The sequence below is a fragment of the Chloroflexota bacterium genome (assembly GCA_020850535.1).
In the GTDB taxonomy this organism is placed as follows: domain Bacteria; phylum Chloroflexota; class UBA6077; order UBA6077; family JACCZL01; genus JADZEM01.
The window spans coordinates 1-57,671 of sequence record JADZEM010000135.1 but is presented as its reverse complement, the minus strand read 5'-3'; the positions used below and the strand labels follow the sequence as shown (position 1 = coordinate 57,671).

Here is a 57,671-nt window from a genome sequence, read left to right as displayed (position 1 = left end):
GCGAGCCGGTCGCCCGCGCGATGAGCCGGCCATCGGTGGTGTTGGACGCCTCAACGCCGCTCTCGCGGGCCACGCACCTGTTCCGCGAGCGGGGACTGGCGCGCCTGCCGGTGACGCGGCACGGGCGGCTGGTGGGCGTGCTGACGCGCGCGGACGTGCTGAAGGTGCTGGCAGGGCAGCTCCAGCCGGCGATGGAGGTCGCGAACCCGACGGATTGAGCGCCGGTGACCATGTCATGCTGAGCGCAGCGAAGCACCTCACCCGCTGGCGCGGTCTTGACGGTCAGCGGGTGAGGTGCTTCGCTGCGCTCAGCATGACAGAACCTTGCGACACATCAGAGAGAGCGACAGCGGCGCCGACGCCGCGCTCAGAGCGGCACGGCGCCCGGATTGTGCGTTGGCGGGTGGGACGCGATGGTCTCCTCGGCCGGGAAGCCGTGCTGCCGGATCAGGTCGAGCACGGCCAGCGCGTGGGCGCGGTCCCGCGTCTCGACGATCAGATCCAGCCCCACCTTCCCGATGCCCGTGTACGGCCCGAGCCGGTGAATGCTGATGTGGATGATGTTGATGCGGTCCGCCGTCAGCAGGCCCGTCAACTGATGCAACCGCCCCGGCTGATCGTCCAGCCAGGTGCGGATCGCGAGGTAGCGGCCGGCGCTGGCGAGTCCCTGCTGGAGCACCTTGCCGAGCAGGTTCGGATCGACGTTGCCGCCGCTGATGATGACGCCCACCCGCCGCAGCCGAGCCGGGATCTCCCCCAGCAGCACCGCCGCCAGGGCCGTCGCGCCGGCCCCCTCGGCCAGCAGCTTGTGGCGTTCCAGCAGCAGCACGATGGCCCGGGCAATCGCCTCGTCGTCCACCGTGATGACGTCGTCAACCAGCCGGTTGATCAACTCGAACGGCAGATCGCCGGGGCGCTTGACGGCGATGCCGTCGGCGATAGTGCTGCTCGGGGCCGTCATCAGGCGGCCCTCGCGGAACGACTCGGCCATGGCCGGGCTGCCCGACGCCTGCACGCCGATCACCCGGAGGTTCGGACGGATCGCCTTCGCCACCACGGCCACGCCGGAGATCAGCCCGCCCCCGCCCACCGGCGCCAGGATGGCGTCCAGGTCCGGAGCGTCCTCCAGCAGCTCCAGGGCCAGTGTGCCCTGCCCGGCGATGACGTCTGGATCGTCGAAGGCGTGCACGTAGGTCAGCGTGCGCTCGGCGGCGAGGGCCACGGCGGCGGCGTGGGCGTCATCGTAGGTTGCGCCGTCGAGGACGGCCTCCGCGCCCTGCCGCTGGATCGCCGTCAGCTTCGCCAGGGGGACCGTCGTCGGGACCACCACCGTGGCCGAGATCCCCAGCAGCCGGGCGGCGAGGGCCACGCCCAGCCCGTGGTTGCCGGCCGAGGCGGTGATGACGCCGCACTGGCGCTCCTGCTCGGACATCGCCAGCAGCCGTGAGAGCGCGCCACGGATCTTGAACGCGCCGGTGTGCTGGAGGTTTTCGAGCTTGAGGGTCAGGTGCCGCCCGGTCAGCTCTCCAAGCGGCTCGGAGAGCTCGGCCGGGGTCCGTCTGATGTAGGACTGGATGCGCGCGGCGGCGCTCTGGACCCGCGAGAGATCGACCAGGGGGAGGCTGCCGCTGGCCGCCGATTCGTTACCGCTGCCGTTGATGGTCACCGAGGCCGCCTACACCGACGCTACGCTGAGATGTGCACGATGCCACAGCTCGGACAACCTTGGATGCGGGCCATGCAGATCCCGTCGTAGCGTCGCGTGAGAGAGTTTGTTGTCCGTGGTTGTAGCAGGCGAGCGCCCTCGCCTGACGCACCGTCCGAGATCGTTCCGTCTCCTTGTACTCGTTGGGACCAGCTCTCGCGTTAGACCTCTAGACAGAGATACGCCATCTGGCCCTACGCGCGGGTCAGTGCCGTCCGATAATCGAAGATGGAACAGCACCAGCGTGCGCTGCTCCTGATGGCACTCGGGGGATCGTTCGGGACATGCAGGGCCCACGGCGGAGAGCCGCAGGCGGACAGCAGCGCGCAGGCCAGCTTCGATGATGGGGCGGCTCCGTCAGCAGTTCCCGGCGTTGCGGACCCTCCGCGCCCGCCTGATGCTGGCCCTGGCCGTCAGCAGCATCCTCCCGATGGTGCTCGTCGGCATCGGCGCGGCCATCATGCAGCAGCAGTCCATCGGCGTGCAGGCCAGCCGTGACCTGACCGTCCTCGGACGCGGACTGGCGGCCCAGCTCGACCAGGCGCTGGGCGGCATCCTGCGCGACGCCCGGACCATCGCGGCCCTGCCAGATGTCACCAGCCAGATCCCGGCCCGCCAGGGTCCGACGCTCCGTCAGCTGTTCCACTACCGCCCCGAGTACGTCCGCCTGACCACCTTCGACCGCGACGGCGCGGTCGTCAGCTCGTCGCATCCGGACGCCGAGCCAGCCGCTACCAGCATCCCCGCCTTCCGCGCCGCCCTGGAAGTCGGCGAGCAGGGGCTGGACCTGGTGGCGGCCGGCCCCACCACCCGCTCGACGCTGACGGTCTACACGCCGATCTACGGCTTGAAGCGGCAGATCGTCGGGGTGCTGGGCAGCCAGGTAGACCTGCTGGAGGCGACCGGCGTTCTGCGGACCGTCTCCGAGCAGACCGGCCGCGAGGTCGTGCTGATCACCCAGTCCGGCCGCATTCTGGTGCAGGCCGGCTCGCTGGGCGGGCGCAGCATGGCCGACGAGCTGCCGCCCCACCTGCTCCGCACCGAGGGTTTGCCCCCCAACGCGCCGCTGCGCTACCTCGTCGGCGAGCAGATGCGCCTCGCCGCCGTCGCGCCGCTGTCATCCGTCAAGTGGTTCGTCGTCACGGAGGCCACCGAGGTCGAGCTGATGGCCCCGGCCGCGCGGACATGGCGGCTGGTGCTGCTCGGCATGGGCGTCGCCATCGTGCTGATCGTCCTGCTGGCCGCCTGGATCTCCAGCCGCCTGACGATGCGCCTGCGTGCGCTGGCAACCGCCGTCCACGCGCTCGAAGACGGCAACGCCAAGGCGCCCCTGCCCGACCTGATGTCCGTCGACGGCGAGATCGCCCGGCTGGTCGAGGCGTTCGACAGCATGCGTGGCGTCGTCACCGCCCGCGCCGACGCCCTGCGCGCCAGCCAGCAGCGGTATCAGGCGATTGTCGAAGACCAGAACGACCTGATCTGCCGGCTGCTGCCGGACGGCACGCTGACCTTCGTCAATCAGGCCACCGTCCGCTGGCTCGGGATCCCAGCCGAGCGGCTGCTTGGGGCGACGGTCCAGACGCTGTTCGGCGACGAGATCCACGCGCTCGTGCTGGAGCACGCGGCGACGCTCACCGACGAGCAGCCGTCGGTCTCGCTGGAGCATGACATCGTGCTGCCCAGCGGCGAGCGGCGGCGCGTCCACTGGACGAGCCGGGCCATCTTCGACGACGCCGGCCAGCTCAGCGAGCTGCAGGCCGTTGGCCGCGACATCACCGAGCGGACCTCACTGGAGCAGCAGCTCACGCAGCAGGCGTTCTACGACGCCCTGACCGGCCTGCCGAACCGGACGCTCTTCAACGACCGGCTGACGCACGCGCTGGCGGCCTCGGAGCGCTCCGCGAAGCTGATCGGCGTGATGTTCCTCGATCTCGACGGCTTCAAGATGGTCAACGACACCCTCGGGCACGCGGCCGGCGACGTGCTGCTGGTGCAGGTCGGCGAGCGGCTGACGGCGATGCTGCGGCCAGGCGACACCATCGCGCGGTTTGGCGGCGACGAGTTCGCCATCCTCATCGACGACATCGACGGGCCAGCCCGGGCCGCCCACATCGCCCAGCGGCTGATCGACGAGCTGAAGCGGCCGTTCGCGCTCGAAGGCCGCGAGGTCTTCATCGCCGGCAGCATCGGCATCACCCTGCCGCCGCGCGGCCGGCCGGTCCCGACGGCCGCCGACCTGATCCGCGAGGCCGACACCGCCCTCTACCAGGCCAAGGAGGCCGGGCGGGGCCGGGCCGTCGCCTACGACCCGGCCATGATGCACCGCGCTGTCGAGCGGATGGACCTGGAGACGGACCTGCGCTTCGCCCTGACGCGCGGCGAGCTGCGGCTGGTGTACCAGCCCGAGGTGGACCTGGACACGGGACAGATCGTCGGGATGGAGGCGCTGCTGCGCTGGGATCATCCACGGCGCGGGCAGGTCTCGCCGTCCGAGATGATCCCGATTGCCGAGGAGACGGGCATGATCGTGCCCATCGGCTGGTGGGTGCTGGACGAGGCGTGCCGGCAGGGGCTCCAGTGGCAGCAGCACGCCACGGGCACCCAGCCCATCGTCATGAGCGTCAACATCTCCCCACGCCAGTTCCAGGAGCTGGGGTTCGTGGAGCGGGTGGCGGCGGCGCTGCGGAACACCGGTCTGCCGCCGGACTGCCTGCGCCTGGAGATCACCGAGTCCACGCTGATGGACGAGGCCGTCGAGGCTGAGGAGACGATCCTCCGGCTCAAGACGCTCGGGGTGCGCGTGGCCATCGACGACTTTGGCACGGGCTACTCGTCGCTGAGCTACCTGCGGCGGTTCTCGGTGGACACCCTGAAGATCGACCGCTCGTTCGTGGCCGCCCTCGACCGCGACCGTGGCACCGACGCCATCGTGCGGGCGGTGATGACGCTCGGGACGTCGCTGGGCCTGAACGTGACGGCCGAGGGCATCGAGACGTCGGAGCACCTGGCGCTGGTGCGGTCGATTGGCTGCCGCCAGGGGCAGGGCTTCTACCACTCGCCCCCGGTCTCCAGTGAGGCGATGACGGAGATGCTCAACGGCGGCCCACTGATCGGCATGGACTGGCTCGAACGCGGCGCGGCGTAGCGCAGCGGGCGTGTCGAGCAGGTCTTCTCGTGGCGCGGGCCGGGTGGCGAGGCCGGCCCGCGCCGGACGCTCTCCCCGTGCAGGCGATCTCAAGCCCCCGCGCTACAGCGTTCGTTCCCCTGAGATCGCCGCTTATCGTCGTACCAGCGCCGCGCCCAGCAGCAGCGCCGCCCCGGCGACCGTCTGCGCGGCCGGCTTGAGCAGCCCGAGCGCGCCCGGGAACGCCGAGAGCGTCTGGCCCGTCCCGCCGCCTCCGCCGATGCGGCTGCGCAGCGTCACGGACTGGTTCACTACGCCGGCGACTCCCTTCGCGGCCCAGTTCGCGCCGAGCGCCGAGAGGCCGCCGGAGGGCGCATCGGGAAGCTGCGTGCCGGGCCGGGCCACCGCGATGGCGAACCGGCTCCAGGCCGGCAGCCCGAAGAGTCGGGCCTCGCTCCAGCACTGCTCGAAGCTGGCTCGGTCCAGCTCCTGCTGGAAGCCGTGCGGGTTATAGATGCCGATGCGGTCCTCGTGGTGCGCGACGACGCAGACCCAGTGCAGGTTCGCGGTGTCGGTCAGGTCGAGCGGGGTGGTGTCGACGAGGACCATGACGGGGATGTCGCGGTCCACGAGGCCCAGGACGAAGTCGAGATCGATACCGTTGTAGGCCGTCGCGGGCAGGCTGAGCCGGAGGGCGCACTCGACCAGCAAGGCTGGCGCGGAGAAGATATCGGCGCGGCGGATGGCGCGGTCCAGGCGCGGACGGTCGGGCGCGCGCTCGCCCAGCAGGTAGCGCAGGACGTAGGCGAGGGTGGTGGTGCCGCAGGCGTTGGCGCGGCCCTGGCCGGGCAGCCAGAGGGCCGGGTTGCCAGGGTCACGTGGGAGCGGCTCGTCGGGCGTGGGCCGGCCGTAGAGCCCGTCCACCCCCGGCTCGCGCCCGAGCAGCATCAGTGGCGTGTCTGGCCCAGAGTACGGGGCGTAGTCGCCAAGCGCCGGCATGGGGCCACCTCCCTGTGGAGCGCGCAGTCTGCCCGACGAATTGTAGCGGCGATGAACGCTATCATCGGGCGCGGATGACGGAGCAGAGGACAGGGACGGGGAGGATTGCGCGCATGGCTGAGCGGCTGCGCCTGACGAACGTGCGGCTGCCGGACGGCAGCGGCCCGGTCAGCATCGGGATCGCGGACGGGCGGATCGTTGACCTCACCCCCCGGGAGGCCCTCACCCCCCGGCCCCCGGAGAAGGCCCTCACCCCCCGGCCCCCTCTCCCTGTGCGCGGGAGAGGGGGAGACGCACGAGAGTTTCGTGTCTCCCCCTCTCCCGCGCACAGGGAGAGGGGGCCGGGGGGTGAGGGCCTTCTCCGGGGGCCGGGGGGTGAGGTTCTCTACGACGGTGGCGGGCGCGTGGTGCTGCCGCGCTTCGTCGATGCCCACATGCACCTTGACAAGACGCTGATGGGCGAGCCGTGGATCGGGCTGCCGGAGACGCGCACCCTGGCCGAGCGCGTGGCCGCCGCCGAAGACCTCCTCAAGAACCGGACGACGCGCACCGTGCTGGACCGCGCAACGGCGCTGGCCGAGTCGGCTCGGCGCTTCGGGACGCTGGCGCTGCGGAGCCATGCCGACGTGACGCCCGGCCTGGGGCTGTCGTCGGTGGAGACGCTGCTCCAGGTCCGCGAGCGCTTCGCCGGCGACCTGGACATCCAACTGGTAGCCTTTCCGCAGGACGGCGCGATCGCGCCGGGCGTGGCCGGGCTGCTGGAAGAGTCGCTGCGGATGGGCTGCACGGTCCTCGGGGGCCTGGACCCGGCCGGCTACGACGGCGACATCGAGGCGCACCTTCGGCTGTTGTTCACGCTGGCCCCTCGGCTCGGCGCGGACATCGACATCCACCTGCACGATGGCGGCACGCTCGGCCTGTTCGAGATCGGGCGGATCTGCGCCTGGACCGAGCAGACGGGCTACGGCGGCAAGGTGGCGGTGAGCCACGCCTTCGCGCTGGGAGATCGGCCGCTCGGGGAGGTCCAGCCGGTGCTGGAGCGGATGGCGCGCGCGGGCGTCTCGGCGATCACGGCGGCCTCAGGCGCAGCGGCGGTCCCTCCCGCGCCGGCGCTCTGGGCGGCCGGGGTGCGGCTGGGGATCGGCTCGGACAACGTCCACGATTCGTGGTCGCCGTTCGCGCGAGGGGACGTGCTGGAGAAGGCGTTCCTGGTAGCCTACCGGAACAATCTACGAACCGATGCCGGGCTGCTGCGGACGCTGGAGACGATCACCGACGTGAACAGCGGCCTGCTCGGGCTGGAGCCGGTGCGCGTGGAGGTAGGAGCCGCGGCCGACCTGGTGGTGGTAGACGCCGAGAACGGCGCGGAGGCGGTGGCGGCGCACCCGCCCCGGCTGCTGGTGCTGAAGGCCGGCCGTCGGGTTGGATTTGGATAGGGGAGTATCCGGGGTGACACGATGAGCGTGCGCGAGTTCTACGACCTGCTCGGGGCTGCCGCTCGGCTCGACGAGACGCGGGCGCAAGAGATCGTGCGGGCGGCCCGACCGCACACCGAGGCGCTGCTCCGACCGGGGCCGGAGACGGCCGGCGGCGTCCAGGTCACGGCTCGGCTGGCGGCGCCGGCCACGGCGCGCGGCGGCAGCCTGATCCCAGCCTGGCCGCTACGTGGCACGGATGGCCGGGTCACCATCGAGTTCGTCGCGGACTGGGGCGCGATGCTGGCCGGCTGGTGCGCCTCGGCGGGCGATCCCGGCCGCGCGACGGATGGCCTGTGGCAGCTTGTCAGAAGCGGCGAGCGCCAGTGGGTCGGCATCGCGAACGACGTGCTCCAGTTGTACGTGCCGAACCCGCCCGACGGAACGTACAGCATGGTCCGGCACCATGCCCTGATGCTGGTCGCGGCGACGCTCTGGCTCGGGCCGGACCGCGCGCGGCTCTGGCTGGACGCCCACAGCCTGGTGGCACGAGCGTTTCTGGGCCGGCTCGGCGGGCGGAGCCTGTGGGCGGGAGTCGAAGCGGCAGAGCGTGGACTCGCGGCGCTGCTGACCGATCCTCGCGCGCGGCGCCCAGCCGACGAGGTCGTCGGGTGGCTCGACGCCGATCCCGATGTGGCGCGGACGTACCGCGAGTACCTCGGGGCGGCCAGCCTCGGGCTTGCCGCGCTGCTCGCGACCGCGCCCGCAGGTGAGGCAGTGACGGACTGGCTCCAGGCCTGCATCTACGAGGAGCATGTGTCGCCGGACTTCAACCGGGACCGGATCGAGGCGTTCGCGCGCTGAGCAATGTCGGGGGTTGAAACCCCCGTCTACCATCATGCTGTCGCTTCGTGACGCGGAGGGCGCAATGCCCACGAAGCTTTCTGGCTGTCGCCGCACGCTGGTCACCCGGCGATGGTCACGTCCAGCGCCGTGCGGATGGCGAACAACGCCCGCTCCTCGGCCCTGGCTTCCAGCATCACGTCGAAGAGGGCCTCGGGCGGCGTCTGGGCCAGGAACGAGAAGAGCTCGGCGCGGTCAGGGCGTCATGCACTGATCCACTAACGCATGGCGGCCGGCGGCGCCAGCAGCCTACCCTGTCGGCGCATCTGACCTGGAGGAATGCACGATGTCACAGCCGACGCTCAAGGTTGGCGCCATCTCCATCATTGCGCTCTCGGACGGGACCGGCGCGACAGCCCCTGCCGATATGCTGCCAGACGTTCCCGCCTCCGCGTGGGCGTCTCTCGGCGAGTACCTCGATGCCGACGGCAACATCCCGATCAACTACGGCTCGTACCTGATCCGCGAGGGCGACCTCTGGACCCTCGTCGATACGGGCTACGGCAACCGCCCTGACAGCCCTGGCGGCGGCCTCTTCCCCGAGCTTGAGCGCGCCAACGTCCGCCCCGACGAGATCGGCCGGGTCATCATCACCCATCTGCACGGCGACCACCTCGGCGGCAACACCATCGACCTTGACGGCAGGCCCGTCCCGACCTTCAAGAACGCCCGCTACGTGGTGCAGCGCCAGGACTGGGACTACTTCCAGCAGCCCGAGATCAAGCGCGAGCGGGCCGTCATCGCCCTCTGCGCCGACCCCATCGAGGAGGCCGGCCTGCTCGATCTGCTTGACGGCGGCCAGACCATCAGCGCCGGCATCTCGACCATCTTGACGCCCGGCCACACGCCGGGCCACCAGTCCGTGCTGATCGCGTCGGGCGACGAGAAGGTACTGGTCATGGGCGACGCCTCGCACACGCTGGCGCAACTGGTGCATCCGGAGTGGTCGCCCCGCTACGACACCGATCCAGCGCAGTCCGCACGGACCCGTGCCAGCATCTTCGAGCGCGTCGAGCAGGAGGGGCTGACCATCGCGGCCGGCCACTACCCGGCGCCGGGATTTGGCGGCATCGTGCGGGTCGAGGGGAAGCGCCGCTGGCAGCCGTTGAGCTAGCCTCGCTGGCAGATGCTGAGCGAATGGCCTGTCAGTCGTGAACGACCGGGTCGGGTCACTCGACGCTTCCGCTGTCATCCCGAGCGACGTGAGCGTGCGAACGAAGTCGAGGGATCTTCCTCACGTTACAGAAGGAGAAGATCCCTTCGCTCCGCTCGTTCCTCGCCGCGGTCGGGATGACGGACGGGAGGTCGTTCCTCGCCGCGGTCGGGATGACGATGGGCACCGAACGACCCTGCGCTTCACGCCTGCCGAGCCACTAGTCTTGCTGACCTTCAACCGTCGCACAAGTGGGTGAGATCCTTCGCTGTGCTCGCAAGCTCGCTGCGCTCAGGATGACATGGGACGCTGCATGCTTTGCGCGGGATGACATGGGACGTTGCATGCTTTGCGCGGGATGACATGGACAATTGCGCCTGATGCCCTGCATGGGCCGTTCTGCCTGAAACCGCCCGCGCTGAACTGCGTGCGGAATCTCGGGCGGGCGAGATGCCATCTCTCACGGCAGCCCGTCGGCGTGCAGGCTCCAACCGTCCCGCCAGCACCCTGTTGACAAAGGCCGGCCGCCCGTTGTATTTTACCAATGAGGTAAGTAACCAGATGGTTAAGTCAGCGGCGCCGGCCGACCGTCTCAGCCTCGTCTTCGCGGCCCTGGCCGATCCGACGCGCCGGGCCATCCTCGCGCGTCTGGCCGATGGCCAGGTCACCGTCACCGAGCTGGCGGCCCCGTTCGCCATGAGTCTGCCGGCCGTCTCCAAGCACCTGTCCGTGCTGGAGCGGGCCGGCCTGATCGTGCGCGGGCGCGCGGCCCAGTGGCGGCCCTGCCGCTTGCAGCCGGCCCCTTTCCGCGAGGTCGCGAGCTGGCTCGACGCCTACCGCGACCTCTGGGATGAGCGGCTCGACCGCCTGGACACCTACCTCACGGCGATTCAGCAGCAGGAGCAGCCCGATGCCCAACCCCCCGTCGACCCCGAGTGACGCCACGTTCTCGGCCAACCCGAGCCCCGAGTCGCCGGCCCTCTCGATGACGCGGACCTACGACGCCCCGCGCGAACTCGTCTTCCGCGCCTTCGCCGAGGCCGAGCGGCTGGCCCGGTGGTGGGGGCCGGCCGGGTTCGAGGTCCAGGTCAAGCGGCTCGACTGCCGGCCGGGCGGCGTCTTTCACTACCGCATGGTCCACTCTGAGGGTCACGAGATGTGGGGCCAGTTCCTCTACCGCGAGATCGTCGAGCCGGAGCGCATCGTCTGGGTCAACACGTTCTCGGACCCGGATGGCAACCTCGTGCGCGCCCCGTTCAGCCAGACCGTGCCCCTGGAGATCCTCAACACGATCACGCTCGAAGCGCAGGGCCAGCGGACCGTGCTCAGGCTCCAGGTGACGCCGATCAACGCCACCGCCGAGGAGCGCGCCGCCTTCGTGGACCTCCTCGAGAGCATGCAGCAGGGGTACGGCGGCACGTTCGATCAACTGGCCGATGAGCTGGCCCGCGACCAGGCTGCCTGACCGTCGTCGCGTGCAGAGCATGCAACATCTCATGTCATCCTGAGCGCAGCGAAGGGCCTCACCCGCTGACCGTCAACATTCGCGTCAGCGGGTGAGGTAGCGCTGATGGTCAGCAGGCGATGGCACGTTGACGGTCAGCGGGTGAGGTCCTTCGTTCCGCTCGCAAGCTCGCTTCACTCACGATGACATCAGCACGTTGAACCCAGGGCGTGCCCTCCGCCCCCAGGCCGATTATTCGCTCCCTCCCCCGCGCACAGGCCCGGTGGCTCGACTGGGTTGGGGGTGAGGGCCGTCCGTCCCTACTTCACCACGTACATCGTGTCGAACGTCGGCGCGTAGGCGATCCGCTGGCTCAGTCCCTTGATGTTCGCCTTCGCCGCCGTGATCGTCACCTGATCGTACAGCGTCGAGAGCGCCACCTCCTGCTGTCCGATCTGCTGGATCTTGAAGTACAGCTCCTTCTGCTTCGCCGGGTCGATCTCCACCATCGCCTGATCCAGCATCTTGTCGACCTCGGGGTTGCTGTACCCGCCGTTCTGGACGCCCGGGGCCTGCAGCGCTGACTTCGAGTGGGTCAGCCGACGCAGGATGTAGTTCGGATCGCCGCTGGCCCAGCAGTTGTTGGCGATGACCAGGTCGAACTCGCCGTTCTTGCGCGTCTCGTTCAGGGCCGCCGTCTCCTGCTGCTTCAGCTCGACATCCAGGCCGAGCGGCCGGAACAGCTGCTGGAAGTACGCCCCCATCTGCGGGTAGGGCCAGTTGCCGATGCCTTCCGTGGGCGGCGTGAACGCCAGCACCACCTTCGCCCGGCCGCCGTTGAGCGCTTCCTTCGCCAGGGCCGTCGCCTGGGCCATGTCGAACTTGGTGTGCGCGGACGGGTCCGGGTTGAACCACGTCGTGTTCGGCTGGATCATGACGCCCTTGCCGGGCAGGGTGTAGCCGTAGTTCAGATCCCGCACGAACGCCGCGCGGTCGATGGCCGAATCGACGGCCTGCCGCAGCTTGACGTTGTTGAACGGGGCCTTGGTGCCGTTGTAGCCCAGGTAGGTGGTGCAGGATGAGGCGTGCTGCGCCACCGTGTAGTTCGAGTCCGCCGAGAGCTCACGGGCCTGGACCGGCAACACCGAGCCAAGCTCCACCAGTGCGTCGATCTCGCCCGACTTGAGCGCCGCCAGCCGCGCATTGGCGTTCGAGTAGTACTTGAGCGTGATCTTCGTCAGCGTCGCCTTGTCCGGGCGGGTGTACCCCTCGTTGCGCTCGAGGATGATGTACTGGTCGCGCTTCCAGTCCACCAGCTTGAAGCGGCCCGAGCCGATCGGCAGGTTCGGCTTGAAGTCCAGGTTGTCCAGCCAGCTGTTGCGCGAGTACATCGCGCTGTAGTGGTTGGACATCGAGTACGGCAGCAGCGGGCGCGGCGACGGGTACACGATCTTGAACGTGTAGTCGTCGATCTTCTCGATGGCCGTCGGCTCGCCGTAGATCTCCTTGAAGTCGATGCCGCCCAGGAAGCCCGAGGGCCAGCCGCTGACGCCCTTGTAGCGGTTGATGACGGCCACGGCGTCATCCGCCGTGAACTGCGAGCCGTCCGAGAACTTCACGTCCTTGCGGAGGTTGAAGGTCCAGGTCAGGCCGTCCGGGCTGAGCGTCCACTTCTCGGCGAGGCCCGGCTGGACCTTCAGCTCCTCGTCGTAGCGGATCAGCGGCTCCCAGATCTGCAGGCTGGCATGGACGTTCAGCCAGTCGTGCTCGCCGTTGACGAGGTTGCGGGAGACGCCAACGGTGATCTCCTGCTTGTCGGCCAGTTGCTCGTTGGCGGGGCGGGCCTGCCCTGGGACCGGCGTGGCCGGCGGCGCGGGCATCCCGGCCGCGCCCGGCTTGCCAGCAGCGGCCGGCTTCGTGGCTTCAGCGGGCTTCGCGGCTTCAGCGGGCTTTGCCGCTTCGCCCGGCTTGGCCGGCGCGGCGGTCGCCGCGCCAGCCGCGGGCTTCGACTCGGACGACTGGGCAGCCGGCTTCGGCGCGGCCGGCTGGCCGGCACAGCCTGCCACGAGCAGCAGGGCGAACAGGGCGGAGAGCAAGCGCCAGGACGCCTGCATGCGCCGCCGTGACGGTTGCCAGGACGGGACAGAGCTACGCATCGAGCAGATCCTCCACGAGATCGGAACGGCCGAGACAACGGATCGCAGGCCGTGAACGGTCGGGGCGCGGGTCATGGGGCGGCAGGCCCTCCCCCCGGCCTGCCGCCTCCGAGGTTTAGTCGCGGTGACCTGCGTCGATGAGGTCGCGCAGGGCGTCGCCGAGCAGGTTGCTCGTCATCGCCACCAGGGCGATGCACACCCCAGGCACGATCATCAGCATCGGCACCTGGCTGAAGTACGGGCGCGCGTCGTTCAACATCACGCCCCAGTCAGCCGTCGGCGGCTGGACGCCCAGCCCCAGGAAGCTGAGGCTGGAGACGGTCAGCAACAGCGCCCCGAAGTCGAGCGTCGCCAGCACGATGACCGTCGGGAGCAGATTCGGGATCAGGTGCCGCACCAGGATGCGGGCCGGCGTGGCCCCGAGGCTGATGGCGGACTCGACGTAGAGCTGCTCCCGCAACGAGAGCACCGAGGCCCGGAAGATCCGGGCGTGGCCGGCCCAGCCCGCCGCGATCAGGGCGATCAGCAGGCTGCCGTCGCCGGGCCCGAGGATGCCGAGGATCGCCAGGCTCAGCAGCAGGCTTGGCAGCGCCAGCAGCACCGTCAGCAGGGACGAGATCACCAGATCGACGTGCCCGCCGAAGTAGCCGGCGATCAGCCCGACCGCCAGCCCGATCGCGATGATCCCGATGGTGCTGATGGCCGAGACGGTCATCGTGGTCTGGCCGCCGTAGAGCAGCCGGCTGAGCTGGTCGCGCCCCAACTGGTCGGTGCCGAGCCAGTAGTCGGCGCTCGGATCGGCCAGGGCCGAGGGCATGTCGATGATGTCGGGATCGTACGGGGCGATCCACGGCGCCAGCATGCCCAGCACGACGATGGTCGTCAGGATGATGCCCGGCAGGATGGCCGGGCGCGCGCGGCGGCTGGAGAGCAGCTTCAGCCAGGACGGCGTGGCCCTGGGTCGTCGAGTCTCGACTGGGAGTGCAATCGCTTCGGCGGCCACTAGCGTCCCCCTCGCCCTTCGCCGCCGCCGAGCCGCACGCGCGGATCGAGTAGGCCGTAGCTCAGGTCGGTGAGCAGGTTCACAACCACGAACGTCACTCCGGCGATCAGCACGTACGCGCCGATGACCGGCAGGTCGCGCCCGGAGATGGCCTGGATCAGGGCGGTGCCCATGCCCGGCCAGGAGAAGATCGATTCGATGACGACGGCCCCCGCCAGCAACTGCCCGAAGCGCAGCCCGAGCAACGTCACGACGGGAAGCATCGCGTTCGGCAGGGTGTGCCGCAGCACCACCCGGTGCTGCACCAGCCCCTTGGCGCGGGCCGTCCGGACGTAGTCCTGCCGCCAGACCTCGATGACGGCGCTGCGGGTGATCCGCATCAGCCCGGCGGCAGGCCCGCACGAGAGCGCGATGACCGGCAGGATCATGTACTGGATGCCGCCGTACCCGGCCACCGGCAGCAGCCGGCCCTTCTCCGAGATGAACGTCACCAGCAGCAACGCCAGCCAGAAGGACGGGATGGCCGCCAGCCACAGGGTGATGACCCGGCCGACGCGGTCAAACAGGGAGTTCGGCGCCAGGCCGAACAGCACCCCCAGGGTGATGCCCGTCACGCTGGTCACGGCGAACGCCGAGAGCCCGAGCCAGACGGTCGGCATCAGCTTCTCGCCGATGATGTCGCCGACGGTCCGCGCCGAGAGGAACGAGCGGCCGAAATCGCCCTGCGCCAGCCCGCCGAGCCAGCGGACGTAGCGAACGGGGAGCGGATCGTCCAGGCCGCGCTCGGCGCGGAAGCGTGCGACAGCCTCGGGCGTCGGCTCCTGGCCGCCCTGGCGCAGCGCCTCGACGGCCGGATCGCCGCGCGCGGCGGTGGTCAGCAGGAAGCAGACGAACGTCAGGAGAAAGAGCGTCGGCACGGCAGCGAGCGTGCGCGCAAGGAGGTACCGTCCCATCTCACCCAAGCCCAGGGAGGCGGACGCGCAGCAGCGAGGCAGCGGTCGCCAGTCGAAGGGGAGGCGCTACGTGAAGAGAGACTCGGGCGGACGCCGCGGGCCGCGATGCGCGCACGATAGCACAACAACCAGACGGACACCATCGCCCGAGCCGGTGGGTGGTGAACGCCAGGGTGCGGGATCGCAGCATGGGCACGCTCCAGAGAGTGGAGTGAGACGGCCCTTGCCACGCCGAACGACGGGGAACAGGACGTGAGGCCGCCACCGCACGAGCGCCGAAGTCTAGCACATCGGTCGGGATTATCAACAACTCCGACCGCGAACGTATTCCATCGGTCTGAGACTCTTGCCACCAGAGAAAAGATCCGACTACGGCGTAGCCCGGCCCGCTGCTGGGCTGCTCGGGGTTGCGGTCTGGCGGGGGGCCGAGATGGCGGCTGTCGTTGACCTCCCCACCGCGGGCTGCGCCGCCGGTCTCACGGGCGTGACGGGCCGCTCCCCGGTGGCGGCATCATGAAGCAGTCGCTGCGCGGCTCGCCGTCCGTCCCGCGCGTCATCCGCCGCACCGACGCCAGATCGAAGCGGACCGCTCGCAGCGAGGCCGTCGCGCGGGTCCGCTCGCCGGCGTAGCGCACCTTGTCCGAGGGCAGGGGGTCGTTGATCAGCGCCCGCTCGTAGTCGATGCCGACCAGCACGAAGGCGTGGTCCCCGACGTAGCCGCCCGCGTTGGCCGGCATCCCGTCCACCCGCTTGAGCGGCCCGTAGCTGCCGAAGAGGATCGAGGGGACGTCGTCCGCGAGGGCGACGAGGCACTCCTCCAGCGTCCCGAGGACCGGCGTCAGGCCGAAGGCGAACGAGAGCACCAGATACGCCAGGGCCGGCGACATCCCGACCGCCAGGTCGCGGCCGTTCGCGGCGAACACGTTCCAGATCAGCCCGCCCAGCGGGTCGGTCCCGATCTCCTCCCACAGCTCCTTGAACCCGTCGGAGTCCAGGGCGGCGATGCGCTCACGGGCCAGCCGGTAGCCGATGTCCGCCACGAAGCCCGGCGCACGGTCTGGCGTCCCGGAGACGTCAGACGGCAGCCGCCCGTAGCGGTCGGCGATCATCGCGATGGAGGTCGGCAGGCAGTAGTTCTGGCGGCCGATGTTCAACTGGCTGTAGTAGGGGACGGTCAGCATGGCGCGCGTCGGACGGGGGCGCGGCGTGGCGGTGGGGAGGGGGGTCGGCGGGGGCGGCGTCGGGGTCGGCGGGACGACGACCGTCAGGGCCGGGCCGGGCGTCGGATCGCGCCCGAGCCCTTCCGCCCGCGCCACCATGGCCGGCGCGCCACCGGGGCCGGTCAGCGGGGCTTCGGTGGGCGGCGGGACCGGCGTGCTGGTCGGCGGCGGCGGCTGGCGCGTGAGCGCCGGGTCCGGCAGCTCCTCGTCGTCGTCGAGCACGGGCGCGGATGGCACGAACGCGCTGCTCACAGCCTGACAGCCGGCGCTCGCGAGCGTCGAGGACGCCGCGAGCGCCGCCACTGCCACCTGGAGAAATGCGCGCCTGGACGGATGCTGTCTCATCGGTGCTCGGCTGGTCGGGTGCTCGGGTACAGAGAACGAACCCGACAGGATTGTGGTGCCGGCCGGCCCGCGCCGCCAAGAACGTCGGAGAGGTCCTCGGGCGGGTCAGAGGTAGGTACGGCCCACCGTCTCCGCCACCATCGCCGGCTTCTCCTGGCCGTCGATTTCGACTGTCGCCTGACTGACCGACTGCACCACGCCCGGCTGGACCTCGTCGACACTGAGCAGCTTCACGCGCAGCCTGATCCGCGCCCCGACCGGCACCGGGCTGACGAATCGGACCCGGTTCGAGCCGTAGTTGATGACCATCTTCGTCGGCATCGCCACGTCCACGCCCTGCCACTCGTGGTCGCGCAGGAGCGGCAGCAGCGAGAGGGTCAGGTAGCCGTGCGCGATGGGGCCGCCCATCGGCGACGATCTCGCCCGCTCCAGGTCGACGTGGATCCACTGATGGTCGCCGGTCGCCTCGGCGAAGGCGTTGACGCGCTCCTGGGTGATCGTCAGCCAGCCGCTGACGCCCATCTCCTCGCCGACGAGCGCGCGCAGCTCCTCGACGCTGTTCACCGTTTTCGCATGCTCGCCCATGGTCACCAGTCCTCTGCGCCGGCTCCCACCGATCCCATCGGCCCATCCAGCGCATTGTGTCACAGTGTCGATGTTGTCAGAGGGAGTATCCCCCGCCCGCCACCGCCGCGTCCTGCACAAGACTGCCGCGTCCTGCACAAGACTGAGGCTGGCGGATTTCCCGTCATCTCGAGCGGAGTGACCCATTCGGCAAGGTCAGGGCAAGCCCTGCGACCTTCTGCCTCGTCATCCTGAGCGGAACGAGCTTGCACCCCTCCCGTCATCCCGAGCGGAACGAGCTTACGAGTGCAGTCGAGGGATCTTCCCCGGCACTCGATGCTGTCTGGTTGAGGAAGATCCCACTCCGCTCGTTCCTCGCCGCGGTCGGGATGACAGGGTGAGTATTCGTTCCTCGCCGCGATCGGGATGACGGGGCCAGTCTGATGCTCGCCTCTCCCCTGAAACCTGCCCCCTGGCCCCTCGAACCTACGCCAGCGCCGGCACCGCTGCCGGCGCCAGGATCTCCGTCAGCACCTGCTCGCGGTGGTGCTCGGCGTCGCCGTACAGCGCCTCCAGCAGCTTCGCCTGCTTGAAGTACAGGTGCAGGTCGTACTCCCAGGTGAACCCGATGCCGCCATGCACCTGGATCGCCGAGCCGCAGACTTTCCGCGCCGCTTCGCCGACGTATGACTTCGCCACCGACGCCGCGAACGCCGCGTCGGGAGCCGCCGCGTCGAGCGCCCAGGCCGCGTAGTAGGTTGCGCCGTGAGCGTTCTCGACCTCCACCAGCATCTCGGCGCAGGCGTGCTTGATCGCCTGGAACGTGCCGATGGGCTGCCCGAACTGCTCGCGGACCTTCGCGTACTCGACGCTCAGCTCCATGCACTTGCGCGCCGAGCCGAGCATCACGGCCGCCGCCGCCACGGACGCCCGCCGCAGCACGCCGTCCAGGATCTTCCAGCCGCCGTCAACCTGCCCGACCACCGCGTCCGCCCCCACCCGAACGTTCTCCAGCGTGAGGGTCGAGGTCTTGTTGGTCAGGTCGATCTGCACGTTCGGCTGGTGCGAGATGCCCGGGGTGTCCCTGTCCAGCGCGAAGATCGTGACGCCCGCGCGCGGGTCGGTGGCCTCCGACGTGCGGGCGGCCACCAGGATCAGGTCCGCCACGTGCCCGAACGGCACGAACCGCTTGTGGCCCGTCAGGACGTACTCGCCGCCCTGCGCCCGCGCCCGCAGCTCGATGCCCTCCGGGCCGGCCGCCAGCCGATCTTCCATCAGGGCCAGCGTCGCGACGACGCTGCCATCGGCGATGCCCGTCAGGTAGCGGTCGAGCTGGGCGCGGCTGCCGCCGGCCGCCAGCGCAGAGGCGGCCAGCACGACGGTCGGGAGGTACGGCCCGGGGTAGGCCGCCCGCCCCATCTCCTCCAGCACCAGCGCCAGCTCGACCATCCCGAGCGCCTGTCCGCCGTGCGCCTCGTCCACGGCGATCCCGAGCAGGCCGGTCTCGGCAAGCTGCCGCCAGAGCGACGGGCTGTACCCCCGGGCGTCCTCCATCTGGGCGCGGACCTCGGTCGGGGGGCACTCGGCGGTCAGCAGCTCGCGCGCCAGCCCCCGCAGCATCAATTGTTCTTCGGTGAAATCAAAGTCCACGGCCGTCGCCTCCTTCAGGCCCGTGCCATGCGGTCGGCGCGCGGCTCGCGCGGCAGCTTCAGCACGCGCTCGCCGATGATGTTCTTCTGGATCTCCGACGACCCCGAGTAGATGGTCCCCGCGCGCGACCAGAGGTAGTTGTAGGCCCACGAGCCTTCGTCCTCGCGCGTCGAGCGGAGGTTCAGCGCCACCTCGGGCGGCCCGCCTTCGAACAGCTGCCCGAACGGCCCGAGGATCTCGAGGATCAGCTCCTGGTGCCGCTTGTCCATCTCGCTGTAGTAGAGCTTGTCCACGGACGATTCTGGACCCGGCCGCTGCCCCTTCTCCAGCTTCGAGAGCAGGCGCAGGCCGGCGTAGCGCAGCACCTCGACCTCGGCCAGCATCTTCCCGATCTTCTGGCGCACCAGCGGATCGTCGATGGCGACGCCGCCGTTGCGTGGCAGCGTCTTGCAGACCTCGATCAGCCGGTTGATCGTCAGCTTGTGGGCCGTCACCCGCGCCAGCAGGTTGCCGCCGCGCTCGAAGCCGAGCGTCGTCTGGGCCAGCTCCCAGCCCTGTCCTTCCTCGCCGATGCGGTTCTCGACGGGGATGCGAACGTCCGTCAGGAACTCCTCGCAGAACTCCGAGCTGCCGGTGATCTGCTTCAGCCGGCGCACGTCGACGCCCGGCGCGCGCATGTCGAGGATGAAGTAGGAGATCCCCTTGTGCTTCGGGGCCGTCGGGTCGGTGCGGGCCAGCAGGATGGCGTAGTCGGCGTTGTAGGCCTGGCTCGACCAGACCTTCTGGCCGTTGACGACGTAGTGATCGCCGTCACGGACGGCCGTCGTCTTGAGGCTGGCGAGGTCCGATCCCGACCCCGGCTCAGAGTACAACTGGCACCACAGCTCCTCGGCCGTCAGGATCTTCTTGACGTACCGCTGCTTCTGCGCCTCGGTCCCGTGCGCGATGAGCGTCGGCCCGATGAACCCGATGCCCAGCGCGTTGATGGTCCCCGGCACCTGGGCGCGGACCATCTCCTCGCCGACGATGGCCTGCTCGATGGGGCTGGCGTCCTGGCCGCCGTACGCCTTGGGCCAGCCCATCCCGACGAAGCCGGCATCGTAGAGGGTGCGGTGCCACGCCCGCCGGTCCTCAAAGGTGTCCAGCGAGCCGGGCCGGTGCTGCTCGAACCAGGCGCGCACCCGTGCGCGATAGGCCCGGTGCTCCGGGCTCTCGTTCAGATCCACGTCACACCTCCGGGCAGTGGTTGCGCTCGACGCGGCGAAGCCCACTGGCCTCGCCGCCAGGAAGCACAGAGCGGGTACAGGGTACTACGGTCGGCCGCGCCGCTCCTTCCAGCGGAGGTAGTCCGCCTGGATCTCGTCGTCCCAGGTCTGCGTGTCGATGCGCGACGACGAGTACGCGCCCTCGGCCAGCCGCGTTTTGCCGAACTCGTCGCGCAGGCGCGTCTCCTCCGAGTGGACGACGATCTCCTCCAGCAGTGCTGGGGGAATGAAGGTCACGCCGGCCGAGGTGCCCAGCACGACGTCGCCCGGCAGGACCGTCGCATCCCCGATGCGGATCGGCACGTTCACCCCGACGAGCGTCACCTCGGCGATGGCGGACGGGTCGATGCCCCGCACGAAGGCGTTGAACGGGTCCAGCTCCTCGATCTGGCGGGCGTCGCGGATCGCGCCGTCCACGACCATGCCGGTGCCGGTGCGAGCCTGGATCGCCGTCGAGAGGTTGTCCCCCGCGAAGGTGCCGTCCTTGATCTTGCCGAACAGGTCGACGACGACCACGTCGTCCTTGATCAGGTTGTCGATGACCCAGGTGTTCTGGCGCACGCTCCAGCCCTTCGCGCCGCCCCAGGCGTTGACGACGGCGTCCAGGTCTGGCCGCAGCGGCATGAAAACGGCGGTCACCGCCCGACCGACCAGCACGCGATTGGGGTGCAGGACGTGCCAGCCGCCTGTGAACTGGAACTTGTAGCCGTGGCGGCGCTCCAGCACCGACCATGCTTCCTCCGGCGAGACGAGCTTCGCCCGCTGGAGGAGATCTTCGGAGACGGCGGGCCGGCCGTCTTCCAGGCGGTCGAACGGGTTGTTCGGGGTGAGCTCGGCGACGCGCTCGGGACTGTTGAACACCATCATGGTTCTCCAACGGGTCTGGCCGCGCGCCAGACCGGATGCCAGATGGTAGCCGGTCCGTCAGCGCGCGCGACCACGGGGAGACCACGGTGCGGCGTTGGAGGCCGGGGCGGCGCTCGCCTATACTCCCTCCGGCCCGGCAGCGCGCCCCTCTCCTGGTGAGCTGCGCCTGCTGGAACCTGGGAGTCGGCGTGGCCAGATCCGCGGCGAGCATTTCGGCGGTCATTCCTGCCTACAACGAAGAGCGCATCATCGCCAGCACCGTCGAGGCGCTCGACGAGACGCTCGCACGCCTCGTCGACGACTACGAGATCATCGTCGTCAACGACGGCAGCCACGACGCCACCCCGCAGATCGTGGAGGGGTTGAGCCAGGAGCGCCCGGCCGTCCGCCTGGTCTCGCACGCCGTCAACCGAGGGTATGGCGCAACCCTGGCGACGGGCTTCGCTGCCGCCACCCGTGACTACGTCTTCCTGACGGACGGCGACCGCCAGTTTGACGTGCACGAGCTTGAGGGGTTCCTGCCACGCCTGAGCGGCGCGGATGTGGTGGTCGGGTTCCGGCGTCCGCGCGCCGATCCGCTGGTGCGGCGCTTCTACGGCTGGGGCTGGAACCTGCTGGTCAACACCCTGTTCGGGTACACCGCCCGCGACGTGGATTGCGCCTTCAAGCTGTTCCCACGCCGGCTGCTCCAGGACGTGCGGCTGGTCAGCACCGGCCACACCCTCAGCCCAGAATTGCTGATCAAGGCCCGGCGGGCAGGCTTCCGGGTGGCCGAGGTGCGGGTCACCCACCTGCCGCGCACGGCCGGGCAGGCCAAGGGCGCCCGGCTGGATCACATCATCCGCTCGCTGGTGGAGCTGGCGCGGCTGCGGCTGGATCTGGTGAGCCAGCCGGTGCAGCCAGCCTCGCGGGAGCGCGCCGCCCGCCCCTGACCGCGCGTTTTGCACGTAAAGACCGCCCGACCCCTGACGAAATGTCGGAGTCGGCGCGCGGAATGTCGGGAAACGCCCCGCTCAGGCCGGGTCGTCGGGGAGGGCCAACGGCTCCAGGGCCGTCCACAGCGCGTCCGGGATCGGGTGCGTCGCCAGGGCCACCGTCTCCGCGATGCGCTCGACGCGCGTCATCCCGACGATAGTCGAGGCGATGCGCGGATCCCGCATCGAGAACTGCAGCGCGGCGGCAGCCAGCGGCACGCCGGCCTCGTCGCAGAGGGCGGCGATCTGCTCGGCCCGCTCCAGCAGGGCCGAAGGAGCCGGCCGGTAGCGGTACCGCGGGTACGAGGACGGCCCCTTGGCCAGCATGCCGCCGCCGTACGGCGCCGCGTTGACCACGGCGACCCCGCGCGCCTGGCACACGTCGAGCAATGGCTCGGCCTCGCGCTTGAGCAGCGTGAAGCGGTTGTGGGTGATCGCCACCTCGAACGCGCCCGTCTCGACGTACCGCGTCAGCATGTCGATGGGGCCGCCCGCCACCCCCAGATGCTCGACGACGCCCTGCTGCTGGAAGCGCCGCAGCACATCCATCGGGCCGCCGGGCGCCATCGCCGCCTCGAAGGTCGTGTGCTCCGGATCGTGCAGGTAGACCAGCGCGAGCCGGTCCAGGCCCAGCAGCCTGAGGCTGCGCTCCAGCGACCGCTCGATCTGCGCGCCGCTGAAGTCGCCCGTGTGCAGGTCGCGGTCAACCTTGGTCGCCAGCACGTAGCCGTCCGGCACGCCGCCCAGCTCGCGCAGCACGATGCCGATGCGCCGCTCGCTCTCGCCGTCGCCGTACGATGCGCCGGTGTCCAGAAAGGCGATCGGACTCTGGAACGTGGCGCGGATCACGTCGAGCGCGCGCTCCTCCGGCACCTCGTAGGGGAAGGCCGTCGGGATGTTGCCGAGCGGCGCGCAGCCGAGCGAGACCGGGGAGACCAGCAGGCCGGTCCGGCCGAGCGGCCGGGGAGCAAGCGCGGGTGGCGGCGAAGACCTGTCCATGTGGGGCACCTCTGGCGAGGTTGTACCGCACGGCAGCCCCTGGGACGGTGATCCCCAGGGAGCCACCGGCCGCCAGAAGCCGGGAGAGTCGGGCATGGTGGGGCCTGGTGGGGCCAGGCGGGCCGGCTGGAGCGTCTGCAGCCTGACCCCCCAGCGTCCTTTGAACGCTCGACTCTGCCCGCGCAACAGTGCGCGCTTCGCGCTACACTACGCGTGTGTCCGACTTGCTTGACGTGCCGACTCAGCCCGGCCCGGCTGCGTCCCCAGACGCCTCCGTTGGCGCGTCGGCGGGCGTGCCCTGGCTCTCCCCCAGCGAGGCCCGGGCCTGGCGGGCGTTCCTGCTGGCCACGCACCTGCTGATGGATCAACTCGATCGTGAGCTACAGCACGCCGCCGACATGCCGCACACCTACTACAGCATCCTGGTCGTGCTCTCTGAGAGCCCGGAGCGCTCCCTGCGGATGACCGAGATCGCCGAGATGCTGCGGTTCTCGAAGAGCAGGCTGACGCACGCCATCGGGCGGCTCGAAGAGCGCGGCTGGGTCCAGCGCGTGGACTGCCCGACAGACCGCCGTGGCACGTTCGCGCTGCTGACCGAGGCCGGCCATGCTGCCCTCACCGCCGCCGCGCCGGGCCACGTCGAGGGCGTCCGCCGCCACCTGTTCGACCGGCTGACGCCCGAGCAGGCCGAGCAGCTGCGGGAGATCTCCCAGGCCATCGCCACGCCGCTGGTGCCGGCCACCATCCGGCACCTGACGGCTCGGGCCGTCTCGGCCCCGCAAGCCTGACCCTCGCGGCCCGGCGGCGCGCTCGGCCCGGCGGCGCGCTCGGCCCCCGCGACTCGGAACCTGACGAACAGGGCTGATTCAAAGTTGCCGTAGACACTGAATCAGGCGAGCCCTGACGGTCTGGTCGGGGCGGGTAGTCCGTCATTCGGGCGGTTCACCAGGAGCCGGGTACCCTCGCGTGCTGGTGACGAGACATCTGGTTACTCGGCAAGACACCGCTGTGCGGGACTTTGAATCAGCCGTACGAGGGGACGGCGAGAGTCACCCTGCGTACACGGCCGGCAACCCCTGGTGCAACCCGGCCACGGCATGACGGCATGCTGTCCACGGTCTGGGTGGGGGCGGATCACACCGACTCGCAGCCGAGCCGGTCGTCCAGGGGGAGACATGGACAGCGTCGAACTGCGATTGAGCAGGCTGGAGCGGGAGAACAGCCGTCTGAAGCTGGGAGGGTGGTGTTGGCCGCGAGTCTCGTGGCCGCTGTCACGTTCGCCTACTGGCAACCACGCATCGCGGATGCCCAGACATCGACCCAGAGCGTCGTGGCGAGGGAAGTCGTCCTCGTCAACAACACCGGAGAGATGATCGGTAGGTTTACCGCGTCCAATGATGGACAGCCTCAGCTATATCTGATGGAGGCATCGTTTCCAGAGAATGATGGAGTTCGGGCTGCATACGTCACCCTGCACGTCGTGCCCCACGAATCGGGCGGTGGTGCTCTCCTGGCGTTGAACTCAGCGGGTGAGCGAGGCGGAATCATCCTGCGAACATACGAGGACAGTCAGATGCCGTTCATCCAGGTCTACAACACGCGCGGTCAGGCGATCTGGGCGGCGCCGTAGCCGTCAACGTTGACCCTGATCCCGCCGGTCGAGCCGAGCTACGCTCTGGTTGAAGCGGCCTGACACCCCGAAGGCGAAGGAATGCATCATGACGAAGTACAACCCGGACGAAGTGGCGCAGAGCTGGCCCAGGAGCTGGGCTGGGAACTGGACTCGGAGCCGGAGCCGGGAGAGATGCTGGTATTCGCCGGTCGACCCTGGAGCGAGTCGTGGGCCGAGACGTCGGCCGATACGGTGGACGAGGAGCCGCAGGAGCAGCCACAGAAGCCGGACACGCCGCCAAGCAGCTAGCTCGATCTGCTCGACAAGGTGCCCGGGCAGCTCCGCCACAACCTGGCGGTGGCCCGATCGCTGCCTCGTCCGTCGGAGGGTCATTTGACCCTGGTCGTCGCTGCCCACCGGTGCTTCGGCCGTGCCGGGAGCAGGATGGTCATGGACGCGGAACGTGGTCAGCAGCGTGAGAGCCCCGATCAGCTCATGAAGAAGGCCCGCGCGTGGAGCGTCGCCTACTGGCCGGGAATGGTCGCCAGAGTGCCACCTTGGGGTCAGACGAAAGTGGGCAAAGCGGCGATCCGTGCCGTGCTGTCAGAGACGCAGTGGTCCTGGCACTTCGCCCGAAATTGGCATGGGCAGCTCATCGTAGTGATAGAGCGTACGAAGTCTCCGGGTTCGCAGCCCAAGGGGCCGTGTCTGGTCAAGGCCATCTACCAAGGCGGCGGCATGGAGACCAATCGACGGCGGCGCTGACGACTCGACGCCGTGGCCCCATGGTGACCGTTTTGGGATGAGAGGCGGAACGCTGAAGGGCTGATGATCGCGTCGCGCGACATCCGCAGGGAGCGTCGGTCCGAGAGCACGAGCCTTTTCACGTTTGGTCGCGGCCTCTCGATTTTCACGATTGAGAGCGGCTGCTCTATCTTGAGAAGGTCAGCCAGATTCAATCGCAAGGATGTATAGTTGTCACAGGCGTTGAGCGCGTGGCCAAGTCACCACCAATAGTGCCCTGGGGCATTGCTATGAGTACTGCTGACGAACCAAACGTTCAGATTGTCGACCTTCCCGAACCGCTACTAGAGGTGGTTTTCCTGCCCGATGAGGACCGGTACTGCGCCGTCGAGCACGCTCGCCGCTGCATCGGCGGCGCTTTCGGGAAGATGGTCGAGCTTGAGCCGAAGCTCCGCGACCTGCACGACATCATGGCCTCGGCGTGGCAGCTTTTGGACGATAGCGATGCCGAGGACTGGGGCGCGCGCTACGCTGCAGCAGTCGCACAGGCAGTCGAGGTCCGCGACGCATTCGATGAGACGCCCGACCAGCTACGCGCCATCGCGGACGCCGAAACCGAATACCTATCGGCCGCCGAGGATCTCCACATGTCGTCGCACAATCTGGAGCTGGCCCTACCCGAGCTGGACGCGATCTGCGAGGCGGTTGCCGACCGGCGCATAGCGGACGTGGCCAAGCCGATGGGCACCCTGGCCAGGATGCTGGGGGACAAAGATCTGGTCGGGCTGATACTCGTCGACGAGCTACTGAAGCCGTACGAGGTCTACACAGTAGACGAGTCTGGCAACGTCTACGACTCCAACGGGGAGTTCTTCATCCACGACTCGGAGCTGGCCCCAGTGGGGGACGACGCGGCCACGGATGAAGCCGGCGCCACGCCTGCGGGGCTGCCCTCGTCCGATCCCATCTCGGAATTTGACCGTGCCGAGCGCGGCCTGATGGATCGGCTGCACCTGGCGGGCGGCGACTGGGCTGCCAAAAGAGAGATCGAGGCCCAGATCGGTGACCTTCGGAGGCAGCGCCGAAAGCTTGAGTTCGAGTCGGCGCTCGGGGCCGCATGGTCCCCGTACGCCGGCGACCGTCTGCTTGCAGCTTTCAGCAAGAAGGAAGGGACCCCATCAGAGAGCTGGGGCGTCGAGCTTCGGCGGCACCAGCCGACGGCCGATGGCCGTCGTGCTGTCGTCTATGCGAGATGGGGGAAAGGCAAGCATACCGAGCTGGTCCGAGAGGACTTGGCCAGGGGGAGGAGGCACATCGAGGATCAGGGGCTCGTCCTCGCCGGACTGTACTGGGATCTCGACGCTCCCTCGGGGAAGCGCCCGGCTTTTCAGTGCCTGCTCCAGGATGCCGCCGATGGACTGTTTGACGTGGTGCTCACGGACGCGTATGGAACGCTGTGGGGCCACTTTGGTCCGAGCGGCGAACTGGCCGAGAAGGTTGCGCATCTGCCGTCGATCCGGATCATCGACCGCTCCTGAGGACGATGGAGCGCACGACTTCGCGCAGGAGGTGGCGAATGGCTCGTGACAAGGACGATGGAGATCCCGGATCTGTTCCGGCCCTCGAACGAGAACTCGGTCGCCGGCTTTACTCGGACGAGCTTCGCGCGATTGCGCAGGGTCACGATATCCGAGCGAGGGCCCGTGAGATCACGCGACATGAGCAGCGCCTCGGGCGCCGGCTCTACCGGCGAGAGCTGCGTGAGATCATGCACGGGGAGTGGTTGCTGCCGAGTGCGGTGTCCGGGGAGACGTGGATCGCTCACCCCATGCGCCAGAGCAAGGGGCCGATCCACGTCGTGCAGGGCGGCGCGCCAGACTCCAGCCGACGTCGGCACTGAGGGCTCAGGCGGCCCGGCGCCCCAAGTGGCGCCGCTCCGGTCCGTTCGGGGCTGTCAAGCAGCGCGGCCAGTTTCCACGGCCCATTGCTCGGCCCGGATGCGCCACGGCCCACTCGTGGCGATAGGTGTGCTTCGAGTCGCGGTGGTCGGGGCACGGGCAGTCGACTCGGTTCAGCATGCGATCGACCCAGGGCACTCACCACGACCCCGAGCGGCCTTCGCGGACGGCCTACTGCCAGCCGTCGCCCATCGTCTCGACGGTAGGACCGGGATCGGTCAGGCCGCGTTGGCGGTCGTCTCCGGCGTCCACACGAGGTCAGAGACTCAGCTTCCAGGGCTGATTCAAAGTTGCCGTAGGCACTGAATCAGGCGAGCCCTGACGGTCTGGTTGGGGCGGGTAGTCCGTCATTCGGGCGGTTCACCAGGAGCCGGGTACCCCCGCGTGCTGGTGACGAAGCATCTGGTCACTCGGCAAGACACCGCTGTGCGGGACTTTGAATCAGCCCTAACCTGACGAAACGGCGTTTCTCTGCCGTTTACGGTCAGCAACCTTCCCGGCAACCCTCCGACCACACCATGAAAGCGGGGTTTCGGCCTCCGTGTGGCCTGTTGCCCACGGTCGTCGGGCCTGCTCTCGGAGTAGAGGTCGTCAATGCTCTCAACGCAGAGGGCGAGGAAGGGAACGAGTATGTTCGCCTTGCATGCCAGTCACCCATTGAGTCGGCGCGCTTTTATTCGCGGGATGCTGCTTGTCGCGGGACTCTCCGCCACCAGCTCGCTCGTCACGGCCTGCACGCCAACGGCGGCGCCGCCGGCGGGCAACGCTCCGGGCCAGCCAGCAGCCGGCGCGGGGGCCGCGAAGCCAGCCGCTGAGACGGCCAAGGCTCCAGCCTCCTTCAAGGGCGCCACGCTCTCCGTCCTCCAGGGCACCTACTTCATCGCCCCCGGCCAGGATCTCTACAAGAAGCAGGCCCAGGAGTGGGGCGGCCAGAACGGCGTCACGGTCAACACCGACTTCCTGAACTGGCCCGACCTGCAGCCGAAGATCGCGGCGGCGGTCCAGGCTGGCGGCCTCGACATCGTCGAGCTCTGGCCGGTCTGGAACTACCTCTACCGCGACAACCTTGTGGACCTGACGGATCTTGCCGAAGAGATCGGGCAGCGCGGTGGCGGCTACGAAGCGTACGTTGCCAACTCGGCCAAGGTGGGCGACCGCTACCTCGGCATCCCACACGGCACGTCGAACGCCTCGATGGCGTATCGCATCAGCATGTTCAAGGATGCCGGCGTTGCCAACGCCGAGGACGGCTCCAAGGTCGATCTGACCTGGGAGCAGTACTTCGAGGCCGCCAAGAAGCTCAAGCAGAAGGGGACGCCGTTCGGGCAGGCGCTCGGCCACAGCACGGGGGATCCGCCAGGGTTCGTGTACCCCTACATGTGGAGCAGCGGCGCGATGGAAGTCGAGCAGGATGGCAAGACCATCGCGTTCAACAAGCCCGAGTTCGTCGATGCGATGAAGCGCTTCATCCAGGCCTGGAAGGACGGCTACGACGAGACCGGCACGTCCTGGGACGACAGCAACAACAACCGCGCCTACCTGGCCGGCCAGATCGCCTCGACCTACAACGGCTCGAGCATCTACTTCACCGCCAAGAAGGACAACCCGGCCATCGCTGAGGACACCCACCACATGCTCATCCCGAAGGGGCCGGCCGGCCGCTTCTACATCCTCGAAACCCGCACCTTCGCGATCCTGAAGAACTCGAAGAACGTGGACGCCGCCAAGGCGTTCCTCAAGTGGTGGTTCGAGGACAAGCAGTACGGCGACTGGTTCCACCTGCAGGAGGGGTACTTCCTGCAGAACTCCAAGAAGTGGGCGTCTGACCCGATGTGGGACAAGGATCCCAAGATGGCCCCCTTCCGCGAGCAGCCGAAGTACGGGCGCAACCAGGGCTACGCCGGCCCGGGTAACGAGAAGGCGTCGCTGGCCTGGTCGAAGTTCATCGTGGTGGACACCTTCGCGAAGGCCGTGCAGTCGGGCGACGCGGCCGGCTCCATCGCCTGGGGCGCCGACGAGCTGCAGCGCATCTACCGCGACTAGCGCGCGTCAAGCTCTCATCCCCCGGTGATCGATCATCGCGAATATGCGCGGGGCGGGCGGCCGTCGTCCGCCCCGTTGTGGGGAGTGTCCCGAGCATGCTTACCACGACCAAGAGCACGGTCGGGATCGCGCCGCCGGCTCGGCGTCCGCACCTTCTCGACCCGCGACTATTCCTGGAGCGGCCCACCAGCCTCGGCATCACGCTGATGCTCCCGGGCGTGCTGCTGCTCCTCGTGTTTATGGCGTATCCGTTCTTCCTGGGGATCTGGCTCGCGCTGACGGACAGCCGCATCGGCATGCCGGGCAAGTTCATCGGGCTGTTGAACTTTCGTGACCTGCTGACGGACAGCATCTTTCGGCAGACCACTCTCAACACGTTTGTCTACGCAATGGTGACCGTGCCGTTCAAGCTGGCCCTCGGCCTCGGACTGGCGCTGGTGCTCAATCAGAAGCTGCCGTTCCGAAACGCCGTGCGGGCCGGCGTGCTGCTGCCGTGGATCGTGCCGACGGCGCTCAGCAGCCTCGGCTGGTTCATGCTGTTCGACCCGGTGTTCAGCCCGTTCTCCTGGCTTTTCCGTCACCTGGGGATCATCGACCACAACATCAACTTCCTGGGCGATCCGGGGCTGGCCGTCGCCTCGGTGGCCCTGGCGAACATCTGGCGCGGCATCCCGTTCTTCGCCGTGACGATCCTGGCCGGCCTCCAGACGGTCGGACCGGATCTGTACGAGGCGGCCGCCATCGACGGGGCCGGCGTCTGGGATCGGTTCTGGACCGTCACGCTGCCGGCGATTCGTGGGATCGTCATGATCGCCACGCTCTTCTCGATCATCTGGACGTTCGCAGACTTCCAGTTGATCTACGTCCTGACCAAGGGCGGGCCGGCCAATCAGACCCACATCTTCGGGACGTACGCCTACCAGGTGGGGCTGAACGCCACGGCGATCGGCCAGGGCGCGGCCATCGCGCTCTACATGTTCCCGATCCTGGCCGTCTTCGCGGCGATCCTCCTCATCTATCTCCGCAAGGAGGTCTGACCGTGGTCGGCAGTATGGTCCTGAGCCGACGATTCCTCGGCATGTACCTTCCGCTCGGTCTGTTCCTGGCGTTCCTGCTCTTCCCGTTCTACTGGATGATCATGGTCTCGCTGAAGCCGACGACCGAGCTGTTCGATCTGCAAAACAACCCGTTCGTGATCCAGACGTTCACCCTGGACAACTACACCTACCTCTTCCGCGAGACGGCGTTCATGTCCTGGCTGAAGAACACCCTGATCGTGTCCATCGCCTCCACGGCGATCTCGTTGTTCTGCAGCATCCTGATCGGCTACGCGCTGGCCCGGTTGCGGTTCCCCTTCAGCAACGCGATGGGCATCGCCATCTTCATGGCGTACCTCGTCCCGCCGACCCTGCTGTTCCTGCCGCTGGCCCAGGTGGTCGCCAGCCTCGGGCTGTACAACAGCTACTGGGCGCTGATCCTGACCTACCCGACGCAGCTGATCCCGTTCGCCTCGTGGACGCTGATGGGCTACTTCCGGACCATCGCGCCCGAGATCGAAGAGTCGGCGATGATCGACGGGTGCAGCCGGCTGGGCATCCTGATACGGGTGATCTTGCCGCTCTCGCTGCCGGGCGTGCTCTCGGCGGGCATCTTCGCCTTCACCCTGTCCTGGAACGAGTTCCTGTACGCGCTGGTCTTCATGGGCGCCGGCTCGATGAAGACGATCCCGGTCGGCACGGTCAGCGACCTGATCAAGGCGGACGTGCTGTTCTGGGGCTCGCTGATGGCGTCCGCCGTGCTCGGATCGGTGCCGGTCGCCTTCATCTACTCGTTCTTCGTGGATCAGTACGTCAACGGCCTGACGGCGGGGGCAGTCAAGGGCTGAGCAACGCGCACACCACGCGGCGTGCAGAAAGGCGAGGGCGCGCCCCTCGCCTTTCCCTTTGTCCTGGTACAGGTTGAATATGGGGAGCCTGTCAGCCCGACCGGCGCGAGGAACGAGTGGAGTGGAGGGATCTTTCTCCAGCTTCAGTGGGGTGGAGCACGAGCGCGATGACGTTTACATACCGTTCACGTTGAGTAACGACGGCAGTAAGGTTCGGGGCCGATGATCCCACCAGCGGCCGTTCAGATCGGCTGCTGACCTCCGAGGTGCTGTCATGCGACTCTCCCGCGCGGTTCTCACCGCTCTTGTGATCGCGGCGCTCGTCGGCATGCCAGCGCTGGTCTCGCCAGCGGGCAGTCTCTGGGGACATGGACTGGTACGCGCCGCTCCAGCCAGCGGGGTGCTGGCTGACAACGACAATGGCAATGGCAACGCCAACCAGAACGACAACGGCAACGCCAACGACAACGGCGACAACTCAGAGAACGACAACGACGATAACGGGAACACGAACGGCAACAGCAACGACAACGACGACAACGGGAACACCAACAGCAATTCCAACGACAACGACGACGAGGACAACGGGAACGACAACCGTTATCAGCATCACGGGCCACCGCCCCCTCCAGCGCCGCCACCACCGCCCCCCGGCGTGGTCTCGCAGTGCTACGGCGCGGGTGAGACCGGCTCCCTGACCCTGACGCTCCCTGGCGGCTCGGTGGCCCTGACCATCGTCCCAGGTTCGCGGTTCGGCCAGGACACCCATCTGACGCTGGCGAAGATCGATCCTGCATCCGTGGCAGGCGCCCCTGGCGCACGCCTGGACGAGATCGTCTTCGAGCTGCGGGCGCAGGCCGGCTGCGACGGCAGCGGACTCGGAGAGCTGCCGGCCGACGCCAACCTCGGATTGGCGTACACTGGCCCCACCACGCCCGGCCTGACCTTCGCCGTCTGGGACGGCAGCCGCTGGTCGCCCGTGCCGACCGTCGCCGATCCGAACCCGGCCAACCCGTACATCTCGGCCACCATCAGGAGGACTGGTACCTACACCGTCTACCGAGCGCCGTAGGCGCAACCCGAGCGCCGCAGGCGCAGCCCGCTGAACGGCTGCGTGGCGACGGAGGCCGATCCAGCCTCCTGGCCGCCGCCATCGCGCAGCATGCCCGTGGACCCGACGTACTCGTCACACGTCGGGTCCACATCTGTGTGCCCCGTATTTGTGACCTCCGTGTCGGCCGCGGAGTAGGCTACAGTCATGCTGCGAGGGAGATGCATGAACACGTTCCGCATCCTGATTGTCGGGCTGGTGGTGGTGGCGCTGATCGGCTTGCCGTCGATGGTGGCCCCGAGTGGCACCACCTGGGACAGCTCGACGGCGCAGGCCGCGCCGGCTGAGGACCGCCACCCTGAGCGGCGCAACGCCAACCGCAACGACAACAACGGCAACGGCAACGACAACGACCGCGATGACAACGAGAGCGACGAGCACGATGGTGGCGACGGCGGCGATGGTGGCGGCCGGCATCGTCCGACGCAGGGCATGCCCGAGCCGTCCGCGCCAGCCGGCCAGTCCGGCGGCTGCTTCGCGGCCGGCCAGGGCGGGTCGCTGTCGCTCGTGCTGCCGGGTGGCACGGTTCGCCTGGCCGTCGTTCCGACCTCGACGTTCGGCCGCGACAGCCGCGTCACGCTGTCGAAGGTCGATCCCGCCGCCGTGCCGGCCACGTCGGGCCAGCGGCTGGACGATATCGTTTTCGAGCTGCGGGCGCAGGACGGCTGCAACGGCGGCGGCATCGGGGAGCTGCCGGCCGACGCCAATCTCGGGCTGGCCTACGCCGGCGGCGTGACGCCGGGCCTGACCTTTGCCATCCTCGACGGTGACCGGTGGACGCCGGTCCCGACGGTCGCCGATCCAGGCGCGTCCAACGCGTACATCTCGGCCACGGTCCGCAAGGCTGGCACCTACGCGGTGTACCGCGCGCCGTAACCTCACGTTGCCGGAACCCATGCTAACGTGGGAATCGGGAAGACCTCACCCCCCAACCGCCGCGCGGCAGCTGGGGGGTGAGGTCTTCTGTGCCCGCCGGCGACTGTCAGTATCGCTTCAGTTCAGGCAGCTACCGAGTCGGAGGCAGGCCCTCGCGCTGTTGCCGTCGTACGCTGACGGGCGCGGTGAACAACTGGCGGAGGGCTGCCAACGATCCGTCCACCGGCGCGCCGGACTCGTCGGTCAGGCCGAAGACGCGGTCGAGATCCTCGGGGCCGCGCGTGGCCCAGGTGTAGACGACGCCGCCAAGCACCCGCTCGGGATGGGCGCGAATCGTGGCCCAGTACCAGCCGAGCATCTGCGGTCGGTCGGACTCGCCAGCCCCGCCCGGGGAGAACTCCGACACCAGCAGCGGCGCGTCCAGACCGCGCGTCGGCCAGCGTTCGATGACGTCGGCGATGCGCCGGGTGTAGACGTTCGCACCGTAGACGAACCAGGGACGCGCGGCCGGCTGGGCCTGAAGCTGGGCCAGGAAGCGCTCCAGGTAGAGGTCTTCGGCGTCACGGTAGACCACCGGGTGGCTCGGGTCGAGCTGATGCACCAGGTCGATCAGCTCGACGTAAAACCGTGCGAAGTCGTCGGCGCGCTGCTCGCGGGCCGGGTCGTGCTGGCCCTGCACGGCGGTCGGGAAGATCAGCCGGTGCAGGTTCTCGTTGCCGGGGCCCCACATCAGGACGGCCGGATGGTCGCGGTAGCGCAGTATCCAGGCCGTCACCTCCGCGCGAAAACGCGCACGGGTGGCCGCGTCAGCGTAGTCGTAATCCTGGTTCAGCTCGAACGGCATGATGACCTTGAGGCCCTGCCGGTGGGCCTCGTCCAGGGTGACCTCGTCGAACTGATCCTGGAACCACCCTTCGACGGTATTGATGCCGGTCTCGCGCATCAGGGCGAAGTCGCGGCGGTACAGGGCCCGCCGCTCCTCGGTGGGCAGGGCGGCGTACCAGGGGTTGTAGCCCATCCCCTTCACGATCCAGGGGCGGCCGTTGACCCGCAGCGTGTAGGCGTAGCTGCCGCCGTCCAGGGTGACGCGGCTACCGGAGACGGATGCGGACGGAGCTTCGGAGGGGGGCGTCGCGTTGGAGGGGGCCGTCGCGTCGGAGGGGGGCGTCGCGTCGGAGGGGGCCGTCGCGTCGGAGGGGGGCGTCGCCGGCGCAGCGGGCGGATCGGCGGACTCCTCGAGCAGCATCGGCGCAACGGCGACCTCGCCCTCGGCGAAGGTGCGGAGCGGCGACAGGCTCAGCACGAGCGCCAGTCCGACCAGCAGGGCGGGCCGCGCAGCGGGGCGGAGGGTGAGGGGTTTCTTCCGGGACGCGCGCCGGAGCCGCGTGAGCGTCATCAGCACCCACGCCAGCAGCAGGCAGACGCCGATGGCCAGCAGCGCGTTGGCGAGACCGAGGACGGCCGGCGGCACATCGTGGAGCGCCGTCGTCAGCAGGATGCGCTGCCCGTGTGCGTCGACGGGGGTGAGCGCGGCCAGCGCAAACGGCAGGCCCGTCGCTTCGAGGTCGCGGATACTGAGGTCCGTCTCGTGGGCGAGATCGAGCAGCAGCCAGATCTGCCCGAGCCGTCCGGCCACGGCCAGCCACGGACGCCGGGCAGGCCCGACGGCCAGCCCGGCCAGCGCCACCAGGACGCTCGTCGCGAGGATCGCCGCCAGCAGGCGCGCCAGCACGGTGATGCCAGGATCGACCAGCGCGCTGGCGACGGCCCCATCTGCCACGAGCGTCGGATCGCCGAACAACGGGGGCAGCAGGGCATGGAGCCACTGGCCCGGCAGGCCGGCGACGGCCAGGCCGCGCGGATCGATCCCGCCCAGCACCGCCAGCCCGGCGCCGCCGTAGACGGGATCGACCGGGAGCCAGGGGAGCAGCAGACGGTCGGCGGCGTGGGCGGCGGCGCTCAGCCCACCCGCGACCAGCAGCAGGCTGGCCTGCCGCAGACAGGCCAGCAGCGGCGCGGCAACCAGGAACAGCCCGACGCCAGCCGCGAGCGGACGGGCGTCACGCACGGGCGGTTCCATCGCGACCAGCGGAGCTCGGGCGAGCGGCGCGGCCAGGTGAAGAAGCGTGAAACACGGGTGAGCCTCCAGCCAGACGCGTCGAATGTGAAGGTGACATCGTCAGTCTTTACATGGGTGGGCGCACGCGGCCCTGGCCTGACGGGCACGGCCGCGGCGGCTACTCTTCTTCGTCGGGGGGCGGGCCGGCCGTCAGCGTCATGACGGCGCGGGCGGGGACGGTGATGCTCGTCTGGCCGTCCTGCACGGCGATGCGCCCCAGGTGCTCGACGTGGCGATCGCGGTCGGTGACGTAGACCTCAAATGCTCGTGGGGCCGCCCCCGTCAGCGACAGGGTCAGCCCGGTCGGGCCGCCACGGTTGATCAGGGCGACGGTGAGATCGCGCGGGCGGCGCTCGCCGCCGCCGATGGCCAGGGCGGCCAGTCGTTCGGGACCGTCCATCTGGGTGGGGAGGATCGTGGAGCCGGCCTGGACATACGGCAGGATCTGCTGGAAGCCGTAGTAGCGGGTGCGCGGCGCGAACGCCTCGTCTGGCCCCTGGAGGATGCCCCAGCGCGTGACGGCGGCGTGCCCGGCCTGGTAGTAGTCCACGGCGTCCCAGTAGATCGCCGCGTCCGCGCCGGCGTTCATCAGCGAGGCGTAGACCTGGAGGCTGTCCAGCATGTGGCCCAGCTCGTTGGTCGCCTCCTGGCCGCGATCCATCGCCCCGAACCGGAAGCTGGTGTACTCCGTGACGTAGACCGGTAGGCCCGAGCCGGCCGCCCGCACGTCGCCGATCAGCTCCGGCAGCTCGTGGGTCGTGAAATACTCGTGGGTGGCGATGGCGCTGAACCAGCGCAGGGCGTCCGGATTGGCGGCCAACGCCTGCACGTACGGGCGAGCGTTGGCCGCCGAGGCCGTGTCCGGGCCGTAGAGCGTCACGCCAAACGGGGCGACCTTCGGGCCGAGCAGCCGCGCGACCTCGACGTACAGCTCCGGCGAGAGGAACGTGCCATCGCCGCCGTCCGGCTCGTTGGCGACGGTCACCGACCAGATCTGGACGTTCTGGCGAACGGCCAGGTACTCAACCACGGCGGCGACGTACTCCGCGTACGCTTCAGCATGCTCGGGCAGGAGCGCGCCACGCCGCGTGCCGTCGTCGTTGAGCTGGCCGGGGCCGCCCCAGACGCCCAGCATCAGCCGGACGCCGTCGCCGTTCAGCCGGCGGAGCATCGTCCAGCTCGGCGCGTACTTCGGATCGTCCATCAGGCGCTGATAGTGCTCGCGCCCCAGCTCGGCGAGCGGAGCGTCCTCCTGAACGAACGGCAGTTGGCCGGAGTCAACGCGGGCCACCTCCGGCTGAAACGGCGTCAGCAGCTGCCGGTCGAGGACGCGGCGGAAGTCAGGGCAGCTCCAGAGGGTGTGCTCCAGGTTGAAGCCGTGCCCCTGGGTGATGCGCCCCTGGCCCGTGTCGATACGCAGGGCGGCGGTCCGCATCGCGTCGCGCGGCGAGGCGACCCGAACGGGCGGCATCGGAGGATCGGCATGATGCAGCTCCTCGACCGGGCCGGGCGCGCAGCCAAACACGATCTCGGCGTTGGCAGGCTCGGCCTCCGGGAAGAACTGCGCCAGCGCCCGGTCGGCGGTGAGCACCGAGAGCAGCAGCAGCGTGACCAGCACCGAGAGCCGTCGCGCACTCATGAGGCCGCCCCCTCTGCGGCCGCCACCGTGGGCGCACGAGCAGCCCGTTCGCGCGCATCGTCGTGGTACAGGGTTGCCACCGCCTCCAGCGCGTCGTCCACCGGCTGGCCGGCCCCGTCCACCAGTCCAAACTGCCGGTCGACCGCCTCCGGCCCGTCGGTGGACCAGACGTAGACGGCCCCGCCCAGCACGTACTCCGGGTGGGCGCGGATGGCGGCCCACTGCTCGCGGAAGCCGGCCGACCGCTCGCCACGTGAGGCGTTGAGCGGCGCGAACTCCGAGATCAGCAGGCTGGTGGGGATGCCGCGCGCGGGCCACGCCTCGACGATGTCGGCCAGGCGCGGGGTGTAGGCGTTGACACCGTAGACCAGCCACGAGCGGTCGGCCGGCCGCTTGGCCAGCGCGCGCGCCAGCCACGGCGCGTAGGCATCTTCGGCCTCGCGGTACAAGACGGGATGGGCCGGATCGAGATCGTGGATCAGGTCGGCCGCCTCGAGCAGCAGCCGCGACCACGCCTCGGCCCAGGCTGCCTGTTCGACGGTCGGCGGGCTGGCGCACCAGGAGGGCGGCACCGTCCGTTGGAGCACCTCGTTGCCGACGGCCCACAGGCGGAGGGCCGGGTGCAGGTGGTACTGCTCGACCCAGGCACGGATCGTGTCGAGGAAGCCGCGCCGTACGGCCGGGCTGCTGAGGTCGGCGGTGAAGTCCACGTCGAACGGCAGCGCCACGCCAAGCCCCACCTGCCAGGCTACGTCCAGCGCCAGCCCGTCGAGGACGGCCGGATCCCAGCCGATCAGCGTGTTCACGCCAGCGGCAGCCATCAGCGCGAGATCCCGATCCAGCCGCTGGCGACGGACGTCAGGCGAGAGGCCGTCCAGCACCGGGCTGTAGCCCATCCCACGGATGGTCTCCGGCTGGCCGCCGACGGCGTAGCGATACTGGCCGCCCGACGCCTGGATGGTGGTGACGAGCGCCCCAGATGGCGCCTGCCAGCCGGTCCGACCGTCTGGCGGGGCGAACGGGGCCGGCTCGTGAGGCGGGGAGTCACAGGCCGCCGGGCCGGCGGCCAGCACGATGCCTCCTGCGCGGCGACCGTTGGAGACGTGGCCGCCGAGCGCCGTCGCCAGCCCGAGGGTGGTCCCGGCGAGCAGCGCCAGGAGCCGGCGGCGCGAGGCCTGCCCGCAAGCGCCGGCTGGCCCGCGAGCGCTGCGCGTCTGCTCCACCTCAGCGTGGTCCGTGGTAGATGTACTGGACGCCGAGCGTTCCATCGCTGTACTCCTGGACCGCGAAGGTCAACTGCCGACTCGGCGTGGCCCGCGGCTGCCACGTCACCCACCATTCGCCGCGCACGCCGTTCTCTTCGGCCCAGGCCACCCGCCGCTGGTCGCGGACGCGTTGCACCGTCAGTTCGGCATCCTGGGGTGCGGTCCGGGCAACATTCCCCACGTCGCCCATGATCGAGGTATCTGCCGTGGCCGGCAGCAGGTCGGTGCCGCGGCCCTCCTGGATCGCGCCGATGGCGTAGCGGGCGAAGTGCCAGACGCGGGCGTCTCCGACCTGGGCGGGCGTGATCCGGGCCGGCTGCGCCTGCCGGGCAGCCCCGCGATAGACGGCGCTGATCGCGGCGAACGCGCCGTCGACCGGCTTGCCCGCGCCGTCCACCAGCCCGAACACACGGTCAACCTCCTCCGGGCCATCCGTGGTCCAGGCGTAGACGGAGCCGCCGAGCACCCAGCCGTTCGCGCCGCGCACCATCTTCCACATCTCGCGCAGCCCCTGCGGGCGGTCGGCCGGGCTCATCCCGCCCGGCGCAAACTCCGAGACGAGGAGCGGCGTATCCCAGCCCTGATGCGGCCAGGAGGTCAGAATCTCGGCGAGACGCGGCGTGTACGCGTTGATGCCGTAGATCAACCAGGGGCGGCGCCCGGTGGTGTGCCCCGACGCCGACGGCGGGGCGTCGCCGGGCAGCGTGTCGGGCCGGGGCTGGCTGCTTTGCAGCGCATCGCGGAGCCACGTCAAGTAGGCGTCTTCGGCATCGCGGTGTACGACCGGGTGGTCGGGATCGACGGCGTGGACCGCGTCGATCAGCTCGACGTAAAACCGTGCGAACTCGCGGGCGCGCTGCTCCCAGGCCGGGTTGGAGCGCATCGGCATCCACGAGGGATAGACTAGCTTGTGCAACACCTCGTTGCCGATGGCCCACATTCGCACGGCCGGGTGATGCCGCTGCTGCTGCACCCAGGCGACGACCTCGCGGGTGATCCGCTCGCGCACGGCCGGGTCGCCATAGGCGGCCTCCGGGTCCAGCTCGAACGGTGGCGCGACACCAAGCCCGTGGCGCTGGGCAGCGTCCAGCAGGGCGACGTCGAACTCGTCCTGCTCCCAGCCGAAGACCGTGTTGACGCCAGCTTTCCGCAACTCCGCGAAATCGCGGTCCAGACGCCGAGTCCGCTCCTCCGGCGCGAGTCGCCGATACTGGACGTTGTAGCCAATCCCCCGAATGACCTGGGGGATGCCGTTGACGGTGTACTGATAGCGGTAGCCGCTGCCGCTCACGGCGACCACCGAAGGCGACGACTGCTCGCCAGCCGGCTGCGCCGGCACACCGAGCGACGGGCCGGCCGGCGGTGCCGGGCCGCCGTTTGGCGCCAGCACAGCCGGTTCGGCCGACGCACCTGATCCGGTGCTGGCAGGTTCCGGGGTCAGCGCGTTCGGGGAAAGCTCGTCTACGGCGGCAGCGGCAAGGAAGTGTGTACGGGCATCCGCGAGATCGCCCAGCGGCGACACGGCAATCGCCAACGCCAGCGCGGCAAGCACCAGCACCTTGCCCACCCGCACCGGGTGCAGGTCAGCCAGACGCCCGGGCATGGTACGTCGACGCTCGCGCTGCCAGCCAGATCGGAGACGACCGTTCCGCGGCAGCATTGCGGGCCGAGCGGCCGGCCGGCCAAGACGACGCAGGAGTGCTGTCGCCAGCAGGGCGGCCAGGACCGGCAGACAGGCGATCGCCGTGATCCCGAGGCCCAGCACGACGTCGCGGACCGGGTCGGAGAGCCCTTCGAGGGTCTCCGCCAGGCGCGGGCCGGCCTGGACGTCGCCGGAGAGCAGCATCGCGATGGCGAACGGGACGCCGGCCGCCTCGACCTCGGCAAGGTCGGGCGGTGCATCGACGAGATTGTTCACGACGACATGGGCGTGCACGATGACCCCTGCGACGAGCAGCCAGCGCCGGCCGGGCCGGGCCGTCCGAATGGCCAGTACCCCCAGTCCGATCAGGGCGGCGTCGGCGAGCGCGCTGCACAGCCAGCGGCTGACGACCGTCGATCCGGGCGCGACGACGGCGCTGGCCCAGGCGCCGGCCGCCAGCAGCGCGGGAGGCTGAAAGACGGCCGGCCAGCGCTCGTGGATCGCCGGCCCGAGCGGAGCCGCCAGCGCCAGCCCGCGCGGCTCGATGCCGCCAAGGGTCAGGAGCGCCGCGCTGGTGTAGATCGGGTCGAGCGGCAGCGCGCGGAGCAGCCCGCTGGTGGCCGCGTACCAGGCGAGATCGCCCATGAGATGGGCAACAGCCAGGACGATCAGCTCATGGACGAGCGCCAGCGGCGGGGCGAGCAGGCCGTAGCAGGCGACGCCGCCGACGAGGACGCGCACAAACGTCGGGAGGGCGAGCCAGCGGGTGCGGGGCCACGACCAGCAGCGAGCGGCGGGCGAGGAGCGCAGTGCGCGGGAAGCGCTGAGCATGCAGGCTCCGGGGCGGCCAGCAGCACGGGGCAACCGCCAACTGTGAAGATCCGCGCAAGCATCTTCGCAGAATCATGAAGATAGGGGCAAGTATCTTAAAGATCAACGCCGAAAGCGGCCTCGGCCGGCCCACTGCCACCTTCACCTGCCCCTTCCTGCCACAATAGGCTCACGTCGGGTTCCGTGGGCGGAGAAGGTGGTGAGGATGCAGGTCGGCGACACGCTCCAGGTCGAGGTCTACGCCCACGGCGGCTGGTGGAAAGACAGCGCCGGCCGCACCGGCCAGGTGGCCGAAGACTCGGCCCGGAAAGGCCCGCTGGCGACCGTCGCGGTGGTGGCCAACCGGCTGGGGATGGACGGTTGGGAATTGACTGAGGTCGTCAGCCAGCCGCACAGCATCTACCGGCTGGCGTTCAAGCTGGCCTACCTGATGGAAGACGAGGACGAGGCCGCCGGCGGCGACTCCACGGCCTGAGCGGCCGACCGGCTGAGCGGCCCGCCGGCAGCACCATGCTGCTGTGCTGTCGTGGCCGGCGCACGGCTCCGCATCTCCGTCCGCGATGGCGTCCACTGGCGTGCTAACCTGTGGGCCATGTGGCAACGCATGCGGAGGCTGCTGCGGGCGGCTGGCGTGCTGGCGGACGCGGGTGCGTGGGTCCTGGATGGTCGGGTGCTGGCGTGCGCCTATCCCCGACGCGAGGCGGCGCTCGCGGCGCTTGCCGGCCAGGGCATCACGCTGCTGGTCAACCTCCACCAGCGCGCCCACCGGCCGGAGCGGCTCGCCCAGCATGCCATGACAGAGCTGCACCTGCCGGTTCGCGACTTCACCGCGCCGAGCGCCGAGCAGATCGAGCAGGCTGTGGCGGCGCTCGGGCAGGCCCAGGCCGAGAGGCGGCGCGTCGCCGTGCACTGCGGCGGCGGCCTCGGGCGGACCGGCACGGTGCTGGCCTGCTACCTCGTGGCGCAGGGGCGGACGGCTGAGGCGGCCATCGCGGAGATCCGGCGCGTGCGGCCGGGGTCTGTCGAGACGGCCGGGCAGGTGGCAGCGGTCCAGGCCTACGCAGCGGCTCAGTCAGGCGCGCTCGGCGGCTCGGCCAGCCCGTCCCCGTCGGCCTGACCGTCGGCGTGCAGCGGCAGCCACAGTGCGAACGTCGTGCCCTGGCCTTCGCCAGCGCTCTCAGCCCAGAGCCGGCCGCCGTGCTGCTGCGCGATCTGCCGGCAGATGTAGAGGCCCAGCCCGAGGCCAGGGATGTTCGCGGTCTGCGCGTTCGGGGCCCGTCCAAACGGCTCGAAGATGTGCTCGGCAGCGCCCGGCGGCAGCCCGATGCCACGATCCTCGACCAGCAGCAGCACGCCGTCGCCCTCGGATGTGAGCGTCACGCGGATCTCACCCCGGTCCGGCGAGTACTTGGCGGCGTTGTCGAGCAGGTTGGTCGCGATCTGCTCGACCCGGTCAGGATCGAGGAAGGCCCGCGGGAGGCCTTCCGTGACCTGCAGGCGGACCACCTGAGCCGGATCCAGTGGCTGCCGCGCCACCGACTCCCGCACCAGGGCCGCCAGGTCGATGCGCCGCCGGCGCAGGGGCAGCTCACCGCGCTGCAGCCGTGACACGTCGAGCAGGTCTTCGGTGAGCGTCGCAAGCCGCCCCGCCCCGGACTCGATAGAGGAGAGATACCGTTCGAGACGCTCGGCATCCAGGCGGCCGGTGCGCTGGCTGCGACGGGCCAGCTGGGCCGTCCCTTTGAGGCCCGCCACCGGGTTCCGCAGCTCGTGGGAGGCGATGGAGAGAAACTCGTCGCGGATCCGCACCGCCTCTTCGGCAACCTGCCGCGCCTCGACCTGCGCCGTCACGTCGTAGGCATGCACGAACACGCTCTCCACCGCGCCATCGACCGTCCGCACGGGCGCGTACACGAGGTTGAAGTAGATCGTCTTCAGCGCCCCGCCCTCGCCCACCGCGAGCTGGGCCGGCAGCTCGCTCGCCACGTACGGCTCGCCCGTCTGGTACACCCGGTCCAGCAGCTCGATGATCCCCTGACCCTCCAGCTCCGGCAGGGCATCACGGATGGACTTTCCCATGACGTCGCGGTCGCCAACGAGCTCGACGTAGCGGGCGTTCGCCAGGGTGTAGACGTGGTCCGGGCCGTCCAGCAGGCACATGGCGGCTGGCGCCTGCTCCAGCAGCCGCTCAAGCTGAGAGCGGGCGGCGCGCTCCTGGCGCACGGACTCGGTGCGCAGCAAGGAGAGCTGAACCTGCGTTTCGACCCGCGCCAGCAGCTCGCGCGCCGAAAACGGCTTGGTCAGGTAGTCGTCCGCGCCGCCTTGCAGGCCCTCGATGCGGGCCTCCTCGCCGGCCCGCGCCGAGAGCAGCAGGATCGGGATCTCGCGGGTAGCCGGGTCAGCCCGGAGCGCCGCTACCAGCTCGAAGCCGTCCATGCGGGGCATCATCACGTCGGACAGCACGAGGCCCGGCCGCCGGGCGCGCGCGGCATGCAGGGCCGCCTCGCCATCCGCCACCGCCTCGACCTGGTAGAACCCCTGGAGCAGCCGCGTCACGTACTCCCGCATGTCGCGGTTGTCGTCGGCCAGCAGCACGCGGATGCGCGGGCCGACCCGCTGGCCTGGCAGCGGCGCGCGGAGCGGTGGCGCGCGGAGCGCCGGCGCATCCGACGCCAGCACGTCGAGCCAGCCCCGCTCGTCGTCCACTGAGGGCGCATCCGGCAGCCAGTGCATCGCCTCCTCGATGAACGGCGCTGCGCCCGTGGCTGTCGAGTCGACCGTGCGGGCCACGCCGATCCGGTCGGCCGGCAGGTGCTCCTTCCCGAGCGGCAGGGTGACGGTGAACGTCGTCCCACGGTCCAGCACGCTCTCGACGCTGATGGTCCCACCATGCAACTGCACCAGCTCTCGCACGAGCGCCAGCCCGATGCCGCTGCCTTCGTGGGTCCGGCCCCGCGCACCGTGGACCCGGTGAAACCGCTCGAACACCCTCGGCAGCTCGTCGGCGGCGATACCGGTGCCGGTGTCCGCAACCTGTAGCTCGACGTGGTCGCCCCGCACCCGCAGCGAGACCGCGATGCTGCCCGCGAAGGTGAACTTGAAGGCGTTCGAGATCAGGTTGAGGACGATCTTCTCCCACATCTCGCGGTCCACGTAGGCGGTGACCCCGGCCGGCAGTGGCGGGCAGTCCACCACCAGGGTGAGGCTGGCACGCTCCACGGCGGACCGGAAGTTGGAGGCCAGATCGGCGGAGAAGGCCGGCAGATTCGTTGCCTCATACGATGCCTGCACGCGCCCGGCCTCGATGCGCGAGAAATCGAGCAGGGTGTTGACCAGCCGCAGCAGGCGGCGGGCGTTGCGCCGAGCGACTTCGAGCCGTTCCCGCTGCGCTGGCGGGAGCGGCTGGAGATCGTCGGCCAGGGCGTCCTCGGTCGGGCCGAGCAGGAGGGTGAGCGGCGTGCGGAACTCGTGGGAGACGTTCGAGAAGAAGACGGTCTTGGCACGGTCCAGCTCCGCCAGGGCTTCGGCGCGGCGGCGCTCGTCCTCGTAGGCCTGGGCAGTCGCCATGCTGGCGGCGATCTGCCCCACCACCAGATCGAGGAAGCCTCGGTAGGTGTCGTCGTACTGACGGTACGGGTTGAGCCCGGCGACCAGGACGCCGGCCACGCCAGCCCGCCCGGAAGAGGTCACGGGCAAGGCAACCGCCTGGCAGGGCGGGCGGTCCCAGGCGCCTGTCGGGAGGATGCCGGCCCACCCATCGAGATCGATCAGGTGGGCCGGCTCGCCGGTCCTGGCAACCTCGCCGAGGGGCCAGCGGACGCCGCCTGCAGCCAGGGACGTGCCATCCGCCGCGGGCGGCGTGCTGGCGGTCAGTGGCAGCGCGTGCGGCGCGGCCGGGTGTCCAGGCTCGATGCCGGCCGCCCCGGCCAGCACGGCGCGCTCGCCGTCGCGGTCGACGAGGTAGAGCAGGGCGAACGGCAAGTCGTGCGGGTTGGCCGCGAGGCCGCGCGCGCTGAGGGTGCAGGCCGCGTCGATGGTGCGGGCGTCGGCAGTGGCGGCGGCCAGCTCGCGCAGCAGGCTCAACTGACGCTGCCCGATGATCCGCTGGGTATCCTCGTTGTTGGCGCAGAAGATGCCGCCGACGCCGCCCTCGTCGTTGGGGACCGGGCTGTAGGAGAACGTGTAGTACGTCTCCTCCTGGTAGCCGTTCCGCTCCATGATCAGCAGGAGCGACTCGTCGAAGGTGCCTTCGAGGCCGCCCAGCGCGGCAACCGCGCGCGGCTCGATCTGCGGCCAGATCTCGCGCCAGACCTCGCTGGCCGGACGGCCCAGGGCGCCCGGGTGCTTGCCACCCAGGACGGTGCGGTAGGCATCGTTGTAGATGTTGGTCAGCTCGTCGCCCCACCACACGAACATCGGCTGGCGCGAGGTCAGCAGGATGCGGGTCGCGGTCTTGAGCGCCTGCGGCCAGCGCTCGACCGGCCCGAGCGGTGTGGCGGCCCAATCAAACGCCCGCATGCGCGCGCCCATCTCCCCGCCGCCGGCCAGGACGCTGTGGGCGACTGGCGGTGCATCGTCGCTGACCTCAGGCTGTATGGTGCGCCCCACTCCCACTCCCACTCCTTCTCCCTTTCCCTCTCCCGTGCCTCATCGTGAGGCGCACGATTCTGCCGTCAGGGTGCTCTCTCGGAACAGGACCGCGCCGCAAATCGGCAGCCCTTATGCATAAACCGTGCCGGATGTGGACGTCTCGGTGAGACATGCCTTCGGCACGGTTTATGCGAGAGGAGTGAGCCCGTGAGGAGCCGCTGATGCCTACTATCCTCCTGGTGGATGACGTCCCACAGATTCGAGACGTCGTAGAAGCGTTCCTGAGTGACGAGGGGTACGACGTCCGGACGTGCGCGTCAGCCGAAGACGCCCTGGCCCACCTGGGCCAGTCCGTGCCAGACGTGATGATTCTGGACGGACGGTTGCCGGGCATGTCCGGCTGGCAGTGCCTCGAGAAGCTGCGCGCCAGTGAGCGAACCGCCCGCCTGCCGGTGCTGATGCTGACCGCCGCGCCCAAAGACGGGCAGGCGTACCTCTCCGCCTCCGGCGACGGCTGCACGGGCTGTCTCGTGAAACCATTCGACCTCGACATCCTGCTTGAGTCAATCGAGCGCGTCATCGAAGGCTGTCAGCCAGCGCCCCTGTCCGCCTGAGGTTCTCCAAGACGCGCGCGTCATGCCCGCGCATTGCGTCTTGTGTGCGTCCAGACCACCCGGAGTCACTGACCCCGTGACCTTCTTCCCGCCGCCGGGACACCCATGACCGAGCGTACCGGCCCCCTCGCCTCGGTCAGGCCTGTGCGCCGTATCGAGCCGGACCAGGACGGTGGCGATGACCGGCTGCGCCCGGCGCTCGCTGCTGCCGACCGAGGGTGACCCGCGCATGCTTCGGCTGGTCCTCGCCAATCTGCTGTCGAACGCGATCGAGTTCGGCCGGACCCGCGCGCCGGCCGTCATCGCGGTGGGCTGGCGTCTCGAAAGCGCTGAGGTGGCCTACTTCGTGCAGGACAACGGTATTGGCTTCGAGATGAGCACGGAAGCCGTTCGCCAACTGGGACTCTCTTGGGCACTCTTGAATCAACCGGCGCGTCTGTGACGTGCGCGGCGAACGTCTCCGCCCTACGTCTCCCGATCGTGGAAGATCGGCCGTACGATGCCGAGTTGCTGTTGCGCGAGCTGAAGCGGGCGCACCATCCGGCAGCCAGCGGCACGCAGCGGACGCCGGGCAGCGGGCTGCGAACGACGATCCCCAGCGGGGGCCGGGGGTGACGGATGGGTAGCGCCGGACGGGTACTGGTGGTCGAGGATGAGGAATCCATCGCCCAGTTCGTGACGGACGTCCTGCGCGACGAGGGGTACGAGGTCCGTCGGGCGCTGCACGGGCGGGATGCGCTCGACGTGCTGGAAGACTGGACGCCGGACCTGATCGTGCTGGATCTGATGATGCCGGTGATGGACGGGCGCGCGTTCCGCACGGCTCAGCGGGCGCTCGAAGGCGGCTGGGACCGCATCCCGGTGGTGGTGCTGTCCGGGGCGCGCGAGGCCCGGGCCATCGCCGACGAGCTGGATGTGGCGGCGACGCTCACGAAGCCGTTCGACATCGAGGATCTGCTGGCAACCATCGCGAGGCTGCTGCAGCGCGCCTGACGGCGGATTTCTCCTTGCCGGCAGGCCGAGCGTGCGCGTGCCCCCGGGCACGGACGGTTGTCATGGACAGGTAGTGTCACTCGTCAGCACCGTCTGGCCCCCGTTCGGCGCACAGTGATGGTGGAAGCGTGCCTGCCCGCATGCCCTGCTGCTGAGGCGTCGGGCATCACCGTCTCTCGAAAGGAGGCGCAGGGTGATCGGCACGGTGATCGGCCATTACAAGGTCCTCAAGCTCCTGGGGCAGGGCGGAATGGCCTCGGTCTTCCTGGCCGAGCAGCTTGGACTGCGGCGTCAGGTTGCCCTCAAGCTGCTGCACCCGGCCCTCGCGCAGGACGACATAATCGTGCAACGCTTCTTGCGCGAGGCGCGCATCGCCGCGAACCTCCGGCACGATCACATCGTCACCATCTACGACGTGGGGCAGGCTGAAGGCTCCCACTACATCGCGATGCGCTACATCGAGGGGGAGAGCCTCTCCCAACTGCTGCACCGCGAGGGTCCGCTCGATCCGCGGCGTGCCCTGTCGATGTTGGAGCAGATCGCCGGCGCGCTCGACTTCGCCCACGAACACGGCGTGCTGCACCGGGACATCAAACCGGCCAACATCATGGTGGAGCCGGGCGACGTGCTCACGCTGACCGACTTCGGCATCGCCCGGGCCGGCGGCCAGAGCAACCTGACCTCGGCGCGGATGGTCATCGGCACGCCGCAGTACATGTCGCCGGAGCAGGCGCGGGGCGGCAGCGTGGACAAGCGCTCCGACCTCTACGCCCTCGGCGTGATGCTCCACGAGATGCTGAGCGGCCGGCCGCCGTTCAGCGCCGACACGACGCCCTCGCTCTTGTTCATGCACGTCCACGAGCCTCCGCCCCCGCTCGACACGGTCCGGCCGGGGTTGCCGCGTGCCCTCAACGGTGTGGTGGCCCGCGCGATGGCGAAGGATCCCGCCGCCCGCTACCAGACGGCGCGTGCGCTGGTGGACGCCACGCGCGATGCGTTGACCGGCACGTCGCCGGCCGGCCATGAGGCGGCAGCAGGCGCAGGCGCAGGCGAGACGAGCCTCTACGAGCCGACGGTCGCCACGCCAGCGCCACCGCCCCGCCAGACGCCGTCTCCGAATCAAGCGCCGGCCCCGGCCTGGGGGACGCCAGCAGCGGCAGCCTCGCCCGTCTCGGCGTGGCCGCCGGTGGCCGGGCCGCTGCCGCAGGGCTACCAGCAGCCGACGAGCTACCAACCCGAGAGCTGCCAGCCCCCGGGCTATCCGCCGTCGCTGCCCGCGTACCAGCCGCGGGCCGTCGTGACGGCAACGCCGCCCCCGGTCCAGGCCGGCCCGCCGAGTACCGCGCCGGCCTACACCCCGGCCCCAGCCCCCTCCCCACTGCCGGCCCAGGCTGCCAGCTACCCTGGCAGCATCCCGACGGGGCCGGTCATGCTGTACGGCGCGGACGTGATGACGCCGACCGGCTTCCCCGTGGACGGCCGGCGCGCGCCGCTCGTCAACTCCTGGCTGGTGGCGTTTGCGCTGGTCATCGTGCTGATCGTGGTGCTGTTCGGCGGGCTGCTGGTGCTGCATCAGGTGGGCCTGCTCGAACGGATGGTTGGCCCGGGGACGCCCGTCGCGGTGAGCACGGTGGGCACGACGATGGCGACGCCCGCGCCGGCCGTGGAAGAGCAGACAACCCCTGTCCCAGCCACGCCGTCTGCGTCGCAGACTGTCGCCGCACCGGCTGCCGCCCCCACGTCCCCACCCACTGCTGTACCCACACCCCTGCCGGCCGCCGTGCCCACCCCGACCTCGATCCCGCCCGGCGACCGCGTCGTGCAGGCCCAGCAGGCGGCTGAAGGCGGCGACCTGACCGGCGCGATCTCCCGCCTGGAGACGATGCTCGGGGATCCCGAGGTGCAGGTTGATGGCGCGGTGATGGACGACATCCACGAGACGCTTCGCAAGCTCTACGTGGCGCACGGAAGCCGGTTGCTGGAGGCCGGCCGCCTCGACGAGAGCGCCGCCCGCTTCGAGCAGGCGTTGCGGCTCGCGCCGAACGACGGCGACGCCCTGAGCGGCCAGCAGCAGGTGACGCTGGCCCGCCACTACGCCCGGATGGAGGCCGCCTGGGGCCGCGACGACGAGGCGGCCATCGCCGCGCTCGAAGCGATCATGCAGGTGGACGCCGGCTTCCGCGACACCCGCGAGAAACTGTACGCGCTGCTGATCGCGAAAGCTGACCGGCTCATCGCGGCCGGCGACCGCAACGGCGCGTTCCCGGTGCTGACCCGCGCCCAGAACGTGATCCCCGGGCGGCCAGAGGCGCGGCAGCGGCTGGCGTCCTACACGCCGACGCCGGCCCCCCGCCCGACGACCATCGGGAGGCCGGTATGAGCCATGACGGCGTGCCGCGCAGCGGAGGGGGCTGGCGGGTGAGGGCCCTCCGATAGCACTTCTGCTCGTGCGGCTTGGCGATTGGTGGTACGCAGATGTTCGCCCTGACAACCTTCCAGGCACGCGGCGCAATCGTCTCCGATCCTGGCCGGCTGCGCCCCGTCAACGAGGACTGGTGCGGCTCGCTCGATCCCGACGAGGCCGGCGAGGCCGCCGGACATCCTTCCGTCTGGATCGTGGCGGACGGCCTCAGCCAGCATGGGACCGGCCGCGACGCCGCCCGGCTGGCCGTCGAGACGTTCCTGCGGGCCGGCTGGGACCACTCGGGGCAGGACTACGGCGCGACGCTTCAGACGGCGGCCCAGCAGGCCAACCAGCGGCTCTGGGAGCTTGGGCAGCAGGCGCGGCCCGCCGAGAAGCGGTGGGCCACGACCGTCGTGGCGGCGGTGCTGCGCGATGGTGAGACCTGGATCCTCGCGGCCGGCGACTGCCGAGCGTACCTGCTGCGGGCGGGCACGATCCGCCAGATCACCCGGGACCACACCCTCGCCGCCGAGGAGGTCCGGCTCGGGCGGCTGCGCCCCGACGAGGCCGAGCACCATCCCGGCCGCCACACGCTGCTGCGCTGCCTGGGGAACCGGCCGACCGTCCAGCCAGACCTCTTCCACGAGCGGCTGATGGCTGGCGACCGGCTGCTGCTCTGCTCGGACGGGCTGTTCCGGCACGTCGCGGACGCCGAGCTGCTGCGGATCGGCAGCCAGGGCGACCCGCGGATGACAGCGCACCGTCTCCTGGAGCTGGCAAACCAGCGCGGCGGCACCGACAACATCACCGTCGGGATCGTGGAGATCGCGGCGCTCCCGGAACATGAGGGACGCGAGTGGGGCACCGGGCAGGCCACCACGATGGCGCCTCCGCTGTCCAGCACGTCGCCCCCGTTGCCACCGGCGTCGCCCTGGCCGATTGACTCGTCTGCCCACCCGGCTTCCAACCTGTCTACCGGCCCGTCCGGCCGTCCGTCAGCGGCGGGCCTGGGCGGCGCGATGCCGGCGACGAGGGGCCACGCAGCCTCGGGCATGCATCCTGAGCCGCCGGTCAGCCGGCTGGCCGTGCTCTCGACGGCGGCGCGGTGGATCGGCTCGCACCCCGGCCTCGCCGAGACGCTGGACGCCATCCTGGCCGGCGCGCTCGCGGTGGCCGAGGCGCGGCGGGCCGCCATCCTGCTCGCGGACGAGCCGGCCGCCCGCCCGGTCTTCGCGGCCGGACGCGGGCTGACGGCCGCCGACCTGGCTGCCGACCTGGACGCACGCCCCGATGCCGACCACAGCACTCCCGCGCGGCTGGTCGAGCAGGTGCTCCAGAGCGGCCAGCCGATCCTGGCCGGCGACGCCGTCGTGGCCGATCCCGGGCTGGGGGTCCAGGTCTCGGCCAACGGGCACGGTCACGGCCATCACGCCGGTCATGGCTCGGGTCACGATCTGGGTCAGGGTGCGGCGCTGTGTGTGCCGCTGGTCGCTGGCGAGCGCTGCATCGGGGCGCTCTACGCCGACGCCCCGAGCGTGGGCACGGCGTTCACGCTGGTGGATCTCGACCTGCTGACGACGTTCGCCAGCCTCAGCGCGGCGGCTATCGACAGCGCCCAGCTGCGGGCGCGCTACGAGCAGCAGGTCCGCCAGATCGGCTCGCTGCAGACGGCCCAGGACCGCATCCTCAGGAGTGTCAGCAGCGGGATCATCGCAGTTGACCGCGAGGGCGTCATCACCAGTTGCAACCGCGCCGCCGCCGAGATGCTGCTGGTGGATCCATCCGCCGTGGTCGGGACGCCGCTCGGCAGCATCTTGCCACCGCGCTTCATGCTGGCCCTCGGCGCGCCGTTCGCCGGCTCCGGCGACGATCCCGGCGTGACGATCCAGGGCTTCGACATGGTGGGCGAGCTGCGCGGGCGCGGCTACGTCCACTTCGAACACCGCCTCTCGCCGCTCAAGGACGACGCCGGCGGGACGGTCGGCTACGTGCTGGCGCTCGAAGACCGGACCTTCCTGGCGCGGCTCGAACGGGAGCGGCGCGAGGCCGGCGCCGAGCGCGAGCGGATCATGCGGATCTTCGGCGGGATGATGTCGCCAGACGTGCTGCAGGAAGTCCTGCGGATCGGCGGGGAAGGCTCCGGGTTCGGGGGCGACCGCCGCACGCTGACGATCATGTTCGCGGACATTCGCGGCTTCACGGGCCTGTCTGAGCGGTTGCCGCCCGAGGACGTGGTCGAGATCCTGAACGGCTACCTCGGGGCGGCCACCGACGTGATCCTGGAGCACAAGGGCAGCATCGACAAGTACATCGGCGACGCCGTCATGGCGCTGTTCGGCGCGCCCGCGCCGCTGGAGAACCACGCCCTCCAGGCCGTCAGGGCGGCCCTGGCGATGCAGAAGCGGTTTGCCGAGCGGCCCGCCCCAGAAGGGCATCGGGCGTCGTTCGGCATCGGCATCAACACTGGATCGGGTATCGTCGGGATGATCGGGTCGCCCGACGTCAAGAGCTACACGGCCATCGGGGACGTGGTGAACGTCGCCGCGCGGCTGGAGGGCGAGGCGCGGGCCGGCGAGGTGCTCATCACCGACGACACCTACCAGCTGGTGCACGACGACGTGGAGGTCGAAGGCCTCGGCTCGATCTACGTCAAAGGCCGGGTGACGCCCGTGGCCGTCTACAAGGTGCTGCGGGTCCGGGAGGCGGCGGAGCGAGCGCCCGCGGGCAGCCCCGCAGGCAGACATGGCGAGCGCGGCCGGCTGTAGAAGCGTGCGCGGAGAGAACGGATCATGACCATGAACGGGAAACGACAGGTTGCGTACCGACTGCTGCTGGTCTGCCTGATGGCGGTTGCCGGCGCCCTGTGGCCGAGGACGGCGGAGATGCAGGGGGGCTGTCCGCCGCTGGCCCGGAGCGGCCCGATCGTCGTCAACGTGCCGCGCGTCCAGCCGGCGCTCGGCTCGGCCACGGCCGGCGACCTGATCGTGCCGCCAGGGGTGACCTGCTCGCTGGAGAACGCCCAGCACTTCGGGAACATCGAGGTGAAGCCCGGCGGCACGCTGCAACTGATGGGCACGACAGTGGCGGGGAACGTCAAGTCCGAGGGCGGCCAGGCCATCACGATTGACGGCTCGCGGCTGATGGGCGAGCTGCTGGCCGAAGGCGGCGGCCCCGTCGCGGTGCGGACGAGCGACGTGGCCGGCTCGCTGACCGTCGTCGGGACGGCCGGCGGCGTGACCGTCAACAAGACGACGATAGGCGGGGCGCTGCTGCTGACGAGCAACGGCGACGGGATCGAGATCACCGAGAACACGATTGGCGGCGAGCTGCGCTGCGGCGACAATCCGGGAACGCTGACGGTGCAGGGGAACAGCGTGACCGGGGATGTGGACCCGGCCTGCGGCGCAAGCTGAAGGTTGACCGGTCTCCAGGATGGCTGGGGGAGGCAGACCTCGAACACCCGATGCTCGACGACAACGCCACAGGTGAAGGCTTCCGTCATCCTGAGCGGAACGACCCATTCGACAGGCGCAGGGCAGGGCTTGCGACTTCCTACCCCGTCATCCCGAGCGGAACGAGCTTGCGAGTGGAGTCGAGGGATCTTCCCCCACGCCACGAGAGGAGAAGATCCCTCCACTCCGCTCGTTCCTCGCCGCGGTCGGGGTGACATCTCTTTACGGTCAGTGTGGTCCCGGCGAGGGCGGCTGCAATCTGGGGTGACTGATGACACTCCAACAGCGCGTAGGGCAGGTCTGGCTGCTGCTGATGGTCGTCGGCGTCGTCGGCACACTCGGCTACGTCGTCATCGAAGGGTGGAGCCTCTTCGACGGTCTCTACATGACCGTCATCACCCTGGCGACCATCGGCTACGGCGAGGTCTACCCGTTGTCGATGGCCGGCCGGGCGTTCACGATGGTGCTGATCGTGGCCGGCGTGGGCGTGGTCGCCTACGGCTTCAGCACCATGACGGCGCTCTGGGTCGAGGGCACCGTCTCTGATGTCTGGGAGCGCCGACGTATGGAACGGCAGATCTGCGCCCTCAAGAACCATGTCATCGTCTGCGGCGGCGGCCAGACCGGGCGGCACATCGCGGAGGAGCTGACGAAGGCCGAGATGCCGTTCGTCGTGATCGAGCTGGACGACGGCCGGCTGCAAACGCTCCGCAAGCGCGATCCGACCATCCTGACCATCGCCGGCGACGCGACCGATGTCGAGGTGCTCAAGCACGCCGGCGTCGAGCAGGCGTTCGGGCTGGCCGCCTGCATGCCGGCCGACAAAGACAACCTGTTCACGCTGCTGACGGCGCGCGATCTGAACCCGAACATGCGGATCGTGACGCGGGTCATCGCCGACGACGCCAACGCGCGCCTGCAGAAGGTCGGTGCGGACGCCGTCGTCTCGACCTCGCGGATCGGGGCGCTGCGGATCGCCTCGGAGATGCTGCGGCCCCACGTCGTCAGCGTCCTGGACGCGATGCTCCGCGAGCCAAGCCCGATCCGGGTGCAGGAGGTGCGAGTCGGCGTGGGCGGGGCCGGCAAGACGCTCGGCGCACTCGACATGCAGGCCCGCACCGGCACCATCGTGTTCGCGATGCGGGCGGCCGGCGACCGTCACCACATCTTCAACCCGCCGCCGGACCGCGTGCTGGTGGAGGACGACATCCTGATCCTCTGCGCGGACCCGGTCCAGGTGGAGCATGCGCGGCAGGTGGCGGAGAGCGGCTGAGGCTGCCGCGCGTCCGTGTCCTCCGGCGTGTCCGTGCGTAGCCTGTGACGCCGGCTGCTGTACGATGTGCTGCTGGCGTGGCATGCTGTGACAGCCAGCGTCGGCGTGTGGAGGGAAAGCGATATGCAGCTCGCGCTCTCCAGCGCGGCAGCCCGCCGGGCGGGCAACTGGGCCTGGAACGCCGCCTTCGTGGCCGGCGCCGCGACCGTCGGCGGCGCAGCCGGCCTCTCCTGGCTCAGCCGCTGGAAGGTGCGCGGCCTCCAACCTCACCCGGACCCCGCCACTGACTACGCCGGCGCCCTCGAACGCATGCTGCGGATGGAGTTCCTGGACGACGGCTCGATCAGCCCGGTCTGCCGCACGCGCGGGCTCCTGCACGGCCGGCGCACCGAGCACGCCGTCATCCTGGTGCACGGCCTGACAAACTGTCCGCAGCAGTGGGCACCGTTCGCCGAGCTGCTCTACGCGCGCGGCTGCAACGTCTTGCTGCCGCGCATGCCACGCCACGGCCTGGCGGATCGCATGACCACCGAGCCGAAACGCCTGCGCGCCGAGGAGCTGCGCGACTTCGCGGACCGGGTGGTGGACATCGCCGCCGGCCTGGGCGAGCGCGTGACGTTCGTGGGCCTCTCGGCTGGCGGGATCGTCGGAGCGTGGGTCTCGCAGCACCGGCCAGAGGTGACCAAATCGGTGCTGATCGCGCCGTCACTCGGGTTCGGACAGTACGGCGAGTGGCTGCAACTGGTCTTCATGAACCTGATGCTGCACCTGCCAGACGTCGAGACCCACCACTTCCGCCGCACCGAGCGGGCCATGCCGTACGCCTACGTCGGCTGGTCAACACGCGCGCTCGGGGAGGTGCTGCGGCTCGGCGTCGCGACGGCCCGCGACGCCGTGCGGCAGCGGCCGGCGACGCAGCACCTGATGGTGGTGACGAACGCCAACGACATGGCCGTCAGCAATCAACTGACGCGGCAGCTCGTCTCGATCTGGCAGTCGCGCGGGCTGCGGCGCGTCGAGTACTACGAGTTCGACAAGGCGCAGCAGCTCGAACACGACCTGATCGACCCGAACAACCCGAAGCAGCGCGTCGATCTGGTCTACCCGATCCTGCTGGACCTGATCACCCGCGAAGACCAGGCGAAGCCGCTGCTGATCCTGCCGTGACGCTCCTGGCACGCGACGCCTATCCATCGAATCGAGCGACGGTCAGTGTGGCGTGCGCTCGCTCCGTCGCGCCTGCGCCGAGCTTCAGGATCTCGGTATCCTGGTGGGGCAGGCCGGCCGTGGCGTCTTCGTGGCCGATCTCGCCAACGGCGTCCCCGAGGTCCCCGGCGAGCGCCGCACCATCATCCACGGGCTGCTCAGCCGCCCCATCTCCCACGCGCTCAGCCTCGGCTTCAGCCAGCAGGAGATCACCGCGACGGCCAGGTAGCTGGTGATCGGGCGCAGCCGAGACGGACGCCCGCCGCACATCGCCCGACGAGGTCAGCAGCCAGGCGCCCTTGAGGCACGAGCATCCCCGCCTTGTCATCCCGACCCCATTCGGCACGCTCAGGGCAAGCTACGCGAGGCACGACCACCACGATGGGGAAGGATCCCTCGACTGCGTTCGCAAGCTCACGTCGCTCGGGATGACGGGGTGAAAGGTCGCAAGCCCCGCCCCGAGCCTGCCGAGGCGGTCACTTCGCTCGGGATGACGGGAGTGAGCACGCTCACTTCGCTCGGGCGACGGACCGGGGCTGGCTGAGGGCCTCCGGGGGGGTTACTCGCCCTCGATCTCCGAGGCCTCGACGCTGCCATCCGCCAGCAGACGGCCTTCCACCTCGACACGCGCTCCGAGGGCGACGCGTGCATCCTTCTGATCGATCTCCGTCAGATCGGTGACGCGGACGATGCGCCCGCCGACCTGCCACTCGCCGAGCAGGCCGTCCGCCGGCATCGCCTCGACAAACCCCTTGAACTCGTGCTCCTTGTCGGCCGCGAACGCCTGCTGGAGCTGCTGCGCCCCCAGCCCGCCGAGCGCGCCCATCGAGAGCACCAGCGCGACGGCCGCCACCGCCAGCATCCGCCCATGCCGCAGCCAGGCCGGGGCGGCCGACGCCGGCGCGACGGTCTGCGGAGGAACGATGGTCGGCATGTGGGCCTCGGGCGGCGGGAAGCCGTGGCGGACCTGGACCGTCGCCAGGATGTCGCCGGAGCGGGCCACCAGCGAGCGGTTCGGCTCCTCGGCAACCACCTTCCAGCCGCCGACGGCCAGGGACGTGCGCATCCCCGCCAGCCCCTCGCGCGCGGCATCAGGCGTCAGATACGGGATCACCGTGCGCTCGCCATCCGTCTTCCGAACCACCAGATAAGGCATCGCGTCCTCCTTATGTGCCGGCGAGACGACCGCATCGTGTCTGGCGCCGCGTGCTGCGAATCCCAGGGTGTCACTGACAAGGATAGCCGGTTCCTCAGATCAGGATGTGGGTTTCTGGCGCGCGGTGTCAGCACATCCGCGTGGGCGATTGGCTCGGGCGCCTCGTACGCGACGCCGCTGGTGGCTGGTGAGGCCGCGCTGATCCGCGGCGTCCGTCGCGACGCCAGCCCGGCCCAGGTGCAGGCGATCATCCAGAGCACGGCGGACAACGTGTCGTCGGCGAACGGCGGCTCGAACGTCAAGCGGGTCAACGGGTTCAACGCGGTGAAGTCGGCGGCCGGCCTGTGATGCTGGGGCAGGCGGTGAGGGCCTTGGGGTGAGCGCAGCATGCGTGGGCCTCGCGTGAATCTTCATCAGCCCCGCCGAGGCTGCCCGCCGACCCGCTGCGCGCGACACCCTCCTACGCTGCGCGCGACACCCTCCTACGTGGTGAAGGTCACCGTCAGCGGCGTCACGCCGAGGCCGTCGAACGAGGTGCTCCAGGTCTCTCCCGGCTGGACCGGCATCGCGGCCGTCAGCGTGCCGGTGGTCACGATCTCGCCAGCCTGGACCGGCTCGAACTGTGGCTGATCTCGCAGGACCGTCAGCAGGTGCTTGAGCGCCAGCAGCGGCGAGTCCAGCACGTTGAAGCCTCCCCCCGCCGCCACGGCCTCGCCGTTCTTCGAGAGGGTGATCCTGAACGTCCGCAGCGCCTGCACCAGCGCGTCGGGATCGCCGAGATCCGCGATGCGGTGCCGCGGCCCGTAGATCAGCGCGCCGTGCAGCCCGAACGCCGCTGCCGTGTCAGCCGCCTTGAACTTCCAGTCTGGAAAGTGGCTCTGCACCAGCTCGATGCTGTGGGCGACCCAGTCGATGCTCGCCAGCAGCTCGCGCTCCGACGCGTCGGCGGACGGTGCGCTCCTGAAGTGGAACAGGATCTCCGGCTCGATGCGCGGCTGGGCCAGGCGGCCGATCCGCTGGGTGCACGGCCCGGCCCCGACCTCGCGGACGGTCGAGTCGTACATGTGCGCCCACATCGGGGTGTAGACGCCGTACTCCGGCCAGATCGTCCGGTTGGTGAACCCGATCTTGCGGCCAACGGGGCGCTCGCCGCGCGCCACCCGCCGCCGGAACAGCTCGGCGTTGACCTCGTAGGCCTGGGCGTTGTCGAAGGCGGGATCGCGGTCGGTGAAGGGCGTCTGAATCAGCACGTTGCGGTCGAGCGCGTCGAGCAGCTCGGTGGCCAGGGCATCGGTGCTCATGGGAACTCCGAGGTCGTGGATCGTGGATCGTGGATCGTGGATCGTGGATCGTGGAAGCATACCGGCTGACGCGCGCCGCTGCGATGGAGTAAAAAACGCAACTCCCCATGTCATCCTGAGCGCAGCGAAGGATCTCACCCGCTGACCGTCACGGTTGGGAGATCCTTCACGTCGCTCGCAAGCTCGCTCGTTCAGGATGACAGACGCTTTGCTGACCG

General features: G+C 69.8%; 47 protein-coding genes and 1 pseudogene (1 of these 48 running past the window's edge). 30 read left to right on the top strand and 18 right to left on the bottom strand.

The window, feature by feature from the left end:
- Positions 1 to 218, top strand: partial view of a universal stress protein gene (locus IT306_19855; protein MCC7370685.1) — the 3' portion only. 1,243 nt of this gene lie to the left of the window's left edge; 218 of the gene's 1,461 nt are visible here — the last part of the coding sequence; its start codon lies beyond the left edge, outside the window; its stop codon occupies positions 216 to 218.
- Between the two features lie 149 nt (positions 219 to 367).
- Here IT306_19855 and IT306_19850 read toward each other — a convergent pair whose 3' ends face one another.
- Positions 368 to 1,666 carry a threonine ammonia-lyase gene (locus IT306_19850; protein ID MCC7370684.1) on the bottom strand — a complete coding sequence of 433 codons (1,299 nt, stop codon included), beginning with the start codon at positions 1,664 to 1,666 and terminating at the stop codon, positions 368 to 370.
- A gap of 379 nt (positions 1,667 to 2,045) precedes the next feature.
- Between IT306_19850 and IT306_19845 the strand changes: the two genes are divergently transcribed.
- Positions 2,046 to 4,850, top strand: coding sequence for an EAL domain-containing protein (locus IT306_19845; GenBank protein MCC7370683.1), 2,805 nt, complete (start codon positions 2,046 to 2,048; stop codon positions 4,848 to 4,850).
- 132 nt (positions 4,851 to 4,982) lie between these two features.
- Here IT306_19845 and IT306_19840 read toward each other — a convergent pair whose 3' ends face one another.
- Positions 4,983 to 5,828: a hypothetical protein gene (locus tag IT306_19840; protein ID MCC7370682.1), complete on the bottom strand. Its 846-nt coding sequence runs from the start codon at positions 5,826 to 5,828 to the stop codon at positions 4,983 to 4,985.
- A gap of 404 nt (positions 5,829 to 6,232) precedes the next feature.
- On the opposite strand from IT306_19840, the gene IT306_19835 reads away from it, so the two are divergent.
- The 5 genes from IT306_19835 (at position 6,233) to IT306_19815 (ending at position 10,764) form a co-directional block, all read left to right on the top strand.
- Positions 6,233 to 7,264 carry an amidohydrolase family protein gene (locus tag IT306_19835; protein ID MCC7370681.1) on the top strand — a complete coding sequence of 344 codons (1,032 nt, stop codon included), beginning with the start codon at positions 6,233 to 6,235 and terminating at the stop codon, positions 7,262 to 7,264.
- Positions 7,265 to 7,285: 21 nt separating this feature from the next.
- Positions 7,286 to 8,107, top strand: coding sequence for a hypothetical protein (locus tag IT306_19830; GenBank protein MCC7370680.1), 822 nt, complete (start codon positions 7,286 to 7,288; stop codon positions 8,105 to 8,107).
- Between the two features lie 325 nt (positions 8,108 to 8,432).
- Positions 8,433 to 9,260 carry an MBL fold metallo-hydrolase gene (locus IT306_19825; protein MCC7370679.1) on the top strand — a complete coding sequence of 276 codons (828 nt, stop codon included), beginning with the start codon at positions 8,433 to 8,435 and terminating at the stop codon, positions 9,258 to 9,260.
- A 600-nt stretch (positions 9,261 to 9,860) separates the two neighbouring features.
- Entirely contained in the window at positions 9,861 to 10,238 is a 378-nt protein-coding gene (locus IT306_19820) for a helix-turn-helix transcriptional regulator (protein MCC7370678.1), read from the top strand.
- The gene (locus tag IT306_19815) at positions 10,210 to 10,764 is read left to right on the top strand and encodes an SRPBCC domain-containing protein (protein ID MCC7370677.1); all 555 of its coding nucleotides are present in this window, start codon (positions 10,210 to 10,212) and stop codon (positions 10,762 to 10,764) included. The genes IT306_19820 and IT306_19815 overlap by 29 nt, the downstream gene beginning before the upstream one ends.
- A 299-nt stretch (positions 10,765 to 11,063) precedes the next feature.
- Here IT306_19815 and IT306_19810 read toward each other — a convergent pair whose 3' ends face one another.
- The 8 genes from IT306_19810 to IT306_19775 form a co-directional block, all read right to left on the bottom strand.
- Complete coding sequence (locus IT306_19810; protein ID MCC7370676.1) at positions 11,064 to 12,899, bottom strand: ABC transporter substrate-binding protein; 1,836 nt, start codon at positions 12,897 to 12,899, stop codon at positions 11,064 to 11,066.
- Between the two features lie 115 nt (positions 12,900 to 13,014).
- The gene (locus IT306_19805; GenBank protein ID MCC7370675.1) at positions 13,015 to 13,902 is read right to left on the bottom strand and encodes an ABC transporter permease; all 888 of its coding nucleotides are present in this window, start codon (positions 13,900 to 13,902) and stop codon (positions 13,015 to 13,017) included.
- Positions 13,902 to 14,855, bottom strand: a complete 954-nt coding sequence (locus IT306_19800) for an ABC transporter permease (GenBank protein MCC7370674.1) — start codon at positions 14,853 to 14,855, stop codon at positions 13,902 to 13,904. Before IT306_19800 ends, IT306_19805 begins: the two co-directional genes overlap by 1 nt.
- 476 nt (positions 14,856 to 15,331) lie before the next feature.
- Positions 15,332 to 16,420: a hypothetical protein gene (locus IT306_19795; GenBank protein MCC7370673.1), complete on the bottom strand. Its 1,089-nt coding sequence runs from the start codon at positions 16,418 to 16,420 to the stop codon at positions 15,332 to 15,334.
- Between the two features lie 105 nt (positions 16,421 to 16,525).
- The gene (locus IT306_19790; protein MCC7370672.1) at positions 16,526 to 17,005 is read right to left on the bottom strand and encodes a MaoC family dehydratase; all 480 of its coding nucleotides are present in this window, start codon (positions 17,003 to 17,005) and stop codon (positions 16,526 to 16,528) included.
- 465 nt (positions 17,006 to 17,470) lie between these two features.
- Positions 17,471 to 18,634 (bottom strand): acyl-CoA/acyl-ACP dehydrogenase, encoded by a 1,164-nt coding sequence (locus IT306_19785; GenBank protein MCC7370671.1) that lies wholly within the window; start codon positions 18,632 to 18,634, stop codon positions 17,471 to 17,473.
- A gap of 14 nt (positions 18,635 to 18,648) precedes the next feature.
- On the bottom strand, positions 18,649 to 19,860 hold the full coding sequence (locus IT306_19780; GenBank protein MCC7370670.1) for an acyl-CoA dehydrogenase family protein: 1,212 nt from the start codon (positions 19,858 to 19,860) through the stop codon (positions 18,649 to 18,651).
- 84 nt (positions 19,861 to 19,944) lie between these two features.
- Positions 19,945 to 20,763: an RraA family protein gene (locus IT306_19775; GenBank protein MCC7370669.1), complete on the bottom strand. Its 819-nt coding sequence runs from the start codon at positions 20,761 to 20,763 to the stop codon at positions 19,945 to 19,947.
- A 38-nt stretch (positions 20,764 to 20,801) separates the two neighbouring features.
- On the opposite strand from IT306_19775, the gene IT306_19770 reads away from it, so the two are divergent.
- Positions 20,802 to 21,698, top strand: a complete 897-nt coding sequence (locus IT306_19770) for a glycosyltransferase family 2 protein (protein MCC7370668.1) — start codon at positions 20,802 to 20,804, stop codon at positions 21,696 to 21,698.
- Between the two features lie 81 nt (positions 21,699 to 21,779).
- On the opposite strand, the gene IT306_19765 is transcribed toward IT306_19770, so the two are convergent.
- Complete coding sequence (locus tag IT306_19765) at positions 21,780 to 22,739, bottom strand: aldo/keto reductase (protein MCC7370667.1); 960 nt, start codon at positions 22,737 to 22,739, stop codon at positions 21,780 to 21,782.
- 359 nt (positions 22,740 to 23,098) lie between these two features.
- On the opposite strand from IT306_19765, the gene IT306_19760 reads away from it, so the two are divergent.
- The 10 genes from IT306_19760 to IT306_19715 all read left to right on the top strand — a co-directional run bounded on the left by IT306_19760 (position 23,099) and on the right by IT306_19715 (position 32,968).
- Entirely contained in the window at positions 23,099 to 23,527 is a 429-nt protein-coding gene (locus IT306_19760) for a MarR family transcriptional regulator (protein MCC7370666.1), read from the top strand.
- Between the two features lie 458 nt (positions 23,528 to 23,985).
- Positions 23,986 to 24,369, top strand: a complete 384-nt coding sequence (locus IT306_19755) for a hypothetical protein (protein ID MCC7370665.1) — start codon at positions 23,986 to 23,988, stop codon at positions 24,367 to 24,369.
- A gap of 81 nt (positions 24,370 to 24,450) precedes the next feature.
- Positions 24,451 to 24,660: a hypothetical protein gene (locus tag IT306_19750; protein ID MCC7370664.1), complete on the top strand. Its 210-nt coding sequence runs from the start codon at positions 24,451 to 24,453 to the stop codon at positions 24,658 to 24,660.
- A gap of 141 nt (positions 24,661 to 24,801) precedes the next feature.
- Positions 24,802 to 25,116 (top strand): hypothetical protein, encoded by a 315-nt coding sequence (locus IT306_19745; GenBank protein MCC7370663.1) that lies wholly within the window; start codon positions 24,802 to 24,804, stop codon positions 25,114 to 25,116.
- A 269-nt stretch (positions 25,117 to 25,385) separates the two neighbouring features.
- A complete protein-coding gene (locus IT306_19740) occupies positions 25,386 to 26,633 on the top strand; it encodes a hypothetical protein (protein ID MCC7370662.1) in 1,248 nt (415 codons plus the stop codon).
- Positions 26,634 to 27,737: 1,104 nt separating this feature from the next.
- Complete coding sequence (locus IT306_19735; protein ID MCC7370661.1) at positions 27,738 to 29,096, top strand: extracellular solute-binding protein; 1,359 nt, start codon at positions 27,738 to 27,740, stop codon at positions 29,094 to 29,096.
- Positions 29,097 to 29,191: 95 nt separating this feature from the next.
- Positions 29,192 to 30,133 carry a sugar ABC transporter permease gene (locus IT306_19730; protein ID MCC7370660.1) on the top strand — a complete coding sequence of 314 codons (942 nt, stop codon included), beginning with the start codon at positions 29,192 to 29,194 and terminating at the stop codon, positions 30,131 to 30,133.
- Positions 30,134 to 30,147: 14 nt separating this feature from the next.
- The gene (locus IT306_19725) at positions 30,148 to 30,981 is read left to right on the top strand and encodes a carbohydrate ABC transporter permease (GenBank protein ID MCC7370659.1); all 834 of its coding nucleotides are present in this window, start codon (positions 30,148 to 30,150) and stop codon (positions 30,979 to 30,981) included.
- Positions 30,982 to 31,255: 274 nt separating this feature from the next.
- The gene (locus IT306_19720; protein MCC7370658.1) at positions 31,256 to 32,053 is read left to right on the top strand and encodes a hypothetical protein; all 798 of its coding nucleotides are present in this window, start codon (positions 31,256 to 31,258) and stop codon (positions 32,051 to 32,053) included.
- Between the two features lie 204 nt (positions 32,054 to 32,257).
- Positions 32,258 to 32,968, top strand: a complete 711-nt coding sequence (locus IT306_19715; GenBank protein MCC7370657.1) for a hypothetical protein — start codon at positions 32,258 to 32,260, stop codon at positions 32,966 to 32,968.
- Between the two features lie 130 nt (positions 32,969 to 33,098).
- Here IT306_19715 and IT306_19710 read toward each other — a convergent pair whose 3' ends face one another.
- From IT306_19710 to IT306_19695, 4 genes are all read right to left on the bottom strand, one after another.
- Positions 33,099 to 35,036 carry a hypothetical protein gene (locus tag IT306_19710; GenBank protein ID MCC7370656.1) on the bottom strand — a complete coding sequence of 646 codons (1,938 nt, stop codon included), beginning with the start codon at positions 35,034 to 35,036 and terminating at the stop codon, positions 33,099 to 33,101.
- Positions 35,037 to 35,205: 169 nt separating this feature from the next.
- Positions 35,206 to 36,726 carry a hypothetical protein gene (locus IT306_19705; GenBank protein ID MCC7370655.1) on the bottom strand — a complete coding sequence of 507 codons (1,521 nt, stop codon included), beginning with the start codon at positions 36,724 to 36,726 and terminating at the stop codon, positions 35,206 to 35,208.
- Positions 36,723 to 37,949: a hypothetical protein gene (locus IT306_19700; protein MCC7370654.1), complete on the bottom strand. Its 1,227-nt coding sequence runs from the start codon at positions 37,947 to 37,949 to the stop codon at positions 36,723 to 36,725. The genes IT306_19705 and IT306_19700 overlap by 4 nt, the downstream gene beginning before the upstream one ends.
- 1 nt (position 37,950) lies before the next feature.
- Entirely contained in the window at positions 37,951 to 40,464 is a 2,514-nt protein-coding gene (locus IT306_19695; protein MCC7370653.1) for a hypothetical protein, read from the bottom strand.
- Positions 40,465 to 40,669: 205 nt separating this feature from the next.
- On the opposite strand from IT306_19695, the gene IT306_19690 reads away from it, so the two are divergent.
- The gene (locus tag IT306_19690) at positions 40,670 to 40,939 is read left to right on the top strand and encodes a hypothetical protein (protein ID MCC7370652.1); all 270 of its coding nucleotides are present in this window, start codon (positions 40,670 to 40,672) and stop codon (positions 40,937 to 40,939) included.
- Positions 40,940 to 41,068: 129 nt separating this feature from the next.
- The gene (locus IT306_19685) at positions 41,069 to 41,581 is read left to right on the top strand and encodes a dual specificity protein phosphatase family protein (protein MCC7370651.1); all 513 of its coding nucleotides are present in this window, start codon (positions 41,069 to 41,071) and stop codon (positions 41,579 to 41,581) included.
- On the opposite strand, the gene IT306_19680 is transcribed toward IT306_19685, so the two are convergent.
- A complete protein-coding gene (locus tag IT306_19680; GenBank protein ID MCC7370650.1) occupies positions 41,533 to 44,994 on the bottom strand; it encodes a response regulator in 3,462 nt (1,153 codons plus the stop codon). The two genes, IT306_19685 and IT306_19680, sit on opposite strands and share 49 nt — an antisense overlap.
- A 281-nt stretch (positions 44,995 to 45,275) precedes the next feature.
- Between IT306_19680 and IT306_19675 the strand changes: the two genes are divergently transcribed.
- The 9 genes and pseudogenes from IT306_19675 to IT306_19635 all read left to right on the top strand — a co-directional run bounded on the left by IT306_19675 (position 45,276) and on the right by IT306_19635 (position 55,096).
- Entirely contained in the window at positions 45,276 to 45,668 is a 393-nt protein-coding gene (locus IT306_19675) for a response regulator (protein ID MCC7370649.1), read from the top strand.
- A 172-nt stretch (positions 45,669 to 45,840) separates the two neighbouring features.
- On the top strand, positions 45,841 to 46,110 hold the full coding sequence (locus tag IT306_19670) for a hypothetical protein (GenBank protein MCC7370648.1): 270 nt from the start codon (positions 45,841 to 45,843) through the stop codon (positions 46,108 to 46,110).
- Positions 46,111 to 46,286: 176 nt separating this feature from the next.
- Positions 46,287 to 46,661: a response regulator gene (locus IT306_19665; protein MCC7370647.1), complete on the top strand. Its 375-nt coding sequence runs from the start codon at positions 46,287 to 46,289 to the stop codon at positions 46,659 to 46,661.
- A gap of 193 nt (positions 46,662 to 46,854) precedes the next feature.
- The gene (locus tag IT306_19660) at positions 46,855 to 49,041 is read left to right on the top strand and encodes a serine/threonine protein kinase (protein ID MCC7370646.1); all 2,187 of its coding nucleotides are present in this window, start codon (positions 46,855 to 46,857) and stop codon (positions 49,039 to 49,041) included.
- Between the two features lie 95 nt (positions 49,042 to 49,136).
- Positions 49,137 to 51,830 carry a protein phosphatase 2C domain-containing protein gene (locus IT306_19655; GenBank protein MCC7370645.1) on the top strand — a complete coding sequence of 898 codons (2,694 nt, stop codon included), beginning with the start codon at positions 49,137 to 49,139 and terminating at the stop codon, positions 51,828 to 51,830.
- A gap of 24 nt (positions 51,831 to 51,854) precedes the next feature.
- The gene (locus IT306_19650; protein MCC7370644.1) at positions 51,855 to 52,478 is read left to right on the top strand and encodes a hypothetical protein; all 624 of its coding nucleotides are present in this window, start codon (positions 51,855 to 51,857) and stop codon (positions 52,476 to 52,478) included.
- A gap of 310 nt (positions 52,479 to 52,788) precedes the next feature.
- Entirely contained in the window at positions 52,789 to 53,790 is a 1,002-nt protein-coding gene (locus tag IT306_19645; GenBank protein MCC7370643.1) for a potassium channel protein, read from the top strand.
- 123 nt (positions 53,791 to 53,913) lie between these two features.
- Positions 53,914 to 54,957, top strand: a complete 1,044-nt coding sequence (locus tag IT306_19640) for an alpha/beta fold hydrolase (GenBank protein MCC7370642.1) — start codon at positions 53,914 to 53,916, stop codon at positions 54,955 to 54,957.
- A 58-nt stretch (positions 54,958 to 55,015) separates the two neighbouring features.
- Positions 55,016 to 55,096: pseudogene (locus IT306_19635) on the top strand (GntR family transcriptional regulator).
- Between the two features lie 459 nt (positions 55,097 to 55,555).
- Here IT306_19635 and IT306_19630 read toward each other — a convergent pair.
- Entirely contained in the window at positions 55,556 to 55,849 is a 294-nt protein-coding gene (locus IT306_19630) for a hypothetical protein (protein MCC7370641.1), read from the bottom strand.
- Positions 55,850 to 55,864: 15 nt separating this feature from the next.
- Between IT306_19630 and IT306_19625 the strand changes: the two genes are divergently transcribed.
- Positions 55,865 to 56,500, top strand: coding sequence for a S8 family serine peptidase (locus IT306_19625; protein MCC7370640.1), 636 nt, complete (start codon positions 55,865 to 55,867; stop codon positions 56,498 to 56,500).
- A 134-nt stretch (positions 56,501 to 56,634) separates the two neighbouring features.
- On the opposite strand, the gene IT306_19620 is transcribed toward IT306_19625, so the two are convergent.
- On the bottom strand, positions 56,635 to 57,453 hold the full coding sequence (locus tag IT306_19620) for a hydratase (GenBank protein MCC7370639.1): 819 nt from the start codon (positions 57,451 to 57,453) through the stop codon (positions 56,635 to 56,637).
- Positions 57,454 to 57,671 lie beyond the last annotated feature (218 nt).

Coding starts and splice junctions, on each gene's coding strand:
- IT306_19845 (MCC7370683.1), top strand. CDS start 2,046: ATGATGGGGCGGCTCCGTCAGCAGTTCCCGGCGTTGCGGACCCTCCGC.
- IT306_19840 (MCC7370682.1), bottom strand. CDS start 5,828: ATGCCGGCGCTTGGCGACTACGCCCCGTACTCTGGGCCAGACACGCCA.
- IT306_19830 (MCC7370680.1), top strand. CDS start 7,286: ATGAGCGTGCGCGAGTTCTACGACCTGCTCGGGGCTGCCGCTCGGCTC.
- IT306_19825 (MCC7370679.1), top strand. CDS start 8,433: ATGTCACAGCCGACGCTCAAGGTTGGCGCCATCTCCATCATTGCGCTC.
- IT306_19820 (MCC7370678.1), top strand. CDS start 9,861: ATGGTTAAGTCAGCGGCGCCGGCCGACCGTCTCAGCCTCGTCTTCGCG.
- IT306_19815 (MCC7370677.1), top strand. CDS start 10,210: ATGCCCAACCCCCCGTCGACCCCGAGTGACGCCACGTTCTCGGCCAAC.
- IT306_19810 (MCC7370676.1), bottom strand. CDS start 12,899: ATGCGTAGCTCTGTCCCGTCCTGGCAACCGTCACGGCGGCGCATGCAG.
- IT306_19800 (MCC7370674.1), bottom strand. CDS start 14,855: ATGGGACGGTACCTCCTTGCGCGCACGCTCGCTGCCGTGCCGACGCTC.
- IT306_19795 (MCC7370673.1), bottom strand. CDS start 16,420: ATGAGACAGCATCCGTCCAGGCGCGCATTTCTCCAGGTGGCAGTGGCG.
- IT306_19790 (MCC7370672.1), bottom strand. CDS start 17,005: ATGGGCGAGCATGCGAAAACGGTGAACAGCGTCGAGGAGCTGCGCGCG.
- IT306_19775 (MCC7370669.1), bottom strand. CDS start 20,763: ATGGTGTTCAACAGTCCCGAGCGCGTCGCCGAGCTCACCCCGAACAAC.
- IT306_19770 (MCC7370668.1), top strand. CDS start 20,802: ATGCCAGATGGTAGCCGGTCCGTCAGCGCGCGCGACCACGGGGAGACC.
- IT306_19765 (MCC7370667.1), bottom strand. CDS start 22,739: ATGGACAGGTCTTCGCCGCCACCCGCGCTTGCTCCCCGGCCGCTCGGC.
- IT306_19760 (MCC7370666.1), top strand. CDS start 23,099: ATGGATCAACTCGATCGTGAGCTACAGCACGCCGCCGACATGCCGCAC.
- IT306_19750 (MCC7370664.1), top strand. CDS start 24,451: ATGCATCATGACGAAGTACAACCCGGACGAAGTGGCGCAGAGCTGGCC.
- IT306_19745 (MCC7370663.1), top strand. CDS start 24,802: ATGGACGCGGAACGTGGTCAGCAGCGTGAGAGCCCCGATCAGCTCATG.
- IT306_19740 (MCC7370662.1), top strand. CDS start 25,386: ATGAGTACTGCTGACGAACCAAACGTTCAGATTGTCGACCTTCCCGAA.
- IT306_19735 (MCC7370661.1), top strand. CDS start 27,738: ATGCTGCTTGTCGCGGGACTCTCCGCCACCAGCTCGCTCGTCACGGCC.
- IT306_19730 (MCC7370660.1), top strand. CDS start 29,192: ATGCTTACCACGACCAAGAGCACGGTCGGGATCGCGCCGCCGGCTCGG.
- IT306_19725 (MCC7370659.1), top strand. CDS start 30,148: ATGGTCCTGAGCCGACGATTCCTCGGCATGTACCTTCCGCTCGGTCTG.
- IT306_19720 (MCC7370658.1), top strand. CDS start 31,256: ATGCGACTCTCCCGCGCGGTTCTCACCGCTCTTGTGATCGCGGCGCTC.
- IT306_19715 (MCC7370657.1), top strand. CDS start 32,258: ATGAACACGTTCCGCATCCTGATTGTCGGGCTGGTGGTGGTGGCGCTG.
- IT306_19705 (MCC7370655.1), bottom strand. CDS start 36,726: ATGAGTGCGCGACGGCTCTCGGTGCTGGTCACGCTGCTGCTGCTCTCG.
- IT306_19695 (MCC7370653.1), bottom strand. CDS start 40,464: ATGCTCAGCGCTTCCCGCGCACTGCGCTCCTCGCCCGCCGCTCGCTGC.
- IT306_19690 (MCC7370652.1), top strand. CDS start 40,670: ATGCAGGTCGGCGACACGCTCCAGGTCGAGGTCTACGCCCACGGCGGC.
- IT306_19685 (MCC7370651.1), top strand. CDS start 41,069: ATGCGGAGGCTGCTGCGGGCGGCTGGCGTGCTGGCGGACGCGGGTGCG.
- IT306_19680 (MCC7370650.1), bottom strand. CDS start 44,994: ATGGGCGCGCGCATGCGGGCGTTTGATTGGGCCGCCACACCGCTCGGG.
- IT306_19675 (MCC7370649.1), top strand. CDS start 45,276: ATGCCTACTATCCTCCTGGTGGATGACGTCCCACAGATTCGAGACGTC.
- IT306_19665 (MCC7370647.1), top strand. CDS start 46,287: ATGGGTAGCGCCGGACGGGTACTGGTGGTCGAGGATGAGGAATCCATC.
- IT306_19655 (MCC7370645.1), top strand. CDS start 49,137: ATGTTCGCCCTGACAACCTTCCAGGCACGCGGCGCAATCGTCTCCGAT.
- IT306_19650 (MCC7370644.1), top strand. CDS start 51,855: ATGACCATGAACGGGAAACGACAGGTTGCGTACCGACTGCTGCTGGTC.
- IT306_19645 (MCC7370643.1), top strand. CDS start 52,789: ATGACACTCCAACAGCGCGTAGGGCAGGTCTGGCTGCTGCTGATGGTC.
- IT306_19640 (MCC7370642.1), top strand. CDS start 53,914: ATGCAGCTCGCGCTCTCCAGCGCGGCAGCCCGCCGGGCGGGCAACTGG.
- IT306_19625 (MCC7370640.1), top strand. CDS start 55,865: ATGCCGCAGCCAGGCCGGGGCGGCCGACGCCGGCGCGACGGTCTGCGG.
- IT306_19620 (MCC7370639.1), bottom strand. CDS start 57,453: ATGAGCACCGATGCCCTGGCCACCGAGCTGCTCGACGCGCTCGACCGC.